This window comes from Lysinibacillus phoenicis (assembly GCF_047238325.1).
Taxonomy (GTDB): Bacteria; Bacillota; Bacilli; order Bacillales_A; family Planococcaceae; genus Lysinibacillus; species Lysinibacillus irui.
Genome location: NZ_JBDFMP010000002.1, coordinates 2,772,843 through 2,830,513, shown reverse-complemented (window position 1 = coordinate 2,830,513; position 57,671 = coordinate 2,772,843). Strand labels below are relative to the sequence as shown.

The following is a 57,671-nucleotide window of genomic DNA, read 5'->3' as shown; positions in this document are numbered from 1 at the left end:
TATTTCCTCTAAAATGAATAACATTATACTCATTCCCTAAATTATCTTTCACGACATATTCAATGCCAGCCCCTCGCCATTCACCATTTTCCTTCTCTACAAACACCTCTTCTGAAAGATAAATTGCTGTAGAGATAGGGGTTTTCGTTATTTTAAAAGCTTCTATTTTTATACCTTCCGCTTCCGTTTTCATTCTATCTTTTTCTATACGCTGTGTTTTACTTTCAAGCTTCCCTAAAGTAAATTCAAATGACCAATTTCCTGCCACAGCATTATTCACATTATTTAAATCAACAACTTGATCTCCTTGAAAAGTAATATGAACTTCCTCAGGCTTTGAGCCTCTGATGAGTTCAAAAATATATAATACTGCATACTCATTGTCGTTTATTTTTTGAACCAAATGATTCGTGGCATAGCCTCCATATTGATACCTTTTACCAAATTCCTTAGCAGTTAGTTCACGATTTTCACCATATAATACTGGCCTTTCTCCTAAATCTTTCGCACTTTTAATGGTGTACGCAATGGTAATATTTTCTCCATCATATACAGCATCGTTTACAGATACTTCGATCCCATTACTCTCCTGGACCATTCCAATATTTGTAGAGTATTCATCATAATTGTCGAAAACATACTTTTCGTTATCAATGAACAACTCGAAGATATTTCCAATAATCGGCATATTCGCTGCAAATGTAGGAAATGCATAGCCAATTGTAATACTAGAAGCGATGAAAAAGGTTGCTGCAGCAACAAAATTTCTAATAAGGTGCTTTTTCTTTTTTGCCTTTAACACATTTCTTTTAATTCTCTCTTTTTCAAGCGTACTCACTTCCATTGGCTCTATATTTATATGATCAAGATTTAAATGATTAAATTGTTGATATAGCTTTTTCATGACATACTCCCCCCTAAATGAATTTGCTGTAATCTTTTTTTCCCACGATATAATCGGTTATTAATAGCAGCTTTTGTTAAACCACAATGCTCAGCAATTTCTTCGTTTTTCATATTTAAAAAGTATTTCATTGTAAAAATATCACGGTCCAATTGCTCCAATTGACTCATCATCATAAGTAACTCCTCTGTAGATGACTTAATTAAATATTCATCCTCAGCAGATTTTACTGCATTTCCTGTCTCATCAATTTCATAAAAAAATGGCGCTTTAGATAGCTTTCTTTGCTTCGTAATAGCTTTATACTTCGCTATAGTGCAAATCCATTTTCTAAAATCCTCTTTATCTCCCTTGAACTGTTTAGCATTTTCATATGCACCTAAGAAAGTATCACTTATACATTCTTCAATTATTTGAGGATCATTATAAGATTTTAAGGCATTGTAAATAATAGCTTTTACAATTCCGATATATTCATCAATCACGTATTGAAGTGCTTCTTCTCGATTTTTCTTTAGATGCTTTATAAAGTTTTCAGCTGTTATCCTCATCCAAACACCCTTTCTTCCACAATCATAAAGGACCCTTCATACAAAACATCGCTAATATTTGGAATTGTTCTCATATTATTTAAAAATATTTACATTTTGAATTTTATAGCCAATATAAAAGGCTAAATCGTCATTGATTTAGCCTTTTACTTATTTAAATATCTATTACTTCACATCAACTATTTATTTACCTTAGGTGCTGGATAATCAAAGCCCTTCGTATCAACCTCAACCTTTTTCATTTGTTGATCTTCTAGTGGTTTATCTGTAGCATCTCGCTCAGCTGCAACAATTGCATCGACTGTTTCCATACCCTCGATGACTTTTCCAAAAGCAGCATAATCTCCATCAAGGTGCGGAGCTTCCTTGACCATAATGAAGAATTGAGAGTTGGCAGAGTTAGGGTCCTTCGAACGAGCCATCGAAATAACACCCCGTTCATGCTTCATGTTATTGTCAAAACCATTTGAAGAAAACTCACCATCAATCGAATAATCTGGTCCACCAGTTCCATTCCCTAATGGATCTCCACCCTGAATCATAAAATCAGGAATCACACGGTGGAAAATAAGGCCATCATAAAACCCTTTATTTACTAAGGAAATAAAATTAGCAACTGTGTTCGGTGCTACGGTAGGCTCCAATTCAATGACAATTTTCTCATCATTATTCATTGTAATGGTTACTATTGGTTTTTCCTTCACCTCTGATGCGTAATTAGCTGTTTTCTGAGATTCCTTAGTTGTATTTCCCTCTGTTTGCTCACTATCTTTAGCAGTACCACAGCCTGTCAACATCATAACGATTGCTAACAGTGAAAACACTAAATAGAAACCTTTAAAACGTGCGAACATATTCTTTCAGCTCCTCTTGTTAACCGTCTATTCATTATAAAACTATCGGATTATTTACAACAAATCAAGGTAGTTCCTATCAGTAAGATTATAAAAACCTTTGTATTATTCATAGCCATTAGAACAATTATGCCAGGAATGGTAGATTTAATTTTCCTATTAAATACATATCAAAAGAAAGATAACTGAACTTCACATAAAGAAGGATTGTAGTCCTACTTTATAAAGCTAATAACAAAAACTTAGAATACTTTTAAAAATTTTTAACTAATTTCTACATTTTTTTACCAACATGTTTATTACTACTGTAAAATGAAAATAATGAGACATTCGATACGAATAAAGCAAAAATTTAATAAAAATTTCTATGGGACAACGATACAAAATGGGAGGTTCACTTAAATGTCTATGGAACAAACAAGGTATTCTCGACTGGCCAATATTACGAAGATGATTAACATGAAGCTAGATTTACGTGAAGTATTGGAGCAGGTAACAACTGCAATATCTGAAGAAATCGTCAAATGTGATTCTGTGGGCATTTATCTGCCACAAAAAGATGGAACATTTAGAGGGTATGTTGGAAAACCAGAAGTAATTAATGGTTGGACATTGAATATGCATATTATTGACACCGAAATAGATTTACTGGCTAAAGAAGTAATTGAAACAAAGAAAACAATCTATATTCCTGATACGTCAAAGGATAATCGACCTGACCCTCGAGCTGTTGAAGGATTTCATATTAAATCTTTGTTAGTACTACCTATTTCCTTTGAGCAAGAATTATTTGGTCTTGTTTTTTTATTTGATTATGGTATTCCAATGAACTTAACAGAGGAAGAAATTCAAACGGTTGAAGCATATGTAAATATGGCTGCTGTTGCTATCCAAAACGCAAACAACTTAGCTTATAAAGAACACCTTATTAACGAAAAACAGTTGCTGCTCGATGTTACACGTGACTTATCAATGTGCTCTTCACTACAAGAGAGTCTTGATAAATGCTTTTTTTACTTAGAAAAGGTTCTAGACAATAAAAATATTGGCGTTCACCTATTAGACCCTTTAGCAGAAAAGAATATAAAACCAGCAAAGTTGAGTAAGGATAGCGATTGGACGGAAGAAAATTGGCTAAAAACACATAATAAAATAAAAATTGATGAAAGCAATGATGCTGTAATGCAGGAGGTTTTTGAAACCAAAAAGGCCATTCTTATTCCAAATGTCTTTGAGGATGACAGACCTAATCATGAAGTCTGTCGCAATTTTGGCATAAACGGTTTAGTTATGTTTCCTTTGATATCAATGGGTGAGATTTTAGGACAAATCTCTATTGTAAATCTTGAGAAAAAGCCATTCTACTACTCAGAAGCTCAATTACAATTAGCCCAATCAATTGTTGATACTACTGCATCTGCATTATCAAACCTGTTATATATGGAAAAGCAAGAGATCATTATCGAGGAAAGAACCTCCGAAGTAAGAGAAAAAAATAAAGAGCTCGAAAGAGTTGTCGCAGAGTTACAGCAGCTTAGCCGTGAAAAGGAGTTGATTCTCAATTCCGCAGGGGAGGGGATCTTTGGGTTAGATCTTGATCGAAACATTACATTTTGCAATCCTGCAGGTGCACACATGTTGGGATATGAAACAGAGAAGGAACTGATTGGAAAATCAGTCGATATTATAATGAGTGGCTGTGAAACAGAGGACAAAATTATGGTTTCACCCTTCTTAAACACAAATTTTAATAGCTACAAAGTTTTTTTTAGAAAAGATAATTCAAACTTTCCAGTCGAATATGTAACCTCATTAATAAAAGAAGGAGACAAGGTCGTAGGTGAAGTTGTGACATTTAAAGATATAACACAAAGAAAGCAACTAGAAGAGAAAATTAAATACCACGCTTATTTTGATAGCTTAACAGATTTACCCAACCGAATTCTTTTATTAGACCGATTAACTCAAGGTTTAAAATCTGCAAAAGTGAATGGTGAAAAATTAGCAGTTCTCTATTTAGATCTAGATCGTTTCAAATTAGTAAATGATTCACTCGGTCATAGCTATGGGGATCTATTGCTCCAAAATGTTGCCAAACGTTTAAGTGCTTGCGTTCCAGAAGATGCAACCGTGTCAAGGCAGGGTGGGGATGAGTTTACAATCTGTTTACCTAATATTAAATGTGAAAACGACATTTTGAAGGTTATTAATTGTATAAATGATTCCTTCTCTAAACCTTTTAATTTAATAGACCATGAAATTTACATTAAAACAAGTATCGGTATAAGCCTGTTTCCTGAAAACGGTGAGACTACAGAAACATTAATAAAAAATGCAGACACAGCTATGTACAAATCAAAAGAAACACCCGGTACTAGCTACCATTTCTTTAGCGAAGGGATGGATACAAGAACTTTTGAAAGTATCCAACTTGAGAATGATTTATATAAAGCTTTAGAGCGAGATGAACTAATTATCTTCTATCAGCCACAAATAAATTATAAAACAAATAGAATTAAGGGTGTTGAAGCTCTATTAAGATGGAATCATCGAAAACATGGAATGATAGCACCGGATAAGTTTATTCCCATTGCTGAAGAAACAGGTTTAATTGTTCCTATAGGTGAGTGGGTTCTTAGGGAAGCCTGCAAGCAATTAAAAGAATGGCATAACCAGGGATGTCCTTTAATTAGTGTGTCGGTGAATTTATCTGTCCATCAGTTCGAGCAGAATGATTTATTTGCTATTGTAAAAAACGTCCTAAAGGAAACAGATTTGTCACCCGAGTATTTACAACTAGAGCTTACGGAAAATCTCATTGTTAAAAATACAGAGGTAACTTTAAAAACGATGACACAACTGCAAGGACTTGGGGTAAATTTAGCAATTGATGATTTTGGTACTGGATATTCATCCCTAGGTTATTTGAAAAACTTGCCGATTTCTACATTAAAAATTGATAAATCCTTTGTTCAAGAAATGTTAACGGATGACGCAGCAGCTATTACGAATACGATTATTACGCTTGCTCAAAACTTAAAACTGGAGGTTATTGCCGAAGGAGTTGAAACCAAAGAACAGGCAGACTATTTATTGGCACAAAATTGTCATTTAATGCAAGGATATTTTTTCAGCAAGCCTATGAAATCTGGAGAAATTATGAAAAAATATTTCAAGTAGTGTTTAAATTTATTAAGCAAAGGAGATTTAAAATGAAAGCAGCTCGTACGGTCTTAGAGTATTTAAAAAATAGCGGTGTGCAATATATTTTTGGTATTCCAGCAGGTTCAGTCAATGCATTTTTTGATGAACTCTATGATATGAAGGAATTAACACCGATTGTCACAAAGCATGAAGGAGCAGCATCATATATGGCTGCTGCTTACGCAAAGTATACAAATCATCTAAGTGTATGTATTGGCTGTAGTGGTCCAGGGGGGACAAATCTTGTAACAGGTGCCGCAAATGCCATGCGAGAGCATTTGCCGGTTTTATTTTTAACTGGTGCTGTTCCTGTTAATACAATTGGTCTAAATGCCTCTCAGGAATTGGATGCGCAACCGATTTTCCAATCAGTTACCAAGTATAGTGTAACTGTTAAAGAATCAAAGGATTTATTAAAGGAAATAGTAAAAGCCTCCGAAATTGCTATATCGGGAGTTCCTGGTCCGGTACATATTGCTATACCAATCGATGTTCAACATGAAACAGTTGAAAACGTAGAAATACCAGCTTCACCAAAAAGAACAGCCATGGTTCCTGAAATAGATACCATTAAAAATGTAGCCGAACAGCTAATACAAAGAAAAAATGGTTATATTTTGGTAGGACAAGGGGTAAGAAATTCTGTTGAATCATTATTAGAATTAGCAGAAATTCTTAATTGGCCTATTATTACAACACCACAAGCCAAAGGGTACATTCCAGAGGATCATCCTCTCCTCGTTGGCGTTTTCGGTTTTGCTGGTCACGAAGCCGCTTCAGAATTGATAGCTGAAGGAGATGGACAAGTATTATTAATTGTAGGTTCAAGTTTAGGTGAAACAGCAACAAATAACTACAATTTAAATCTTACAAAAAACCGCTTTTCTATACAGATGGACTTTGACCAATCCGTCTTCAATCGAAAATACGAGATTGATATGCCCGTGCTAGGTGATATCAATCTAAGTTTATTATTACTTATTGAAGAATTAAGAGCGAAAGGTTTAACAAGAACCTCCCTTGAGATTAAAGAAAATAAAGAAATTCTTGAAAATGCAGAGGAATATAACACGAAAAATGTTCTGTTAAATATTCAAAAATATTTACCAGCATCTACAAGGTATACTATCGATATCGGAGAGTTTATGTCCTATGTCATTCATCATATGAAAGTTTTAGATTATGATACTTTTAATATAAATGTTCATTTTGGCGCAATGGGAAGTGGGATTGGATCTGCTATTGGTTCGAAATTAGCTGAACCTGAACGTCCTGTTGTATGTATCACTGGTGATGGTTGTTTCTTCATGCATGGAATGGAAATATTAACAGCGAAAGAGTATAATTTACCGATTTTATTTATTGTCATGAATAATGCTCGTTTAGGCATGGTATATCATGGACATGCTTTACAGTTTCAACGTACTCATCCATCCTTTGAGCAAAATCCAATTAATATAAGTGCTATGGCTTCAGCGATGGATATACCGAGTTTCCAAGTAACTGGACTACAAGATATTACTAACGATATGATTAATAACTTAATGAATTTAAATGGACCAGCTGTATTGGAAGTAGTTTTAACAGATCATAACACACCTCCTATGGGAGACCGAGTTAAATTTTTATCGTCTTTTGGGAAATAGAACCGTTAAAGCATCATAACTATAAAAAGATCATATAGATGGGGAGAATCTCTCCCCTCTAAATGATTTTTTTGATCTTACTATAAACTGTTTATGTATTATAAGTTCCCGACTCTAAACCTAACGAATTGTTTACAAATTAGAAAATGAATGTCGAATAACTCCAAGTATAGCCCCTATTGTTTGTCCTTTAAAAGCATCTGAAACTGCTTCACCTGAGGGGTTTGAGAAATAATAGCTGGCCATTTTTTCATTGTAGTAATACCCTAAACCTGTGAGAGCATCTTGTAAGTCAGCTGGGAGCTCTTCTAATCCTGTGTGTTCAGTGAAATACTTTGTAGGAAAGACCTTCACATCCACATCTCCTGCACCAGTGTGTACTACAAATAAGTCTTTTTCATGTTGAACAATCCACTGATCTTTTGAATATAACGAAAGTCGTGATCCTTCTAATGAGGATATTGCTTCTAAATTAACACCAAAAATTTCATTTATTATTTTGCGTATCTTTGCCCCTGTTATTGCCCCATCGTATTGATGTAGATGGTAATCTATTACCCCTCTCCCTGAAGATAAAGATGTCTCTTTTAACTTTTTAGATAGAATAGGTGCTTTATCTAAATTAATACCAAAAATTAAATCAACAACATGAAAAATCTTAGAACTACTCATTTTTCTTCCATAAGAATTTAAATGCTGATCCATCTTTTCTGCCTTTTTCATCATTCAACCCTCCCATAAAACTATAACACTACTAAAGAAGCAAGAGGTAAATTCTCTTGCTTCTCGCACAATTTTAAATCTAACAATTACGAAAGACCAGGCCTTTAATGTATAAATTCTATAGCAACTAAAGGTTCATTACCCTCAATAAATCTCAATTTCTTTGTCTAGAACAGACTTATTTTGCACCTGATTTCCTAAAATATAAAGCTTTTTCAAATTAGGTAGATTCACTAAAGGCTCTACATTTGATATAGCGTTGTTTTCCAGATGAAGAACCTCAATTTGTTGCCAGTTTTTCATAATATTTAACGATTGTAAGGAACTATCTTGTAACGTGAATGAACGGAGAGCTGAAAAGTCTACAAAGTAAGGTATGACCTTCTCAACATCTTGTACCCAATCACCATTACCTATTCGACTCGTTACATCATTCAAGGTTAAATGCTCCAACACATTATTCGTGAATGGTTGCGTACTATTTAATTGAAGACTACATTTATAACAATTTAAGGTTTTTACATGCTGTAAATTGAATAATTCACTTGTTTCTTGAAAAAACGCTGTCTCATTAAAGTTAAGTGTATGCAGATTCGGTAGTTGATTGAAAGAACGAATACCTGTAAAATCACCATATTCTCTTGCTGTAAGTTGTTCTAGCTGTGGGTATTTTAGTAATTCTGATCCATCAAAGGACACTCCTGCTCCCCCACTTATATAAACCGTCAAATCTTTTAAAGCTGGCGCCTCTAACTTTTCTATAAAAGAACCTGGAAGTTCGGCCTTTTTCAAATGGGGCACTACAATTGTTGACGTATCTCCATAATAACCAGTTACCGATAACTCAGTCAGTGATGATAGACTGTTCACAATATCAAGCAATTCTAATTGTCCTGGAGAAGATAAACGCAGCTTTGTCAAAGATGATTTATTTCTAAGTTTTTCTAAATTCGTAATGTTCATATATTCAAGATCAAGTGATTGTAGGTTAGGCATATTATCTATAAAATCAAGCGTTTTTAAATTTCTTACTGATGAGAGTTTCAATTCTTGTAATTGATTCAATGAATAAAGTGAGTTAAAATCTGTCGCCTCACTAATTTCTAGTGCTAACGATTCTAAATTAGTGAGTGTAGACAACCACTTTAAATCGTTGGTAGATTTTAATGACAGCGATTTTAGTGGTAATTTATTTAGTAGCTGGAAATCTGTAACCTCTTCAGTCATATAAGAAATTTCAAGTGATTGAAGATTAGGAAACTCTAATAATAAAGCAAGCTCATTATTACTTCGTATTTGAATTGAGAGCTCTATAACATTAGATTTATCGCTAAAATATTCCGCAATTTTACTAAATGATTCATTAAAGCTACCTGTATAGCTCTTTAAGTTTTTCAGATGTAGGAAGCTTACATTTTCACTCTGTGAGATTTCATAATCATTCATAAGCTTTAAGACAGCCAGTCCTGTAAAGGCTTCAAAATCTTTCTGTTCGATTTTTTGTGTATTCAATAACTTATCCATCATAATATAAGTGGAAATCTTGGCGTTTTTATTTGTAAATGGATCGTCGAGACTGTAATCAAAATGCCATTGATCGTCAGAATAATAGGCGGCCAAATAACGAATGCTTGCGATTTCTTCTTGAGTGGGCAATAATTCACCTTTTTCAAAAATATCTTTTAAAAAGAATAATAACACTTCGCTTTCAGGCATTGTTCGAACTGGGATTTGCTCTTGATTGCCGTATTCTGTATGATTGTTACCCAAAAGAAAATAAACAAAAAATGCACAAAGGATTATAATCGGCACAATAAGAAGCACCTTTAGATTTGATTTTGGGCGTGGCATCGTACTAGGAGAAGGTGTTCCGTAATAATTATGAATGGTTTGATCTACATAATACACCTTATTCTCTTTCAACATTATTTCAGTATCGCAATAAGGACATTTGAATGATTGCCCTTCTTTGTATTCAATTTTCCCATCACAATTTGGGCAATTTAATTTAATCAATTCCACTGGCAGTCCCCTTCCCAGCTCTATTTTCAATTAAGCTTAGTTGCCCGAAAAATAAATGTCAATATTTCTTTGAAATACTAATTATTCTCCATCATAAATTGCAGCGGGGTACTACATTTAATCTCCCACTAATTGCAGAAGCATTAATTATGTAGAAATAAAGTAAATATGATATCTTTTTGCAAGGTAGTATTTTGGAAAGAGAGGATATTCATCAATGAATCAAAATAATTTCTGGCTTGATTTACCACGGCCATTTTTCATTTTAGCTCCAATGGAGGATGTGACAGATGTCGTTTTTCGTCATGTCATTAGTGAGGCTGGACGGCCCGATGTATTTTTTACGGAATTCACCAATACAACGAGCTATTGTCATCCAGATGGTATGGACAATGTACGTAACCGTTTAGCATTCACAGAAGATGAGCAGCCGATTGTCGCACATATTTGGGGAGACAACCCTGAACATTTCCGTCAAATGAGTATCGGAATGAAGGAACTAGGCTTTAAAGGTATCGATATTAATATGGGGTGCCCTGTCGATAATGTGGCTGAAAGAGGCAAAGGAGCCGGCTTAATTCTTCATCCTGAACGTGCCTCTGAAATCATTCAAGCCGCAAAGGTAGGAGGCTTACCTGTAAGTGTAAAAACGAGACTTGGCTTTACAAATGTAGCCGAGTGGCGTGATTGGCTCACTCATATACTGAAACAGGATATCGCCAATCTTTCTATTCATCTTCGTACACGAGAAGAAATGAGCAAAGTTGCAGCCCATTGGGAATTAATTGCAGATATCAAAAAACTGCGAGATGAAGTTGCTCCTAAAACATTGCTGACGATCAACGGAGATATTCCAGATCGTTCAACAGGCCTAAAGCTAGTTGAGCAATACGGTGTCGATGGTGTAATGATAGGCAGAGGTGTGTTTTCAAACCCGTTTGCCTTTGAAAAGGAGCCGACAGAGCATAGTGCTAAAGAATACCTTAGCTTGCTATCCCTTCACTTGGATCTCCATGATCATTACTCTAAAGAATTTGAAACGCGCTCATTTAAAGCATTACAACGCTTCTTTAAAATATATGTACGTGGCTTCAAAGGGGCTAGTCAATTAAGAGTTCAATTACTAAATGCCCATTCGACTGACGAAGTACGTGAACTATTAGCTGCCTATACTGCCAATGTATTAACGGAGTAGATCGACCACATTAAAGGAGACTGGCAATGCCAATCTCCTTTATATTTGCTTTACTTGTAAACGTATATTCTTAACTATGACTATAAAGATTGGTCATTTTATTTACTTTGAGAAATTGATAAAAAATAGTCTAAAACAAATAAGCGAAATTGCTTTGCAATTGGTGTGAAGTAGCGCTTTTCGGACCAGGCTAATCCAATTGTTCGTTGACAAGTTGGTTCAACTATTCGAAGCTTATGCGGAAACTGTCCTGATTTAGGTACCCATGATAATTCAGAAACGAAAGCTACACCTAATCCTTGCCTAACTAAGTCTGAAATAACGGTAGGTTCGTCTCCCTCAAAAGCAATATGTTGAACAAATCCTGCTTCCCGGCAAAACTGGTCAGTTAAGTTTCGGAATCCATACCCTGTATTCATGCTAATAAATGCTTCATCCTTCACTTCTTCAAGCCGGATACTTTCCCTCTCTGCTAGCTGATGATTAGGTGGTACAATCAAAAATATTTCTTCCGTAATGAGTGGCTCCCATCTCACGCCCTCTCCTTCAATTGGAATTGAAGAAATACAATAATCTAAATCCCCTTCTAATAGCATTTTCTTCATAGAAGAAACAGATTTTAGAAATTGTTGAAAACGAACATCGGGATGTTTCGATAAAAAAGAACCTAATAATGAAGGTAACACTCTTGGAATGGTAACTGCTAATGTAATACTCTTTTGATCTTGATCGATAAATTGATTAAGTTCCCTTTGACCCTCATTCAATTCTGCAAAAGCTCGATCCACACGATTTAAAAAAACTTTTCCAGCTGCATTCAGACTTATTTTCCGATGTTCCCGATCAAACAATTCCACTCCTAAATCTTCCTCTAAACGAGAAATCGTTTTACTAAGGGATGGCTGGGCAATTTGAAGTTGTTCTGCTGCCTTCGTCATATGTTCCAGCCGAGCAACTGTTTGAAAGTATTTTAATTGCAAAAGTTCCATGCAGACTCCCCTTTATCATAGACTCAAATCTATTATGCATAACCTTTTATGTATTATACAACATCAACATATTAGATTAAGATGAAATAATCTTTTGCATAAAGAAAGGTAGGATATTTCATGAAAGGATTACAATTAGTATTACAAGACTTAGTGGCCATTTGGAAACATAAGCATGGACGCATTGCTTTAATTTTTCTTACACTTGTTCCTTTAATTTACGTAGGATTCTTTTTAGCTGGCTATTGGGATCCATATGGACAATTAGATAAACTTCCCGTAGCAGTTGTCAATCTTGATGAAGGCGCTACTATCAATAATAAAGCCATTCATATCGGAAATGATTTTGTTGCTCAATTAAAAAAAGGCAAAGAGTTAAATTTTCAATTTGTCTCTGCCAAGACCGCCAAAAAGGGACTTGAAGCTGGCGACTATTATATGATTATTAAAATTCCAAAGAATTTTTCTAAAAACATAACAACGGTCATGGATAAAACACCAAAACCAGCTAAACTTTTATATGAAGTCAATCCAGGGAAAAACTATGTAGCCTCACAAATTACTACAACAGCCGTTGAAAAAATGAATACAAAAATCAATGCCAATGTCACGAAGATCTATTCTGAAACAATTCTAACTAAATTCAAGGACGTTTCAGCTGGCTTCATGGATGCAGGAACTGGAGCACAGAAACTTTATAACGGCACTGTTGATGCACAAAACGGAAGTAGAAGGTTAACAAAAGGTATTCAAAGTTTAGATGAAGGGGCACAAAAACTTAAAACGGGGAGCACGGAACTTTCAGCTGGCCAAAAGAGCTTATCTTCTGGTGTAAATGAACTTACAACCGGCTCTAATTCCTTATATAAGGGGTTACAGCAGCTTACGGATGGTGAACATTCTCTACAATCGGGAATGAATCAAGTAAGCCAAAGCATTACTAACTGGTCTATTGAAAATACAAAGTTAGCTCAGGGACAAGAACAAGCAGCTATCACCGCTAAGAATTTGGAGGAACAAATAACTCAATATGTAAAAGAACATCCTGAAGCAAATCAGGATGGGAAACTCCAACAAATTATTGCTTTATCTAAAAAATTATCTACGACAGAAACTACTTTAAAATCTGACCAAGATCAGATAGAAATAGCTGCAAAAAAAATTACTACTGCACAGGCTTCGCTTCAAACTGGGATGGAAACGTTAGGTGCTAACATTACTCAGACTAATGAAGGAGCAAAACAGTTACAAGAGGGTACGAATGCATTTGCTAGTGGGTTTACAAAATGGATGACAGGCTATACAACACTTAACACTGGCATTACAACTCTCGCAAACGGAATCAGTCATGAATCAAGCGGATTAGCGGACCTACAAGACGGGCTTTCTTCTCTAGCAATTGGCTCAAATGAATTATCAGCAAAGCTAAATGAAGCTGCAGAAAAAACGTCTAATCTTCAATACAATGACTCTACCTCAACAATGTTTGCACAACCAATTGAATTGGTAGAATCCCATTTATCCAAAGTTCCGAATTACGGGACTGGCATTGCTCCTTACTTCTTATCACTTGCTTTCTTTGTAGGAGGCATTATGGCAGCCAACATCCTACCTTTAGGACGTAGAGAACGTCTAAAAGTAACTGGAACAGTTCACTTTATTAATAAACTAGGATTAGTTTATATAATAGGAATAATTCAGACACTTATCGTGGACCTGGTCGTACTTTTAGGATTTAAATTAGCAGTAGCAAGTGTACCGTTATTTATCCTATCAAGTATTATCGTGTCATTTACTTTCATGACCTTCATCCTGATGCTTATTATTCTCTTAGGGAATCTTGGTAAATTACTAGCTGTCACTCTCTTAGTATTTCAACTAGCAACCTGTGGTGGAACTTTCCCAGGAGAACTTGAAAATCCAATGTTAGCTAGGGTTGGAGGGTTTTTACCGATGGCCCACTCATTGAAAAGCTTCCAGGAGGTTGTTTCTCTCGGTGGCTGGTCAAACTTAATCACACAAGCATGTATATTACTTATTTACCTTTTACTCGCTTTCATCATCGGCTGGACTTCAAGTCATATACAGCATAAAGAACCAGCAGCCTTAGAAATGGTAAAGTAATAATTCGAGAATAATACTTGTTGAACTTGCTAGATAAAATAAAAATAGTATTTTTAAACTTTGAAGAAAAAGTACCAGCCCATGAGGACTGGTACTTTTTTATAATTTCTGTTGCTTAAGTTATGGTCCGACGCAACTAGTATAAGACTATATTTCTTAAAAAATATAGAAAAGGAAATGCAATACTTCATCTAAAGCCATGTTGTTGAAACACTTCTTTTACAGAAAAGCTCTCTTCATCATATTTCAAAAAATCATCCTGAAATAAGACGTTTTTCTTTCATTGCACCAACTTGGCCTAAAATTAGTGCACCGAACATTTGAATAATCGTTTTCACAATAATTTGTCCAAAAATGGCGGCAGGCACCGCTTCCCAAGGCAACATATTAGCCCCCAATGGACTCAAGCCGATTACTACGAAAATAGCAGAATCCAGAAATCCTCCAACAATTCCACTGTAGAGCACACGCCATGCCATTGGTAATTTCAATCGACTATAAATTTCTGTATCAGCCGTTTCAGCGACAACAAATGATAGGGCTGACGCTACCACAATCAAAAGTGTATCCCCTAGAAGGAATGACACTACTGCTGATAAAATTAAAGCTGTAATAATAACTATATATGTCTTTGCTCTACCATATTTATTTTGCACAAGATCGCGAAAAATAAAAGTCGCTCCAATTAAAAGCGTCCCCATTGGCACGATAAACATACCAAAATGTAAGGGCGCAAATGCTGCCGTTACCACATTAGCAACGACAATAGATAATAAATAAAATAGTATTCTCATCCTATTACTCCTCAAATCAATTTCAAGACATTATTGTAATGGCACCCCTATACACCTCTTTTATTCCCCCAAACAAGAGCATGTAACTGTGGTAGTACTTTGACATCTCTTAATTCTTCATCCTTTATTACTCGATCAATGAGCTCATGATATTTATCTAATAAATGGATAGCTATTCGTGAATTATCAATCGACGTAAGATCATCGTTACCAACTTGGAGATAAAAAGGAATCGTTGGATAACGATGATGAATTTGTTTAGCATAGTCGTAATCCTCTTGATTAAAAACGACTATTTTGAGGGATGTATGGTGATTACTGTTTCGATTTTTAAGTTTTTCGAAGATATTTGAGAGCATCGAATAGTCCGTAGTCATTCCAGAACTAGGTGGCTTTGGTGAAATTGTCAGCTCATCAATCTCATACATCCATTTTTGCCATCTACTTCCTTGCGTTTCCACACTAACCTTTATGTTGTTTTCTTTTAAAATCGCAATGAGCTCTTGCAAATTTGGATAGAGTGCAGGATTACCGCCCGAAATCGTAACAAATGAAAATCCACTGCCACCAAGACGTTTTAATTCAGACCAAATCTCTTCTGCTGTCATTTGGACAATAAGATGCTTTCTGCTACCATCCCACGTAAATGATGAATCACACCAGGAACAAGAATAATCACAACCTGCAGTTCTTACAAACATCGTCTTCTGGCCAACTACCATTCCCTCACCTTGAATTGTTGGTCCAAAAATTTCGATAATAGGTACTTTACTCAACTTCCATCCACTCCCGTCTTGCTTCTGCATAGCTTGTAGGAGTTTCGTAAAGCCTGATAAACTCTACACACGCACCGTTATATCCTTCATCAAGCAAGGCCTCAGTCAGCTTTTCGTAAATCCAAACAACAATGTTCTCTGCCGTCGTATTCATAGGTGGAAGTGTTTCATTTAAATAACGGTGATCCAAATGAATCTCTATTTTTTGTTTCCATATCTCTTTTATATCGCCAAAATCAATCATCAAACCACGTTCATCTGTGTAGCCACTCAGTCCTAATATGACACGATAGGTATGACCGTGCAGATTTTTACATTTCCCCTCATAATGATGTAAATGATGAGCAGCATCGAAGGTAAATTCTTTGCTTACGAGAACACGCTTTGCATGGTATTTCAATTGATTTCTTTGAATATCCTCATCTATTTTTTGGAGCCTCTCGACGATTTTATAATCTGACATGTCTTAAAACTCCTTCCTATAACTCAAATACTCATCAAGCCCTTTTTTTCGCAGGTTACACGCTGGGCATTCACCACAGCCATCTGCTATGACACCGTTATAGCAAGTTAACGTTCTTTCTCGAACAAACTCAAGCGCCCCAAGCTGATCAGCAAGCTCCCAAGTCTGTGCCTTATTCAGCCACATCAACGGTGTATCAATGACAAAAGAATCATTCATAGATAAATTTAACGTTACATTCAAGGATTTAATAAAAATATCTCGGCAATCCGGATATCCGCTAAAGTCTGTTTCACACACACCCGTTACAATATGCTTTGCTCCCACTTGGCTCGCTAAAACACCAGCAAATGAAAGAAAAAGTAGATTTCGACCAGGCACAAAAGTTGATGGAAGCTCACCATTTTCTCCGTCCTTCACCTCTATGTCTTGTCGTGTCAATGCATTCGGGGCAAGCTGATTCAGGAGTGACATATCCAGAATGTGATGCTTGACACCAAGCTCCTCTGTTATCACCTTCGCACATTCAATTTCCAGACGATGCCTTTGACCATAATCAAAAGTTACTGCCTCAATCTCTTTAAAACGTTCTTTTGCCCAGAACAAACATGTTGTGCTGTCCTGACCTCCACTAAATACAACAATCGCTTTTTCCTTTTTCATCCATAAAGACTCCCTTATATCGAAAAAACAGCACTCTAAGAAAAAGTGCTGCTTTCTTCTTAGTTTTTTTAAGAGGGTAGCTAAAAACCTCTTTCTTGCTTCACTTATCGATTATCAATTTTTTCTGGGTTAAGATCGTGATTCATTAAACGATAATTGGCTATTTCTTCGTATTTAGTTCCTGGCTTCCCATAGTTACACCATGGATCGATCGAGATACCACCTCGTGGAGTAAATTTCCCCCAAACCTCTATATATCTTGGGTCAAGTAATGTAATTAAATCATTCATAATGATATTAACGCAATCCTCATGGAAATCTCCGTGATTTCTAAAACTGAATAAATACAATTTTAGTGATTTACTCTCAACAATTTTTTTATCAGGGATATACGAGATATACATCGTTGCAAAATCAGGCTGATTTGTAAGCGGACATAAACTAGTGAACTCTGGACAATTAAACTTAACGAAATAATCTCGATTGGAATGAAGATTATCTACTGCTTCCAAAACTTCAGGTGCATAATCATATGAATATTGTGTACCTTGGTTACCCAACAATGTTAAATCCTTTAGTCCTTCTTCATGACTTCGACCAGACATAAAAAAACCTCCTTGTAAAATGTTTCCCAACACTTTTCAAGAGAGGCATTACCAATCATTCTATTAAAACATAAGTAAAAACATAAAAAAGCCACGTCCGATATGGACATGGCATAATGTCATGTTTCCATAGTTTTTTATAGAGGGTATCAGCTATGAACCTCTCCCGTACAAGTCCGGGCACATTCTTTTCTTCCATATCGTACAAAAAATAATACAGAACGTCAAATAGATTTTAAAAAAATCTTTCCTATTTGTGCTTTACTAATTAAATTGACAAAATGAATATATTTCTGTAAGTCCTTTCTCATTTTAAAGTTCTATTTTTTAATTACATTACTAGGAAAATAGAATTAAAATATAATTGATAAACTAATACTTATTATCAATATTTTGGTATATTCAAATATTCCGATATTCGAATTACTACTCCTGTGATAAATTGGAATTATCACACTTTTCTGTTTAGTGTGATAATTAAATGTGGAGGGAGAAATGAGTTTTGAAAAAGTTTACGTTTATGAAGTTTTTAAGTAGTATTATAGCTTTCGTTATGGTGCTTTTTCTATTGGTTCCATTATCGAGCGCAAGTGCTGAAGAATCTAAACCATTTAAACAGGATAGTCAAAGTGAAAGTATACTTCAACTTAAGGCGGCTATCGCTGAACAGCTAAGCTTGTCTAAAGATGGTCCAACTCTTCACGAAAGCTTACAAAATGTATCAGGCAATCAAGAAGTTGCAGTCATCGTACATTTATCTGAAACGCCTGTGGCACTAGAGCAGGGAATGAGCCAGGTGAAAGGCCAAAAGTTCTCTAATACGCGAGCAAATGAAGTACGTTCAAATGTAAAAGCTCAACAAGCAAAAGTAAAAAAAGAGTTAGCTACTAAAAATGTTCAAATGACTCAAGGCTACACATTTGATACTGTTTTAAACGGTTTTGCGGCAACAGTGAAAGCAAATGATCTCCCGAAACTGCTTTCAATAGAAGGAATTACATTAATCGAACCTGATGCAATTGTTTACGCATCAGAAGATAATACAATGAAATCATCGGAACTTATTAAGGAAGATCAATTAGAGGCCCAAATGAACACAAGTATTTCTTTCCTTGGGATCGAACAGCTGTGGAATGAAGGAATTGAAGGACAAGGAATAAAAGTAGCAGTATTAGATACTGGTATTGACGCAGATCACCCTGAATTCGCTGGAATTTACAAGGGGGGGAAAAACTTTATTCCAAATTCATCAACTTACACGAAGCCTCGAGCAGATGACGATGCATCGGAAACATTGCCTTCTGAGCGTCCTGCCGGAACACCTGAATTTAATGAAAAAGGAAGCTCGTTCTATACTTCTCACGGTACCCATGTTGCTGGAACCATTGCAGCAATCGGAGCAAACAAATTTGGTATTAAAGGAATTGCTCCAAAAGTAGACCTTTATGCTTACCGTGTTCTTGGTGCATATGGAAGTGGAGCTACATCTGGTATTGTTAAAGCAATTGAAACCGCTGTAACAGAAAAAATGGACGTTATTAACCTTTCTCTTGGTGGGGGAGCTAACTCTGAAACGGATGCTGGTTCATTTGCTATTAACAATGCAATGATGGCTGGAACAATCGGAGTAATTGCGACAGGGAACTCCGGCCCAAATCGCGGAACAATGGGCACGCCTGCAACCGCTCGTTTAGGAATTGCTGTCGGTAACACAACAAATCCTGAAACAAAGTATAACGGGGAAGTAAATGTTACAGTTGGTGACTACAACTTAACAAAACAGCTCCCATTAATGGGAACAACTTTTGGAAGGGATTTAGCAACACAGCTTCAAGGAGAATTTGACCTAGTTGCTATCCCTGGAAACGGGGAAGTAAAGGACTTTGAGGGAATCGATGTAAAAGGTAAAGTGGCATTGATCTCTCGTGGCAGTATCGCCTTTGTTGATAAAATTGCGAACGCAAAGGCAAATGGAGCTGTCGCAACAATTATTCATAACTTTGCTGGTGGAACAAATGCACCTAATATTTCAGGTACATTCCTTGGTGATTCATTTGCTTTTCTACCAACATTTGATATGTCCCAAACGGATGGCGATGCAATTCGAGCTGCATTAGCAGGCGGAACTGGAAAAGTTAGCTTTAGTCAATTTACTTCCACACAGACACTAGGAGATGAAGTAAACGATTCAAGTTCCCGTGGACCATCTACACCAAACTTTGATATTAAACCAGATGTAAGTGCACCTGGAACAAACATTATGTCAACGATTCCAATGTATAAAAAGGATTTCCCTGATGCAGATTATGCAGAAGCATATGATCGTAAAACAGGAACTTCTATGGCAACACCGCATATTACAGGTATTGTTGCATTACTTAAACAAGCAAATCCTGATTGGAACGCGTTCGACATAAAAGTGGCGCTTTCTAATACAGCAAAGGTTTTAGATAAAACAAAATACGATGTGTTCTCTCAAGGAGCAGGTCGTGTAAATGCTTATGCTGCAGCGCATCCAGAAATTCTTGCCTATGCACTGGATAGTGCAATTTTAGATGGAACTGGAGCTGTTTCAGAAAACTTGAAAGGTACAGTTACGTTCGGTCCACAACCACTTAAAGATCAGGATATTTCCGTAACAAAACAAATTTTAGTAAAAGATATAAAAGGGAACGGCGGTAATTATAACGTATCAATTGATGTGACAAAAACATTTGGTGATGCAACTGTTACAGTCGACCAGCCAACATTTAACCTAGCTGGTGAGCAATTGTTAAATATTACATTAACCGCTTCACAAGCTACTGCACCAAACGGCTCTGAAATACTAGGGTATATTCACATCAGCGGTGGAGCTACAGAAATTTCATTACCATTCGCAGCTGACTTTGGCAGCGAGGCAGTAACTGAACTTAAAGATTTAAAGATTACAGAAACAGACCTATCCTTCAACGGTGATGGAGTGAAAGATTCAGCTGTCCTTTCATTTACATTAACTGGAGATGTAACAACTAACTATATCGAGCTTTGGGATATTATGAATCCTCAAGGTGGAGAATATGGTGACGGCTACATCGGCTATCTTCACGCAGGTACTGCACTAGGAAAAGGATCTTATACGCTGAATATTGCTGGGCAGTACAAACCATGGGGACCAGAACCTGCCACAAAAATTCCAGATGGTCTCTATACAATTGACTTTACTGGTCTTGCGGCATCAGGAGTAGTGTCCGATTATGTTGGACCAATTATCGTGAAAACGACGAAACCAGAAATTACTGGTTCAGTTACTGAAGGTGTCGCTACAGGACAGGTAACAGATAAGTATATCGACTACAATGAAGAGTTATATTTATACGGTTTAAATTACAATTTAAATGATAAATTAAAAGCTTCCTATATTTCGACGATTAATGGCGAAGTACAAGCACCAGTTCCTTTTGAATTAAATCAAGACGGTAGCTTCACATTCCCAGTAACAGCAGAAACTAATGCTGTATCTGTAAAAATTGAAGACGCTGCCGGGAATGTTGGTGAAGCCTTAATATATGAAAAAGATGTAGTTGAACCAAAAGTAACGCTTTCTGTCAATCCAACAGAGTTAAACCTAACAGCTGGAGAAACTGCACAACTTACGGTAACAGAGACATCTACTCCTCCAGAAGGTGAAGCAACAGAGGAAGATGTAACTTCAAAAGCTACTTATGTGGTTGGAGATGAAAATGTTGCAACAGTAGCAAATGGATTAGTAACTGCTGTAGGTGAGGGCACGACTACGATTACTATTTCATACGGTGATAATGAAGCTAAGATAAATGTTACAGTTAAAGCACCTGTTGTAGAAACACCAATCGTAACACTAGAAATTGACCAAGCTAAGGTTGAAACTAGAATAGGTAAAGAAGTTTCAGTTAAGATTACTGAAGTAACTACTTTTGAGGGAAAAACAACAGAAAAAGATGTTACAACGCTTGCAACCTACGAAGTAACAAACGATAAAATAGCTTCTGTAAAAGCGGGGGCTGTAAAAGGAAAAGGTCAAGGTACTACGACAATTACAGTAACGTATGGTGATCACACATTAACATTTGATGTGGTGGTTGAAAAGCCTGGTAACGGTAATGGCAACGGCAACGGCAACGGTAACGGCAACGGCAACGGCAACGGTAACGGTAACGGTAACGGCAACGGTAACGGCAACGGCAACGGTAACGGCAACGGTAACGGCAACGGTAACGGCAACGGTAACGGCAACGGTAACGGCAACGGTAACGGCAACGGTAACGGCAACGGTAAAGATAATAATGAAGTTACCGAGGTTGAGTTATAATTAATTTTAGTTCAAGCAAAAAGAGAAATTGCGCTGTGCAATTTCTCTTTTTGCTATTAAATTTCCATGGTTCGCCTTAACTAGTCTAATTGCAGTTTTTTCGTACATGCTTTATAAGAAATTTAATGATGTGATTTAACTAAATTTTAGTTATTAATATAAAGAATGCTTCTTTCCTCTATAAATTAACAATTTAGTGCTTCAATATAAGAGGTCCTTCCTTTCATATAGGCAGGACCATTTAGTTTTATTTAAGCATTGTCGCAGTTAAAAATTCCCGAGTTCTCTCCTCTTTCGGATGGTTAAAAAATTGTTCAGGTGTGCCGCGTTCAATAATTTTCCCATCATGCATATACACAATCCAATCAGCTACTTCTCTTGCGAATCCCATTTCATGGGTTACAACAACCATTGTCATACCTTCTTCAGCCAAGTCTTTCATGGTTGTTAAAACCTCTCCCACAAGCTCGGGATCGAGTGCCGATGTTGGCTCATCAAAAAGCATAATGTCTGGTTCCATCGCAAGTGCTCTAGCAATCGCCACCCGTTGCTTTTGCCCCCCTGATAGCTTACTAGGATAGACATCCGACTTATCTTCCAAACCTACTTTTTTCAGTAATTGTTTTGCTTTGATGATAGCTTTCTCTTTGCCTACACCCTTTACCATAATAGGTGCTTCAATAATATTTTCCAGAACCGTTTTGTGTGGGAATAAGTTAAAATTTTGAAACACCATACCTACCTTTTCTCTAATCTTGTTAAGGTCATCTGTTCGTGGATTGACTTCATTTCCCTCAATTATAATATGGCCGTTATCCTTTCTTTCTAAAAAGTTCAAACAGCGAAGGAGGGTGCTTTTCCCTGATCCGCTCGATCCTATTAGACAAACAACATCGCTCTCGTAGACTGTCATGTCGATATTTTTCAATACATGTAAGTCTCCGAATGATTTATTCAATTGTTTTATTTTAATCATTTCCTTAGTGTCCAATCTTTTCAGCTCCTATCTGTCGCTTACTGTTAATTTTAGTTCAGTTCGTTTCACTACAAATGTCATCAACGCTACCAGTAATAAATAGTAGACTGCTACAATGAGTAAATAAGTCATTTCATCAAAATTATTTGACCCAAGTGTTGTCGCCACATTAAACAGCTCATTCATGGAGATAAATGCGGCTAACGAGGAATCTTTTAAGCTTATGATAAATTGATTGCCTAAAGGCGGTAATGCTCTACGGAATGCCTGTGGGAGAATAATCCTTCTTAATGTCAGTGTCTTTGTCATTCCCAAAGAGCGTCCTGCCTCAAACTGGCCTTTATCGACTGACTGAATTGCTCCCCTAAGAATTTCAGAAATATAAGCTCCATTATGTAACGCTAGAGCAAGTGAAGCAGCCCAAAAATCAGGAAGAAGGAAAATCCCGCTAATTCCAAAGTAGAGGATAAATATTTGAACAATCAGCGGTGTTCCGCGAACCAAATAGACATATATATCTGAAATAAGTTCTAAAATTTTTATATTAGAAATTTTTAATAAGGCAAAGGCAAGTCCGATGACGATTCCAAGCAAGATAGAAACCACCGTCAGCTCTAATGTTAAAAGCATAGCTTTAAAGAATACACCTTTTGTTTCCATTAGTATGTGAAAAAAATGCGAAAAACTTGGCAAAGTACTACTTCCTTTCTTTTATAGCATTCGTTTATTCTGATTTTTTGGTAATGTCCTCACCAAAATATTTGATACTGATTTGAGTCAATGTTCCATTTTCCCGAAGTTGCTCCAAAGTTTCATTTACTCGCTTCAATAGCTTTGGATTATCCTGGGGCAGCACGATTGCTTGTTCACTGCGATTAATTAATTGCTGTCCTTTAATCTCAAACCCTTCCTTTTCAGCAGTTTTTCCTGTAACAAAATCTGTGATTACTGCATCATGACGTCCGCTACTCAACGCCTTTAATGCTGTAATATCGCTGTCATATGTTTTTATTTTGTCTGTATACTTAGAAGCTGTATCGGCATATGTTGATCCTTTTGCAACCGCTACTTCCTTTCCCTTTAAATCTTCAACAGTCCTTATCTTACTATCCGGTCTGGTGAAAATTTTTGGTCCTGAATAATAATACGGGGTAGAGAAAGAAACATGTTTACTTCGCTGTGGGTTAATCGTGTGGCTTGCAACGGCTGCATCTGCTCTGCCTGTTTTTACCCCTTCAACAATCCCTTTGAACTTGATTCGTTTCTGAACCGGCTCAAGGCCCATTTCCTTTGCAATCGCTTCACCAACCTCAATATCAAAGCCCGACATTGTGAGATCGTCATTTATATAACTAAATGGCTTAAATTCACCAGAAGTAGCAAAAACAAATTGATTTTTATTTATTAATTCAGATCCGTCTTCAAGCTTCTGCTTCTCAGCACAACCAGACAAAAAGCAGACTACAATTGTACTAAAGACTAATAGTAACTTCTTATTCAACAACATGTTGGCTATAACTCCTTTCTTTTTCGATTATTCCTTCAATACCTCTTGCTATATAACTTGCTTATGATAGTTAATACCCAATCTACTCCCGATAAAACAAAAAAGTATCAGGCACTTTTAATAGCACCCGACACTTTTCTACAAAATTCGCATTATATAATTATCTTTCAAGTCTTCTCTTTCCTCTAAAAATGCAGCATTTTAGATGTATAGGACTAAGAAAACAGCACTTACTTATGGTACGGTTCACCCTTCATAATCCTAAAGCTTCGATAAATCTGTTCCACTAGCACGAGCTTCATGAGCTGGTGCGGTAGCGTCATTTTGCCAAAGGATTGTAGTTCGTCGGCTCGTTTTAGGACATCTTCATGTAGGCCGAGGGAGCCACCGATGACAAAGGTGATTTTACTTTTGCCGTAGGTCATAAGAGATTCAATATCCGCTGCCATTTGTTCGGAGGTTTTCATTTTGCCGTTAATAGCTAGAGCGATCACGTAGGCATCTTGGCTAATTTTAGCTAGTATGCGTTCCCCCTCTTTTTTCTTGACGATGTCCATTTCGGCTTCACTTAGTTGTTCAGGCGCCTTTTCGTCTGGTACCTCAATCACATCTATTTTTGCGTAGCCGCCTAGACGTTTTACGTACTCATCGATACCCATTTTTAAGTACTTTTCTTTTAGTTTGCCGACTGATACAATCGTTATATTCACACGTTATCCACCTTTACAATTCATTTACAAACAAATTATCCACAAAAGTTATCAACATATCCACAAGCGCCACCTATATATTGTGTAAAGTTATTTACTTGATACAATATATTCCGCAGGCTGTTCACAGTAGCTACACTTTGTGGATAACTTTTTATCCTCTTCGATTTTATCCATAATTGGGAACTCTTTTTGCTCTGCTACAAACATGTCTAAAGCGTGATCTATATGACTTTCACAGCTGTACTTTTCCATTTTTTGATGTCTCCTTATTTTCCGAAATTTCCACAAACTTATTCACAAATCAGTCTATGTTATCCACAATCTATTGTAACAAAGGAATGGCATGTATGGAAGAAGTGCCTTTTTCTCACGATTTCATGGTATTCACAATTTTCTAGTTATCCACAATATTTCATTAAAGTTTTTCCTCATCCTCATAAAAAAAACGATGGGGATTTTTTAGATCACCATCGTTTTTTTCATATTGTTTACAATGTATTACCGTTTGTTAATGTTAGTGATAGTTCGACTAATTTACCTTGACGGTACACTTTTAATGTTAGTTTATCACCAATTTTTTTGTCATTATATAAATGTTTGCGTAAATCAATTGTTGTTTCAATTTTTTGACCATCCATTTCAACAATAACATCATATTGTTGAACACCTGCTTTTGATGCTGGTGAGTTATTCATAACATCTGTTACAACAACGCCTGTTGTCACCTCTGCAGGTAATTTTAATGTTTGTTGCTGATAGAATGATGGGACATCTGTTAAATCAGCTAGTGAAACTCCCATTGTTGGACGTTTCATTTCTCCATTTTTCTCTAATTCCTCGATAATTGGAATAGCTGAATTAATTGGAATAGAAAATCCTAATCCTTCCACTGAGGATTCAGCAATTTTCATGGAGTTAATCCCTACTAATTCTCCAGCTAAGTTCACAAGTGCTCCCCCGCTATTCCCTGGGTTAATCGCAGCATCTGTTTGTAATACTTCTTGTTGCCAATCTTCTGTGCCATCACCATTTAAGTCTACCGGTACAGAGCGGTCTTTACCTGAAACAACACCCGTTGTAACAGAGCCATAAAATTCTAGACCAAGTGGATTCCCAATGGCAATGACCGTTTCCCCTTGTTTTAAAACATCTGAGTTCCCGAATGTCGCCACTGTTTTAACATTTTTAGAGTTAATAGAAATAACTGCAAGGTCAGTCCAAACGTCATGACCGACTAGTTGTGCAGGTTCTTTTGTTCCGTCTTGCATTGTGACCTCTAGCTGCTTGGCCCCTTCAATAACGTGGTTATTTGTGACGATAAAGGCTTTATCACCTTCGATTTTATAAACAACACCTGAACCGCTGCCCGCTTCTTTTGTAGTTGTTGATGGTGGACTCCAAAAACCTCCACTTGTTACTTCTTGAATATTTGCAATACCAACAACTGCATCTGAGGCTTTGTCTACCGCTGAAGTAACATCTGTCGTTACCTCTGTTGCAACTTGGTTAATTGTTGTATTATTTTTTGCAGTACTACTTGATGTTGTTCCAGGCATTTGATTGACAAGTCCCGGTAACATAAGCCATACAAGTAATGCTCCTATAATAACACCAATCAAACCACTAAAGAAATAACCGCCTTTTCCTCCGCCTTTCTTTTTAAGACGCTTGGCCTGCATTTCCTGCTCCTCACGCTCTAACCTTTCTTGCAGCGGTGATTTCGGTATTTCATCCTTTTTTAAGAAATCACTGTTTTTATCATCATCTTGAAAGTAACTCATGTTCCTCATCCTTTCATTTACTGCTATTTGTTTAATTGTTACCCTAATCTTACGATTCAAACATTAAAATCAGATGAAAAACAATTAAAATGGACATAAAAATAGCTGCTCAATGCACATTGTGAAATGCATTGAACAGCATCAAGTTTTCCCTAAATATCTTATGATTAAACCGTGACTAATGTTGTAGGTTCCTCTGCATCTGTATCAAAAAGATGCACATGCTCACCTACAAGAATGCCACAAGATTGCAATGTTTGTGTGACGCTCATACGTGCCAACTCTTTCATATTATTATCCTTACTTAAATGCGAAAGATAAATATTGGTCGTCTTATCAAACACAACTTCACTCATTGCGATAGCGGCATCCTCATTAGAAACATGTCCTACATCACTTAAAATACGACGTTTAATCGACCAAGGATAACGTCCCATTTGAAGCATATTAACATCATGATTACTTTCAAAAACAAAAGAATCTGCACCACGTATAATACCCTTCATACGATCACTGACATAGCCCGTATCTGTAATAATGACAAGCTTACGATCATTCTCATGGAAAGTGTAGAACATTGGATCTGCTGCATCGTGAGAAACGGCAAAGGATTCAACGGCTAAAGAACCAAAATGTTTCACTGTGTCCATTTCAAATTCAAAGCGTTGCTCTATAGGAATGTCGCCAACTAGCCCGTCCATTGCCTGCCACGTTTTGGCGTTTGCATAAATTGGTACATTATATTTTCGTGCCAGTACACCAATCCCTTTAATATGATCACTATGCTCATGTGTAACAAAAATACCACTAAGCTGCTTCATATTACGGTCGATTTTTGTAAAAAGCTGCTCCATTTTTTTCCCACTAAGGCCAGCGTCGACGATAAAAGAGTAGTCGTCATTTTCTACATAAATCGAATTTCCTGTACTGCCACTAGCTAAAACACTAAATCGCATTATTCAACTCCCCAGTCTTCTTCTTCGCTCTCTTGCTTGTCCTCCTGGATCTCGATCACTTTGCCTTCAACTGCATTGACAAAATACTCTTCCTTTTGTCCATCAGATAATTTCACTTGAACTTCCCATGTTGGCACTAATACCTGAGTTCGAGTTAATTTAACAAGCGTGGAGTAACCTAACTTCATTTGCGTAATACGCGAGTCTGGCTTGAGCGTTCCCTTTGCATATAAAGTTTGAATAATTTGAAGAGGCGGAATGACAGTTTCCTGTTGTTCCATTTCCTCAATATTATCAATCATTGTTTGTTCATACATCGTTACTTCATTGTTAGCATTCCACTTAATTTTTAATGAACCATTATAATAAAACATTCGATTATTGGTTTTCTGGAAAAAAACAGCGACTCGTTCTTCCCTGTCTACTTTCCATAAGGCGTAAGATTCTCCTTCAGTTATGTTTGCAAGGACAAAATCCGTAAAGCTTGCATCATCACTCACATTACGTAATTTAACAGGTTTTATAAAAATAGCACGAGCCTTTGAATCCGCCTTTGAATCCTTAATATTAATTTGTTGGTTGCTATTACTAAATTCAGCTGTTGTGAATTTATGGACTTGAGCTGTCATATACGAAGCAGTTTCAATATTATTTGGTAGTGTGCCATACGTAATATTATCATCTTTTAAACGAGCTTCTATTGTTTTTTCACCTGGAACCTCAATATCTTTCGCTTCATTATAGCGATTTACATAAAGGGAATACAAGAAGATGTTTAGAATTAAAAAAACGAATATAAAAATAGATTTTGTTCTATTCCAATCCATTTTTAACACCTCCTAATACTTCAGGAGTTAGTTTAATCCAAGATCCATTACGAATGACAAACCAGCATGGTTCAAATGTAAATATATTAAGTTCTTGGTTTTGCGTTAAATAATAACCCAAAACAATCTCATCAATATCAGCTAAGGCAATATTATTTGCGTTTTTTAATCTCTCGGCAATATTTACTCCAGAAGGCAATTCTTTTATTTCCTTTTCTGCTTCAATATCCATATCTAAGGAAAAGTATGGACGCTTATAATGGAAAATCCGGCTATCTCCCCAAATTGTCGTCATCCGGGTAATGACATGATTGCTATAGACCGGTAAACCTTGCAAATATAATTGATAATCCATTTGATTTTTATTGGTACTTGTTGAAGCATAGCGGAAATCTGCAGTAAATCCACCATGCTCGTTAATAAATTCAAAGCTATCTTTTAGAAGTTTTGATGGCTCAATTCTAATACCGCTCTCTGCAGCTGGATAAACATAATTTAATGACTTTAGATTTGTATCTAACGTCATTAATGACATACCATCTGTATATTTTTCAGAAGACGCACTTTCAATATTGCGCCGTACAATATTTGGATCTGTAAATAATACATTTTTAAATAATTCTGGTGAGATTTCTTCAATATAGTACGTAAATTTTACAGATTCCGTTTTATTGTTATCTACATAAAGAGATGTCTGGCTTTCTCGCTCAATTTCTTTAAAAGTGCCATATTTTTTTGCAGGCTCTATGACTTCCTGTATAAATTGATTCATGTTTGGCACGCTGACATGTGATCGGAATAATGATTGGTTATTACCACTAATGTAATAAATCATTAAATCCTTGCTATTATAATTGCTCCAATCTATAATCATACGATTAAATGTTGTTTCTGGTAATTCCTTATCCGTAAACTGAAAAATCGTGTTAAAGGCTGAAAAAGGAATCTCTCCAGTGAAAAAGATTGTCATGCGATTATTTGTGCCAATGATTTGATTGACATAGTTTGCAGAAAGATTATTGTTAACGGGCACTAAGTCTAATACATTCCAGCCTTTAAATACTTTCATAATATCTTTCATAGCTGCGTTAGATACTGTACCTTTAAATTCCTCATCGGAACGGAAAATAGCCTTGTATGGACGAATAACATCCTCCATATCTTTTTGAGGCTTAATTAGAATTTCCTCTAACTCTGTTTTTTCTATATATTTATAATCAGGTGTATAGGTCCAGATCAAAAAGGTTAAAACCACACTCAGCATGACGAGTAGAAATAGTACAACAGATTTAACTGGTTCTATATATTTCATTCCCACTCACCTGCCTCACCAAATTCATCTGCATCATATGGTAATGTGAAGAAAATGGTTGTACCTTGTCCTTCCTCACTTTCAGCCCAAATCTTACCACCATGAGCCTCAATCATTTCCCGAGCAATAGCCAATCCTAATCCTGTTCCTCCCATTGAACGAGCTCGTGCACGATCAACGCGATAGAAACGATCAAAAATACGACCTACGTTTTCTTTAGGAATCCCCATACCATCATCTGAAATCATGACTTTCAGCATATCCCCTTGTCCAGTAAAGCCAAAGCGAATATTACCACCATCCGGTGAGTATTTGATTGCATTTGAAATAATATTATCAATAACCTGAGTCACCTTATCCGTATCAATTTCTACATAGAAGGACGTTTCAGGGAATATTCGTTCAAATTGTACTTTATCGGACTTAGACATTTCAAATCGGTCAATTATACGATTAAAGAATGAATTAAATAAGACAATATCTTTATTCAATTCGTAGTCTGCACTATCCATTCGTGATAATTGCAATAAATCATTCACTAGACGAATCATACGCTCCGTTTCAGTTTGCGTTACATTTAAAAATGTAGGAGCGATATTTTCATCTTTCCATGCCCCATCTGCTAGTGCCTCTAAATAACTACGCATTGTTGTTAATGGTGTTCTTAATTCATGTGATACATTCGATACAAACTCTCGTCGATCCATTTCTATCTTTTCCTGCTCCGTTATATCGTGTAGTACAGTAATAAGACCATTAATAAAGCCTGTCTCTTTTTGAATAACGGAGAAATTGGCACGTAATATATAGGGAGCATCCGCTGTACTAAAGTTTAAATTGATTGCATCACTCATATAAATCAAGTCTTCAAAACTATATTCCTGATCGATTCCCAATACGGAAGCAATAGGGCGACCTAATGTAATATCCCTTGAAATATGTAGCAACTCAAGTGCAGGATCATTAATTAAAATAATACGTCCCTTACGATCTGTTGCAATAACCCCATCTGTCATATTACTCAGAACCGAATCGAGCTTACGTCGTTCAGCTTCTGTGGTCGATTGTGCCTCTTGTAAACGATTAGTTAAATGATTAAAGGTTATCGCTAGCTGTCCGATTTCATCCGTACCATATACGCGTACTTTTCGGGAATAGTTTCCCTTCGCCATCGCCTGAGCTTGCTTTCGCATATCAGCAATTGGCTGTGTAATTGTTCGTGCAACAAGAATACCTAAAAAGATCGTAAAGACTAACGACATTGCTGTGCCGCCAAGGAAAATACGATTAATTTCGTTCATTTGTTCAAAAACAGACTCAATATTCGCTTCAATATATAGAACACCGATAATTTCATCATCTGGCCCTGCACCCGCTCGAATCGGGTTCGCCAATACCCATACTCGATTCCTTGTTTTGTTATCAAGTTTAATGATATCAAAGAGCGTTTCAGCCGATATCGCACGTCGTACAAGGTCTGTGTTAGAGCGTTGTCCAATTAAATTTTGATTCTCAAGCTCAGATGTTGCTAGTATCCTTTGTCTATCATCAATGACACGAATTTCTAGAATATCACCATTCGAAACATCCCTTAAACCAGTAGAAAACTCCATGACAATTGACTTTAAGCTTTCCTCTAGTTTTGGCATGCTTTCATCGCGTTCCTTTAAAATTTCCTCACGGAGACTATATTGCATCAAGTCAACCCGCTGGAAAATAGAATCTTGGAAGTTGCTCTTCAAATTTTGTTCTAATTGACGTGCGAAATAGATACCGATAATTTGTAAAGCAAGTAAGATTAATAAAATATAAATCAGCACTAATTTGACATGAATGGATTTAAAGAAGCTTACTTTCTGCATTCCTATTACTCCTGTTCAGGATTTCGTAAATAATAACCTACACCACGTCGTGTGACAATCCAAGCAGGATGACTAGGATTATCCTCAATTTTTTCACGTAAGCGACGAATTGTTACGTCAACAGTTCGCACATCGCCAAAGTAATCATAGCCCCATACCGTTTGTAGTAAGTGCTCACGTGTCATTACTTGACCAATGTGTTTTCCTAAATAATGAAGTAACTCAAATTCACGATGTGTTAATTCAATTGTTTCATCACGCTTCATTACTAGATATGCATCTGGTTGAATAACAAGAGATCCTACCACAATCTCATTTGACTCTTCCTCAGCCTCTTCTGCCACAGGAGCAACCACTTGTAAACGGCGCATATTGGCTTTTACACGCGCAATAAGCTCACGAGTACTAAATGGCTTTGTTACATAATCATCTGCACCCATCTCTAATCCTAATACTTTATCAATTTCAGAGCCTTTAGCTGTTAGCATAATTATAGGGAAATCGTATTTTTTACGTACCTCTCTACAAACTTCCATTCCATCACGCTTCGGCAGCATGATATCTAAAAGCATTAAGTCGGGTTGCTCTTCCTCCACTTTCTTTAACGCTTCATCTCCATCATAAGCACAAATAACTTTATAGCCTTCTTTTATTAAATTAAATTGCAAAATATCTGCGATTGGTTTTTCATCGTCAACAACTAATATTGTTTTGTTCATACATTCTCTCCCTTTCGCTTTTTATCTATTCTAAACAATGTGTATTTGTAAATTCACTACTCTTAACTCTATCATGCTTTCGAGTTCTATGCATTAATCGATATTCAATCCATCCAATACTGTGACATAAAAGGATATATTTCAACAATTATTTCTCGGGAAATAATAGAAAAAGACAGTCCACTATTCGGACTGCCTTCTATTCAACACGTTTATCGACCTACATAAGATAATGGATTTTCTAATGAACCGTTCTTTTCAACTTCAAAGTGCAAATGAGTACCTGTAGAATTACCAGTTGAACCCATTATGCCGATTACCGAACCTTTTTCCACTACTTGTCCCACTTCAACATTAATTGAAGATAAATGTCCATAAAGCGTTGTATAACCATTATTGTGATTAATAACAATACGATTACCATAAGTGCCTGAAGAACCAGCCGCAACAACTATACCATTATCAGCAGCTAAAATATTATAGTTACTTGGACGAGCGATATCAATACCACGATGGAAGGCTCCCCAACGTTCACCCATACCACTTGAGATATAGCCCCCAACTGCTGGCCATGCAAATTCGCCAGTACCTCGTGAAGAAATTACCTTTGTGCCAACTACTTCAATTTGATCTACTGGTTGTTGAATGATTTTTTCTTCTAATGCTACTTTCGATGTTTGCGTACCGTTTTCAGATGTTAATGCATAGGTTGTTTCTTTTTTTCCATTAGCGCCTTCTTGTTTAATCACTTTTTCGCCTTTATACATAGTCGGGTCTTCTTTGACCACTTTTTTAAATGGAATTACATCTGCAACTTTCTTTTCCTTTTTTACCTCAATTGTGACAAATGGCTTTGCCACTGTAACATTTAATGCTTGCCCAATTTGTAAAACTGTATCCACAGTAATACCAGGATTCAAAGCTAATAGTTCACTAGTTGTTAAATTGTGTTTTTTAGCAACCGAACCTAATACATCACCTGATTGAATTTTATATGTTTCTTGCTCTAGATGACCTGTCATTAAATATTTTACTGCTTGCTCAGGCGATAAAATATCAGTTGGTGTAACCTTTTGTGATAATCCTGAGACTCCCTGTTTAAAGGAAATATCTAAAAGACGCGATTCACCATTTTGCAGTTCAGGTAAATTATTAATAGATTGTTGGGTATTCGCTAGTTTATCTAATTCTTGCTGAGAAACATATTGTAGCTTTAACAGCTGAACAGTTTTTTCATAAGCCTCTGTATTCTTTAACGATACGACTGGTTTATGATCAACTAATAATGTAAATGCATCAGACTTCGCTACTAATGATTGCTTAAGCTTTGATAGTGTTTCTGCATCTTTTGTTTCATTCACAAAAACTTGTTCTGGGATTATTTTAACAGCTGAACTAGCGTCAATAGAAAGCCCTTTAAATTGCTGACTCGCTGCTTTTTCTTTAGATGCAATGATATCTTGAATTACCTTCTCATCAGATACTGCACCAATATATTCATTCCCCACATAAACGTGGTAAATTTTATTTAAGTTTTCTTTGTCATATTCCTTGGCAAAACCCATATTAATCGTTAGGCTTGTCATTAAAACTGCAACGATTGAAGCCTTTTTAAAAGAAGAAAAATTGTAGGTGAATCTATTGTTTTCTTCTTTTCTTTTAAAAAACGAATTCATCAATAAAGCCCCTTCCAACTTTACCCTTCAGTAGGATGATTTACCCACAAGGATTTTTTGCACCCTTATAATGTACCATAAAGAAAATAACGTTTGAATAATTTCACCCTTTTGTAATGTAAATGTATTATTTAACTACTAATTGTTACATAGAATACATTTTAGATACTTTTTATTTATTGATATTTTATCTACATATTAGGTAATTAATGAAGTGAATGCTGAATAGTGAGTATACTAATTTCTAAATTTTTTCAAGGGAATTTTGACTTAATACTTTTTACTTTTTTAATATTCCGATAAAATATAAGAGAAGGTACACTATTTGATTGGAGCGATTAAATTGAGTGATTCACAAACCGCTGATAATCCAACAAAAATGTTGAGACATCAGAGAACGAATATGCATAAAATTTTCCTAAGAATTATTATGGTGTCACTAGGTGCGATTATAATGGCATTGGGCTTAGAATTATTTTTAGTACCCAACCACATTATGGATGGAGGCATTGTCGGTGTTTCCATCATTACATCTCATTTATTAAATTTACCCCTTGGTATTTTCATCTTCATTTTAAACTTACCTTTTATTTTCTTAGGCTATAAACAAATTGGTAAAACTTTCGCACTGTCTACAGGGCTAGGTATTACCGTACTCTCCTTAGCAACCCTTGTCTTACATAACATACATCCATTTACGGAAGATACATTATTGGCTACAGTTTTTGGGGGAATGATTTTAGGCGTTGGTGTCGGAATTGTCATTCGATATGGTGGTTCTTTGGATGGAACTGAAATACTAGCCATTCTTTTTAATAGCAAGACGCCTTTTTCAGTTGGAGAAATTATTATGTTCTTCAACGTCCTTATTTTCACAGTGGCAGGTTTTGTTTTTAATTGGGAACAAGCAATGTACTCCATTATTGCATACTATATTGCCTATAAAATGATTGATATTGTGATTCAAGGATTAGAGGAATCAAAATCCGTTTATATCATTAGTGACGACATTGATGAAATAGGACAAACAATTATGGATCGACTTGGGCGTGGTGTTACTTTCCTTCATGGGGAAGGAGCTTATACTGGCAACGATAAGAAAGTCATCTTCACAGTTATTACTCGGTTAGAAGAATCTAAGCTAAAATCAATTGTCGCTGAGATAGATGATAATGCCTTTTTAGCCATTGGTAATATCGCAGAGGTAAAGGGTGGTCGCTTTAAGAAGAAGGATATTCACTAAAAAATGGGCGTACCACTTATGGCACGCCCATTTCCATTTATCTTAAATTATGCTTCCCAAACATCAACTAAAACGTTTGTTTGCTCACGAGCAGGTCCAACTGAGAACGTAGCAATTTGAATTCCTGTTAACTCACTAATACGTTCTACGTAGCGGCGAGCATTATCAGGTAGTTCATCTAAAGTTCGGCAGCTTGTTACATCCTCAGACCAGCCTGGAAGTTCCTCATAAATTGGTTCACATTGTTCAATAATATGAAGATTTGCTGGGTACTCTGTTATAGTTTCACCTTTATAATTATAGGCAGTACAGATTTTGACTGTTTCTAAGCCAGATAAAACATCAATAGAGTTTAGAGCAAGATGTGTGATACCACTTACGCGACGTGAATGACGAACAACTACTGTATCAAACCAACCTACACGACGTGGGCGTCCTGTTGTTGTACCGTATTCGCGACCAACCTCACGAATTTGTTGTCCCACTTCATCAAATAACTCTGTTGGGAAAGGACCATCTCCTACACGAGAAGTATAAGCCTTTGATACACCAATAACACTTGTCACTCGTGATGGACCAACACCAGCACCAATGGCTACTCCACCAGCTACGGGATTTGAAGAAGTTACATATGGATACGTACCTTGATCTACATCAAGTAAAATACCTTGAGCCCCTTCAAATAACACTTTACCGCCTTCATCAAGTACATCATTTAAAATTTTAGATGTATCTGTTACATATTTTGCAATTTCTTGACCGTAACCATAGTATTCCTCAAAAATTTCTTCGAATGTTACGCCTTCAACTTCATAGAATTTCTCAAATAATTTATTTTTAATGGCTAAATTATGACGTAGTTTTTCCTCAAAAATATCTTTATCAAGTAAGTCAGCCATTCGAATTCCGATACGTGCTACTTTATCTTGATAACAAGGCCCAATCCCTTTACAAGTTGTGCCAATTTTATTTTCCCCACGACTAGCTTCGTCAGCGATATCTTGCTTAATATGGTAAGGCAAAATAACATGTGCACGATTAGAAATACGTAGATTATCTGTATCAATACCACGTTCTTGTAAGCCTTTAAGCTCTGTTACTAATGACTTTGGATTGACAACTAATCCGTTACCAATTACTGAAGTTTTTTCTTTATAGAAGATCCCTGATGGAATTAAATGTAGTTTATATGTTTCACCATCAATTTTAATGGTATGTCCTGCATTATCCCCACCTGCAAATCGAGCGATTGCATCGGCTTTTTGCGAAAGGAAATCTGTAATTTTACCTTTTCCTTCGTCTCCCCACTGTGTTCCTACAACTACTACTGATGTCATAATCAGCACCTCCGTTAGATACCTTTGTATCTCAATTTTTAAGCCTAAATCATTGTAACAATGATAGAAACGCCCCGTCAATAAAAAAAAGTTAAAAAACACGAACATATAATCAAAAAATCTGATTCAACGTTCGTGTTTAATAACAGAATGATATGAATATTATCGAACATTCAGATTAATTCAATCTATGGGTAATATTTCATTACTTAAGAGGCAACTTATCTGAATGATGACTAATCACGCGGCGGTGGTGGTGGCATTTGTGACCAATCCACATTAATGAATTTATTAAATTCCTTTTTAAAAGCAAGTGTAACTGTTCCTGTTGGACCATTACGTTGTTTGGCAATAATAATTTCGATCATATTTTTATTCTCAGATTCTTTATCGTAATAGTCATCACGGTATAAAAAGGCAACAATATCAGCATCTTGCTCAATACTTCCCGATTCACGTAAGTCACTCATCATTGGTCGTTTATCTTGTCGTTGCTCAACTCCACGTGATAGCTGTGATAGTGCAATAACAGGAACCTTTAATTCACGGGCTAATCCCTTTAAGGAACGTGAAATCTCTGATACCTCTTGCTGACGGTTTTCTCCTGGCTTACCACTACCTTGAATTAACTGTAAATAATCAATTAAGATCATTCCAAGTCCATTTTCTTGTGCTAAACGTCGACATTTTGCACGAATTTCATTGATACGTACACCTGGTGTATCATCAATAAATATCCCTGAATTCGATAAACTACCCATTGCCATCGTTAGTTTACCCCAATCTTCCGTAGTTAAAGCACCTGTACGTAAAACTTGTGCATCTATGTTACCTTCTGCACAAAGCATACGCATTACTAGTTGTTCTGCACCCATCTCTAAAGAAAAGATCGCAACATTTTCACGTGCTTGCACGGCAACACTTTGCGCAACGTTCAACGCAAAGGCGGTTTTCCCTACAGATGGACGTGCCGCAACAATAATTAAGTCGTTGCGTTGGAAGCCAGCAGTAATGTTATCTAAATCACGGAAGCCAGTAGGTATTCCTGTTACTTCTCCCTTTTGTGATTGCAGTTGCTCAATATTATCGAAAGTTTCCACAAGCACATCTTTAACATGCTTAAAGTCACCTGCGTTCTTTCGATTGGCAACCTCCATCATTTTCTTTTCTGCTTCACCTAATAACGCCTCTACTTCGTCCTCACGCGTATAGCCGTCCTCGACGATTTTCGTAGCTACACGAATTAAGCGACGTAATAGTGCCTTTTCCTCAACAATTTTTGCATAATGTGCGACATTGGCAGCTGTAGGGACAGCATTGGCGAGCTCTAGTAAATAAGATAGCCCGCCAACGTCTTCAATCTCTTTTTTAGCTGATAATTCTTCCGTAACTGTTACAACATCTATCGCTTTTCCTTGATCACTCAAACGCAGCATCGTTTCGAAAATTTTCTTATGGGCATTTAAATAAAAATCATCGGCCAATAAAATTTCTGATGCTGTTATTAACGCCTGTGGTTCAAGGAAAATAGCACCGATAACCGATTGCTCCGCCTCCCGGTTATGCGGTGGAACGCGGTCCATCATCGGTTCACTCATGGATCGTCGCTCCTTATTCTTCCGTTACATGTACTTTTAATGTTGCTGATACTTCATGATGTAGTTTTACAGGAACATTTGTAAAACCAAGTGCACGAATACCTTCAGGTAAAGTCATCTTACGTTTATCAATTTTAATACCATGCACTTTTTGTAATGCATCAGCAATTTGCTTTGTAGATACTGAGCCAAATAGACGGCCACCTTCACCAGATTTTGCTTTTAGCTCAACTGTTAATTTTTCAACTTTTTCTTTTAACGCTTGTGCTTCAGCTAATTCAGCAGCAGCATTTTTAGCTTCTAATTTTTTTTGTCCCTCTAATTGACTTAATGCTTGAGCATTTGCTTCTGCAGCATAGCCATTTTTAATAAGGAAATTTTGTGCATAGCCATCAGCTACGTTTTTAATTTCACCTTTTTTTCCTTTTCCTTTAACGTCTTTTAAAAATACTACTTTCATTAGTCCGAACTCCCTTCAATGACCTCATTTATGGCCTCTTCTAAATGTTTTTTCACGCCATCAATGGATTTAGCATCTATTTGGCAGGCGGCATTCGTTAAATGTCCACCACCGCCGAGCCTCTCCATGATTAGCTGTACATTGACCTCTCCAAGCGATCGTGCACTTATACCAATTTTTCCATCTGCTCGATGCGCAATGACAAAGGATGCACTTACATCTTTCATAGTTAGCAAAATATCTGCTGTTTGTGCAATTAAGACAGAGTCATACACTTTCGAATCTTCACCAACAGCAACAGCAATTCCAGGTTTTACAAATTTGACTGTTTGCACAATTTTAGAGCGCTCAATATATGTGTCCACATCCTCTTTTAAAAGGCGCTGCACTAATACTGTATCCGCACCGTTCGTCCGTAAATAAGAAGCCGCTTCAAATGTACGTGCTCCCGTTCGAAGTGTAAAGCTTTTGGTATCGACAATAATACCTGCCAGTAAAGCAGTGGCCTCTAGCATATTGATCTTCGCACGCTTCGGCTGATATTCTAGTAGCTCTGTTACTAGCTCAGCCGTAGACGACGCATACGGCTCCATATAAACAAGTGTAGGATTTTCGATAAAGTCTTCACTACGACGATGATGATCGATCACAACAACCTTTTCAGCTAGTTTTAATAAGTGTGCATCAATTACTAAATTAGGCTTATGAGTATCCACGATAACAAGCAATGATTTTTCTGTCATTTTCCCAGCAGCTTCTTCAGGTGTAAGGAAATTTTCATAGAAATCCGATTTACTCTCGATTTCATTCATTAGTCGTGTAACGCTACCGTTTAATTCATCAAAGTTTATAATGACATAACCCTTTACATCATTCATTTGTGCCATTTTCCGTACACCAACAGATGCCCCAATAGAGTCCATATCAGGATTTTTATGTCCCATTACAAACACTTGGTCACTGTCTTGAATTAAATCACGCAATGCATGTGAAATAACGCGCGCTCTAACACGTGTACGTTTTTCAACTGGATTTGTTTTCCCACCGTAAAATTTAAGTTTACCAGTAGGTTGTTTAATCGCCACTTGGTCTCCACCACGTCCTAGAACAAGATCAAGACTCGATTGTGCCAATTCACCCAACTCTACTAGCGAGGATGATCCAGCTCCTACACCAATACTTAATGTTAATGATAAATTCTTTTGAGCTGTTTTTTCTCGAATGGTATCTAAAATAGCAAATTTTTTCTTTTCCAGCTCTGTTAAAATAGATTCGTTTAACACTGCTAAAAAGCGATCTGATGATATTCGTTTTACAAATACGCCATGCTCAGCAGCCCACTCATTGACAATTGATGTAACCATCGTATTGGTTAAACTACGTGGTTGGTCATCCATAGCTTGCGTGATTTCATCGTAATTGTCGACAAATAATATAGCGATAACTGTACGATCTGCGTAGTATTGCTTTTCAATGGCAATCTGTTCTGTTATATCAAAGAAATACAGTAGACGTTCCTCTTTTTTATAATAAACACGATATTTCCGATCACGTAGTGTAATCGTAGCCTCATTTGTTTCTTCGGTCTTCATTAGTACATAGATGTCATCAGATATATTAACAATACCTTCTCCAACTAATGACTCCATATTTAAAATGCCTTGCATATATGGGTTGGACCATTCTATTTCATATTGCTCGTTAACCAGCAATATGCCAATCGGCATTTCTAGCAATGCCTCTTCTCCAACTTTTTTCATACGGAAGGAAATGGATTCAATATGCTTCTCAGTTTCTTCAAAAGCTATCTTTTCGACCTTCCATGTGTAAGCCATCAATAAAACAAAACCTATTCCATAACCGATACCTATCCCGATATTCCAAATACATAGAAGCACGAACGTCACAATTCCAAATATGGAAAGAACAAAAAGCGGATAGCGAATTGGTCGTTTTCTAAAAGTACCCATTACAATCAGCCCCTTATTCTTTAGTCTTCCCCTTTACAAGTGAACGTACGTCAAAGCCTAAATCAACGATACCGAGTAAGATCATGAAGGATGATAATGGAATAGCTAACAAAGTAGCAACCCATTTTACACCATTTGGCATCCCTTTTTTTGAAATGAAGTAATGGATAAAAGATATCCCTTGTAGAATGAGTAACAACCATAATATATAAGAAACATTCAATACAATTATATCTAACGTAGATCCGGCCTCTGGACGCATAAATAAATTAATGCATAAAACAATCATGTAATACCATAAAATAGAGCGTGGTAATCTCATATTTTGAAACGGAGCAAACTTAGGAATATCTACTCCCAGTCGTTTTAATGCAGGTAAGTTTAATGTAATGATAATAAATCCAGCAAAAAATGCTGATATTGTAATCGTTGCAGGCATAGTTAGCTCAATTGTTTTAAACATTGCCTCAAGCTGTTCTGGATTTATAGCTACCTGGCCAGTGACATTCTTTGCAAATTCATTTGATTGCTCGTAATTTTGACGAGCTACTTCTAAACTCATATTAATAAAGTCTATTCCCGTCAGTTTTACATAAGCAATATAAACAATTGCCATGGAAATTAGATTAGCAATCCCCGTCGACATAAATAAAAAGAGCTTACTTTTCTTCAAATAAATTGCGTTACCCATTACGACACCCACTAGACCTAAAATAAAGGCAAATGGTAGCATGGATATTCCACTTGTTATCGTGGTTAGGATACAGCCTACTATTGCAACAAGTATGGATGTGGAACGCTTGTAATTTGCGCTATACCAAGCAATCGGTAGTGGAGCAAATATTAAAGCTACTATAAAGATGAATGGTACATATGCAGAAATAAGCATTAATATCGTAAAAAGTGCAACCATCATTGAGCCTTGGACAAGCGCTTTTGTTTGATTATTCGGCATTGAAAACCTTCCTTTTTTTCAGTCAAACTTACTATCCTTTATTGTACCATTTTTTCATAGTGTTGAACAAAAATCGCTTAGATCACTATATGCTTTGTTATCAATTTTATCAAACAACTGCCAATTCCATTTTACCATAACAAAAAACCAGCATACCCCGATACGAATATCGTAATATGCTGGTATTTAAAATTGATGTAAGGTCAGTTACCTTAACGTCATCAATCTTATTTATCTTCTGCTACGAATGGAAGTAATCCCATGATACGAGATACTTTGATAGCTGAAGTTAATTTACGTTGGTACTTAGCGCTAGTGCCAGTTACGCGACGTGGTAAGATTTTACCGCGCTCAGAGATGAATTTTTTTAATAAATCTACATCTTTATAGTCGATATGCGTAATGTTATTAGCAGTGAAGTAGCAAACTTTACGGCGTTTGCGGCCTCCGCGACGTGGTGCCATAGTATGTCTCCTCCTTATCTTTTTATATATTATAGAAGCATTAGAATGGAAGATCATCCTCAGATACTTCTATCGGTCCTTTGCTATTCGCAAATGGATCCTCATCTACACGTGTATAATTCGGCTGATTCATAGGTGGTTGATTTTGTTGATAAGTATCGCCGCCATAGGAACCCTGCCCTGGCATAGCGCCACCAAACTGTTGTTGTGGCTGACCACCGCCATATGACGGTTGGTTATTACCGTAAGTTTGTCCACCACCGTATTGAGGAGCAGCAGCGCCGCTACCATTACGTGGTTCTAAAAACTGTACGCTATCCGCCACGACATCTGTTGTATATACTCGCTTACCGTCTTGTCCTTCATAACTGCCCGTTTGGATACGACCTTCTACCCCAATTAAACTTCCTTTTCGCATGAAGTTCGCTAGGTTTTCGGCCTGTTTTCGCCATGCAACACAGCTAATGAAATCAGCTTCGCGTTCACCTTGTTGATTTGAGAATGCACGGTTTACAGCAACTGTAAATCTTGTAGACGCAATTCCGTTCGGTGTATAACGTAGCTCAGGATCTTTTGTTAGTCTTCCAACTAATACGACACGGTTTATCATCAGAATACAACCTCCTTTTCAGCGTTTTGTTAAAAGTCAATAATTAAGCTTCTTCGCGAACTGCAATGTGGCGAATGATGTCTTCGCTAATGTTAGCTAGACGTGTATACTCGTTAATTGCTTCTGAAGGAGCGTTTACTTTCACGATTTGGTAGTAACCTTCGCGGAAGTCTTGAATTTCATAAGCTAAGCGGCGTTTGCCCCACTCTTTTGATTCGATGACTTCTGCACCGTTAGAAGTTAAGATTTCGTTGAAACGTTCAACTAAAGCTTTCTTCGCTTCGTCTTCAATGTTCGGACGTACGATGTACATTAATTCGTATTTTCTCATCTGTTTACACCTCCTTATGGACTTAGGCTCTCCTATGTAAGGGAGCAAGGAGCAAGTAATATTATTACTCACATCAATGAATTGTAACATATAGGTACTTATCTTTCAAGTCGCAAACTAATAATTCGGTATATAATAAGAATATATATTGCAATCTTCCATGAAAGGGGCGATTCAATGCTACCAAATAAAGAGCCAATTGTTATTGAATTAGATATAAAAAAATTGATGATTGATAATTTGGTTATTACAGGTGGTCTTGTTATATTATTTACAGCCATTCAATATATTTGCTTTAAAGATTTTCATTTTTCTTTTTGGAATATGATTGTTGGTACAGTACTCTTTGTGATTCTATACATTATTTTTATTGTTCTACATGAGGTATTTCATTTAATTGGTTTTATGTTTTTTGGCAAAGTACCCTTGAAGGCTTTAAAATATGGCATAAATTTAGAGCTTGGTGTTGCTTATGCGACTACAGTACAACCTCTCTCCAACCAAGCAATGAAAAAGGCATTATTACTACCTTTTTGGACGACTGGTGTTCTTCCGACAATTGCTGGGTTTTATTTTAATAGTACCGTTTTAATACTCGTAGGAGCTTTTTTAATGGCTGGTGCAATAGGTGACTTTGCCATGTATAAAGAATTAAGGAAATACCCAAAACAGGCTCTTGTACGAGATGATCCTAAATTACCGAAGCTTTACGTATATACTCAACAGAACGAAGATAACTCACTATAAGTTAGAATCTGTAGCATTGAGATAAATAGCTGCAGATTCTATCTATTCTTTAAGGCGTTAAAAATCCGTGCTGAGCTGCGGTATATAAATTTCTCCATATACGATTAAGCGTAGATGTTTCTGTAATAGCCTCCATACCAAGACTTCGTATTAAATGATTTGCTATGTCAACGCAAGCAGCAGCAATCTCTTTACTCATTTGTGTAAATTGAGATTGTTCATCTTCTGTTAAAAGGACACCCTGTTGGTGTTTTTGCCAATATAGAGTCAATGTTGTATAGAACCGCTCCTCATATTGCTTATAATGCTTCTGCTGCTGCATCAATAAAAATTGTAATGCCCCAATCCGTTCAGCTCGATTGATATCATGATTTCGTTGCTTTGTTAATTTATATGCTTCTTCTAAGAAATTTTCGGTAATACCAAGACAAACGCTTAAAAACGAAGCCTCCGCAAAAGTTACAAATGGAAAGCTATGTACTGAGTTGCCATAACTATTTTTTATTGCTCCTAGTTGAAACGTTGCTTCTTCGGGTACCCAAATATTATTCACACGAATCGTATGACTGGCTGTTGCCTTCAATCCCATTGCACACCAATCATTCAATATCTCAACGTCTTGTGGACTCACTGAACAACTAATAATTTCATCTTTTTTGATCCCGTCTTCTTCAATAAAGCAGTTCATTGTAAAAGTAGACGCATAATTGGAGCCACTACAGTACTTCCACTGTCCCGTTACAACATAACCACCCTCTTCTTTCACAGCTATTCCTGTTGGATAACCACTACCTGCTATGACTGCATCCTTAGGCATAAAAATTTTCTCACAAACATTTGCACTGAAGGTTGGAATAAACGCATTCCCCCCTGTACCAATTGTAATTAGCCAACCAAAATTCCCATCTATAGCTGACATCTGCTGAAATACTTTTACACCTTCCACTAAATCTAAATCCTTACCACCTAATTCTTTTGACATGAACAATTTAAACAATTTTTGTTCATAAATAAAATCAAGTACATCTTGTGGTAGCTTTCCAAGCTGCTCATACTCTAACCCGCGTTCTTTAATCTGTAAAAGATTCATTTGTATAACTGCCCCCATTACTAAAAATTCTGATAACGGATCCATCAAAAAAGGGCAACCATTGTAGATTGCCCCTGTCCATTTTTATACATTAAAGCGGAATAACATAATATCGCCGTCTTGTACTTCATAATCTTTACCTTCAAGTCGAACTTTACCAGCTTCTTTAGCTGCTGCTTGAGAACCTGCCTCTAGTAAATCATCATAAGCAACCGTTTCTGCTCGAATAAAGCCACGTTCAAAGTCAGTATGAATAATACCTGCACACTGTGGCGCCTTCATACCTTTACGGAACGTCCAAGCACGTACTTCTTGTACACCTGCAGTAAAGTACGTTGCTAATCCTAATAAATCATAAGAAGTACGGATTAGCTGATCTAAACCTGATTCTTTAATGCCTAGTTCTTCTAAGAACATAGCTTTTTCTTCATCATCAAGCTCGGAAATTTCTTCTTCGATTTTTGCGCAAATTGTAATTACTTGAGCACCTTCAGCTGACGCATACTCACGTACTTTTTTCACATACTCATTGTTGTCTGCATCTGCTACTTCATCTTCTGAAACGTTTGCAACATAAAGCATTGGTTTAATTGTTAGTAAATGAAGACCTTTAATTACTTTTAGCTCATCATCTGAAAGTTCTGCAGCACGTGCTGGTTTACCGTTTTCTAATTGTTCTTTAATTTTTAGAAGTACTGGCTCTTCAATCATTGCATCTTTATCTTTTTGTTTTGCCATTTTACTAACTCGTTGTATACGTTTATCTACTGATTCTAAGTCAGCTAGCGCAAGCTCTAAATTAATTACCTCGATATCATCAATTGGATCTACTGCACCTGAGACATGTGTAATGTTTTCATCTACAAAACAACGTACAACCTGACAAATTGCATCCACTTCACGAATATGAGCTAGGAATTTATTCCCTAATCCTTCACCTTTGGAAGCACCTTTTACAATTCCTGCGATATCTGTGAATTCAAATGCAGTTGGCACAGTTTTTTTCGGTACAACTAATTCTGTTAATTTATCTAAACGTGCATCTGGTACTTCAACGATACCAACGTTCGGATCAATCGTTGCGAATGGATAGTTTGCAGCCAATGCGCCCGCTTTTGTAATTGCGTTAAATAATGTTGATTTTCCAACGTTAGGTAAACCAACGATTCCAGCTGTTAATGCCATGAATGGACACAACCTTTCTATACTCAGTTCAAATTTTCTCTCATATAACCTTATCTATTATATTGATTCGCTCATAAAAAGTCTAATATGCCTGATGTTAAGCCTCATTAGCAGATATTAAAACCTTTTTCATTTTTTTCTCAAATTCACGGCGCGGAATCATGACACTATGCTGACACCCTTCACATTTAATACGGACATCTGCGCCCATACGAATAATCTTCCATTTATTTGTACCACATGGATGTTGTTTTTTCATTTCAACGATATCATTTAAACCAAATTTTTTAGCTTCCATGTTATTCACTTCTCCCCTCATCTTTTCCATAGAACATCATTTTTGGATAGGCCATTGGTATGTTATTTTCTTCAAAAAGTTTTGTAACATCACGGCGAATTGTACGTGCAACGCCATATTGTTGCTGTGGTAATGTTTCAGCCGCTATACGTATTGTTACCTCAGTCCCTTTAACATTTTGCACACCTAAAAAAACCGGAGTCGTTATTAATTCCTTATGCAATGTAGGTAATGTCTCTAAATACTTATTAATAACCGCTTCAGCTTTCCCAAAATCAGCAGCTGTGGTCATTTGTAAATCTATAAAAATTTTGGAGTTGTTAACAGAATAATTGACGACCTCACCAATTGCACCATTTGGGATGATGAACTGCTCCCCCGTGGCTCCATTAATTTTTGTAGTACGTAAACCTATTTCTACAACTGTACCTTCTGCTGCATTTATTTTTATATAATCCCCTACACCAAATTGATCTTCAAAGATAATAAAGAATCCAGTAATAACATCCTTTACTAAACTTTGAGCACCAAAACCTATTGCTAAACCAACAATCCCTGCACCGGCCAATAGCCCTGCTACCTTTATATTTAAAGAAGAAAGAATTCCTATAATCGCTGAGAAGTAAACTACATAAGAAATCACACTTTGTAATAATCTTGCAATTGTTCGTTGACGTCGCTCTGAGTGGTTTAATGGGGAACGCATTCGTATTAAGAACACTTTTTTAATAAATTTTTTACCTAATCTTACAGCTAACCATGATGCTAATAAAATGAGCACAATCTCTATGGATGCATCAATCACATGATCCCAAAGTTCCTCAGATGTGAGCTTATCCCAATATCTCTCCATTAACTTTTTTTTATTCTCTTCCATCATTACCACCTCTTGAATAACTTGCTAAAAATTTGCGTATACTGCATAAAAATTGAGCACTTCTAAATATAAAAAGAAAGTGAGTTTTTTTATGAATACTATACCAAATATGTTACTACCTTATTCCCTTCATCACGAGAGTAAAAATGCTGTTTGGCAATTAAGCACATTATTTTTAGAACATATACCGTTTCATCATGAACGTTTAATTTTTTGTTGTATTGGCAGTGACCGCTGTACAGGTGATACACTTGGACCATTAACAGGTAGCTTTCTAAAAAAATCAGTTAGCTTTCCCTATGAAATTGTTGGTTCTTTAGAAGATCCTTTACATGCTCTAAATCTTGATTCTACTATGCAACAGCTACACAATCATACTACAAAACCTTTTATTATTGCGATTGATGCCTGTCTTGGCAGTGAGCAAAATGTTGGCCATATTTCAGTTCAAAGCGGTCCTATTTTTCCCGGCAAGGCTGTAAAAAAAGAATTACCTCCAATCGGAGACATTTCCGTTAAAGGAATCGTCAATATTGGAGGCTTTATGGAAATGCTTGTTTTACAAAATACAAGACTTCATATTTCTTATGCTATGGCAGAAAAACTTTCTAGAGCTTTATTATTAGCTGCCCACCGTTATTCACTGAAAAGTGTAGAAGATGGCAACCATAACGCCAACAACGATAATACCTGGCAGCAAGTTAGCAGCTTTGATTTTAGCTAAACCAGCAATGTTTAACCCTATTGCCATAATCATTACGCCGCCAACAGCAGTCATTTCAGTAATGTACATTTCTAGCGCCGCATCAGGTATAAAGGAGCTTATAACGCCCGCAAAAAGTGCAATTAAGCCTTGATAAACAAAGACAGGTACAGCCGATAGCATAACACCTATACCTAATGTGGATGCTAAAATAATGGATGTAAATCCATCTATTAATCCCTTTGTAATTAAAACATTGTGATCATTACGTAGACCACTATCGAGTGCACCGATCACAGCCATCGACCCAACAACAAAAATTAGAGAAGCAGTGACAAAGCCCTCTGCGATGCTTATTTGGTTTTGATCATTCCGTTTTGTTCGAAATAATGACTCGACCCATTTTCCAAGCCGATTCATTTGCTTATCTAAATCCAACCATTCACCTATTACTGTACCTACCACTAAACTTACTACTAATATAATAAAGTTATCACTTTCAAAGCCCATTTTTATCCCTAACAATGTGACCGCTAAACCAATAATGGATAGGACCGTAGATTTCATAGATTCAGGAATATTTTTAAAAATGCGCCCCACTAATGCACCTGCTATAATTAGCACAGCATTAATCAATGCCCCTAGTATTACCACACTTAAGCCTTCCTTCTCTCTAAAAAATAGAGAGCGCCTGTTTGCTTGGCGCTCTGATTAAGTTATAGAAATATTATTTTATTCTTCCTGTAAGTTCAAAATTTCTAAAATACGTTCTAAATCATCTTCGGAATAAAATTCAATTTCAATTTTTCCTTTATTGTTTGTTTTTTTGATTTGTACATTTGTTCCAAAATAATCACGTAATTGGGATTCTTTGGCTGCTACAAAAATATCTTTCTTCTTTGGTGGAATTGTTTCACGTGAAACTTCTTCATTGATACTTTGTACTAGCATTTCAACCTGACGTACATTCAAGCCTAGGTTAATTACCTTATTGGCTACTTCTGAAATTCTTCTTTTATTTTTCAAGCCGAGTAAAGCCCGTCCTTGCCCCATTGATAATGTGCCTTCATTCATCAATTTACGAACATCTTCTGGTAAAGCAAGTAGACGAACGTGATTGGCTATATGTGGTCTGCTTTTTCCTAGCCGTTTAGATAATTCTTCTTGTGTTAAATGTAGGTTTTCCATTAAGCTCTGATAGGCTTCTGCTTCTTCAATAACTGTTAAATCCTCACGTTGGAGGTTTTCTAAAATGGCTAGCTCCATCATTTGAGCATCTGATAGCTCTTTAATAATGACAGGAATAACCTCTAATTCAGCTAAGAGACATGCTCTATAACGGCGTTCCCCAGCAACAATTTCAAATTTACGTCCTTTTTTTCGAACAGCAATTGGCTGCAAAATACCATGCTCTTTAATAGAATCTGCTAGCTCCTGTAAACTTTCCTCATCAAAAATTTTACGAGGCTGATATGGGTTCGCAACAATTAAATCTAATTGGATTTCTTCTACTTGCCCACTTTGTTCTAAAGACTCTCCTGGAAATAGTGCACCAATGCCCCTTCCTAAACCTTTAGCCATTTTTTATCACTTCCCTCGCCATCTCCAAATAAACTTCTGCACCTCTAGATTTTGCGTCGTAAGTGATAATTGGTTGACCATGACTTGGTGCCTCACTTAATCGCACATTACGAGGAATGATCGTTTTATATACTTTATCTTGGAAATATTTTTTTACTTCATCAATAACCTGTAAACCTAAGTTTGTTCGTGCATCCAACATTGTTAAAAGAACCCCATCAATATAAAGCTGCTGGTTTAGATGCTTTTGAACAAGTCGAACAGTGGATAATAATTGACTTAGCCCTTCCAATGCATAGTATTCACATTGAACCGGGATAATCAGTGCATCTGAAGCAGTTAATGCATTAATTGTTAAAAGTCCTAAAGAGGGGGGACAGTCAATAATAATATAATCGAAATCTTCTTTAACATTTTGCAGTGCATGTTTTAATCGCACTTCTCTTGAAATAGTAGAAACCAACTCAATTTCGGCACCTGCAAGTGAAATTGTTGCTGGCACGATTGATAAATTTTCAACATTTGTTTTTTGAATGACATTTTCTACATCTTCGTCGTCAATGAGCACATCATAAATACAGCCCTGTATTTCTCCTTTATTAATACCAAGTCCACTTGTTGTATTCCCCTGCGGATCAGTATCAATTAAAAGTACTTTCTTACCTAAATAAGCTAGGCAAGCGCTCAAATTGACCGAAGTTGTTGTTTTACCTACGCCACCCTTTTGATTGGCGATTGCTATAATTCTACCCATTTAAAAGCACCTGCTTTCATCTATCAAAGTTTACTTTGACAAATCATTTGTAAAATCACTCTTTAATCCGCTATCTAACTCTCATTCTATCAAAAAAATTGAAGAGAGTTGTATAAAATATTAAGAATATATACAAAAAAGGAGATATCTCATTTATCTTTCTGAGTTATCTCCTCTGTACAGTGTTCGATAAAGTTCTAAATTACTTTTTTAGAATAATTTATTACACCTTTTTCTTTTTAGGTATCTTCACTGTAATTTGATAATATTCTTCTGTATCTTCTTCTTCTGTTTTCACCGTAATACCGCTTTTTGTTACCATTGTTAACGATTGTTTAATCGTATTTAAAGCAATGCGTACATCTTTACTTATAGCTTTTCTCTTTGGCTTTGCTTTCTTTGGTGCCGATTCTTCCTGCTCGTCTGTTACTGGATTTAATATTGTCTGAATTTGTTCCTCTAATTGACGAACATTCCAATCATTATCAATCGTTTGTTGTAAAATTTCTAATTGTAATGGTTGATCTTTTACTGCGATTAATGCACGTGCATGTCGTTCAGATATTTGGCGCTTCAAAATGGCTTGCTGCACTTCTTCCGGCAACCTTAATAAACGTAATTTATTGGCTACAGTGGATTGTCCTTTTCCAAGTCGTTGGGCAAGTGCTTCCTGTGTAAGCTCATGAAGCTCTAATAATTTTTGATAGGCTACCGCTTCTTCAATTGCAGTTAACTCTTCACGCTGTAAGTTCTCTATTAACGCAATAGAAGCTGTTTCCTTATCAGTTAAATTACGTACAATAGCAGGGACCTCTGTCCATTGTAGCTTTTTCATCGCCCGATAACGACGCTCACCGGCAATGATTTCATATTGATTTTCTGATGTTTTACGTACAACAATTGGCTGAATCACACCATGTGTATGAATGGTTCTTGATAATTCCTCAATTTTTTCATCATCAAAAATAGTACGTGGCTGAAAACGGTTAGGTACAATTTGATTAATAGGCAACTTTATGACTTCTTCCGCTGCATGAACCGCCTCTGCTTGTTCTACTTCATTTTTCACAATAGGCTCCGTTTTACTCCCGCCTCCAAAAAAACGTGAAAAAGGACTTTTCATCCAAGTGGCACCACCTTTAAGTAACTATCTTGCTCTGTGTCATTCTATTATTATTTATTATATTTCTCCAAATGTATATAGTTCATAGATGTCTTTTGCGTGAACCATCCATAACTAGTATGTATGCTCAAAATAGAAAAAATATTTTCTACTTTGAGTAGTTTCACATGAAACACTAATTATTGAATCGGTGTTTTATTTGGTACACCTGGCTTACGCGGGTATTTTTTCGGTGTTCCTTTTATTTTATCAAATATATATAAAATGCGGTCACTTTCTTCAATAGGTAGCTTGAAAGAAAATTCTTCTCTTAGTTTAACACCTAATGTTGTTAAAGCTTTTTTAGCATCCTTTAATTCTTCTGCCCCAGCTGCAGCTTTTAAAGCAACAAAATATCCATCTTGTTTTGCTAAAGGTACGCATAACTCCGATAACACTGATAACCGAGCTACAGCGCGTGCTGTTACCACATCAAATTGTTCACGATATTTTACATTTTGACCAAACTCTTCAGCTCGTGCGTGTACAAAATGCATATTTTCTAATTGTAACTCATCACTTAGATGATTTAAAAATGTAATTCTTTTATTTAAAGAGTCGACAATTGTGACGTGTAAATGTGGGAAACAGATTTTAATAGGTATACTAGGGAAACCTGCACCTGCTCCAACATCACAAACAGTGGTTACTTTGGAAAAATCAAAATAGAAAGAGGCACTAATTGAATCAAAGAAATGCTTTAAATAAACGCCTTCTACATCTGTAATAGCCGTTAAATTCATCTTTTCATTCCACTCGACAAGTAGCTCAAAGTACTTTTTAAATTGAGAGATCTGCTTATCTGAAAGTACAATGCCTTTCTCTTTCAGTGCCTCTATAAATTGTTGTTCGTTCATGTAAAGTCTCCTTTATTAATCTAGCTATCCTGTTCTACCAATAGGATAACTTTAAAAATAGGAAGCGGGCACAATGGTATGCCCGCCCCTTATTTACTTTACTGTCTTATTAGCTGCTTACTTTCGCAATTTTACCTTGTTCAATGTAAACAAGCAGAATGGATATATCTGCTGGATTAACTCCAGAAATACGAGAGGCTTGGGCAATAGAAAGAGGTAAAACCTGTTTTAATTTTTGACGTGCTTCTGTTGCTAAACCAGAAATAGCATCGTAATCAATATTCTCAGGGATTTTTTTATTTTCCATTTTGTGTAGCTTCTCTACCTGTTGCAATGCCTTTTCGATATAGCCTTCATATTTAAGCTGTATTTCAATTTGCTCTTTCACTTCATCTGACAATTCAATTTCTGCCGGAATTAAAGAAGATATTAACTCATAATGCATTTCAGGACGTTTTAATAAATCTGCGCCACGAATACCATCTTTTAATTCACTACCACCAACTGAACGAATAACAGATTGCGTTGTCTCATTTGGTTTAATAATGACTTCACGAAGACGTGCAATTTCCTTTTCAATCAGCTCTTTTTTCTCATTGAATTTATTATATCTTTCTTGTGGAATCATGCCCATGTTATATGCAAGCTCGATTAAACGTAAATCTGCGTTATCGTGGCGTAACAATAGACGATATTCTGCACGAGATGTTAATAAACGATATGGCTCATTTGTCCCTTTTGTTACCAGGTCATCGATCAAAACGCCAATATAGGCATCAGAGCGACTTAAAATTAACTCTTCTTTACCAAGGACATTCGCAGCAGCATTCATTCCCGCCATTAAGCCTTGTGCGGCTGCTTCTTCATAACCAGATGTACCGTTAATTTGCCCAGCTGTATATAAGCCTTTAATACGTTTTGTTTCTAATGTTGGCCATAATTGTGTTGGCACTATTGAATCATATTCAATTGCATAACCAGCACGCATCATTTCCGCATTTTCTAAGCCAGGGATAGATTTTAGTAAACGTGTTTGAACATGCTCTGGTAAACTTGTTGATAAACCTTGAACATAGACCTCACGCGTGTTACGGCCTTCTGGCTCCAAGAATATTTGATGTCGTGGCTTATCATTAAAGCGCACAACTTTATCTTCAATTGACGGACAATAACGTGGACCTGTCCCTTTGATCATTCCTGAATACATCGGTGAAAGATGTAAATTCGCTTCAATAATTTCATGTGTTTCAGGACTTGTATATGTTAACCAGCAAGGAAGTTGATCCATAATGAATTCAGTTGTTTCAAAACTAAATGCACGTGGAACATCATCTCCTGGTTGAATCTCTGTTTTGTCATAATCAATTGTACGGTTATTTACACGTGGTGGTGTACCTGTTTTAAAACGAACTAAATCAAAACCAAGCTCTTTTAAATTATCAGCTAAACGGATCGAAGGTTGTTGATTATTAGGACCGCTTGAGTATTTCATATCACCGATAATAATTTCACCGCGTAAGAAAGTACCTGTTGTCACCACTACTGTTTTAGCACGATAGACGGCTCCAATTTGTGTAATGACCCCTTTCACTTCTCCATCTTCAATAATTAACTCTTCAACCATTCCTTGATGGATTGTTAGGTTTTCAGTTTCTTCCAACACACGTTTCATCTCTTGTTGGTATAAAACTTTGTCTGCTTGTGCGCGCAATGCACGTACTGCTGGACCTTTCCCTGTATTTAACATTCTCATTTGTATATGTGTTTTATCAATAACTTTCCCCATGACGCCACCTAAAGCGTCAATTTCACGTACGACGATTCCTTTGGCAGGGCCACCGATAGATGGATTACACGGCATAAATGCAATCATATCTAAATTAATTGTTAGCATTAATGTGTTTGCGCCCATTTTAGCCGCAGCATGAGCAGCTTCTGAACCTGCGTGACCTGCGCCAATTACAATAACATCATACGTGCCTGCCTCATATTTTGTTGGCATGCTCGTATCTTCCTTTCCCTTTATAAATTTATTTTCCTAAGCAGAACTGTGAAAATAACTGATTAATTAGGCTTTCTTGTACTGTGTCACCAATAATTTCACCAAGTATTTCCCATGTTCTTGTTACATCAATTTGTACCATATCTACTGGTACACCATCCTGTGCAGCTGCTATTGCATCTTCTACTGTTGCTTGTGCTTGGTGCAGAAGAGCAATATGTCTTGCATTTGAAACATATGTTAAATCGCCCGCTTCGATTTGTCCTTCAAAGAATAATGCTGCAATGGCTTCCTCTAATTCAGTAATGCCCTCCTCCTGTAACAGAGAAGTCGTGACAATACGGTGGTCACCAGCTAATTCTTTAACACGTGCTAAATCTATTTTTTGCGGTAGATCTGTTTTATTAACAATGACGATGTAATCCATCGAATCAATTGTTTCGAAAAGTCGCTCATCCTCTGCAGTCAATTCATCTGCATAGTTTAATACAAATAAAATCAAATCTGCTCCACGAAGAGCTTCACGAGAGCGTTCTACACCAATTCGTTCAACAATATCCTCTGTTTCCCGGATACCTGCTGTATCCACTAAACGAAGTGGAACACCACGTACATTGACGTACTCTTCTATAATATCACGAGTCGTACCTGCGATATCTGTCACTATGGCCTTATTTTCTTGTACTAAGCTATTTAAAAGCGAAGATTTCCCTACATTCGGACGACCTAAAATAACAGTTGATAATCCCTCGCGCAAAATCTTTCCTTGAGAAGATGTTTGTAGAAGTTTAATAATTTCATTTCTTACCCATGTACATTTCTCTACTAATACAGGGACCGTCATTTCTTCTACATCATCATACTCCGGATAATCTATATTAACCTCTACCTGTGCTAATGTCTCTAGTAAAGCTTGGCGTAAATCACCAATAAGTCTCGACAATTTCCCATCCATTTGGCCCAAAGCAACATTCATCGCACGATCTGTTTTTGCTCTTATCAAATCCATAACAGCTTCAGCCTGTGAAAGATCTATACGTCCATTTAAAAAAGCTCGTTTTGTGAATTCACCTGGCTCAGCTAATCTTGCTCCATTTGTTAAGGCAAGTTTTAATACGCGATTGACTGAAACTAGTCCACCATGACAGTTTATTTCTACAACATCCTCACGCGTGAATGTTTTAGGTCCACGCATCAGCGATAGCATAACTTCCTCTACTACCTCATTTGTTTTAGGATCAACTAAATGCCCATAATGAATGGTGTGCGAATCTTTAGTAGTTAAACTTTTTCCACCGGGTGATTTGAATATTTTATCTGCAATCGTTACTGCCTCGCCCCCACTTAAACGAACGATGGCTATGGCACCTTCACCCATTGGTGTGGATATCGCAGCAATTGTATCGAACTCCATTTAATGACCTCCTTAACGTTATCCACATGTGGATAATCAAAACCGACCAATACTTACTAACACCTTAGACTAACATATTTTCTGCAAAATCTAAAGTAAGGATCATTTCCAAATGTGGATAAAATCATTTTTATAGTTAATCTTATTTTCGACAAATATCGATATTCTCTGTCACATTAAAAAGGTCATTTTATCACGCAGATAAAATGACCTTTCAAAATATATTGTCTGTATGATTTTTGAGCAACAGTCTAACGGTTTTTTACTGGTTCAATTACTAAATAACGATTAGGTTCTGTGCCTTCTGAATACGTTTCAAGATCTAGACGATTTGCTAATTGATTATGAATTATCTTTCGTTCGTAAGACGGCATTGGTTCAAATGCCACACGTTGATTTAAGCGTAATGCTTTATCCGCCATTCGATCTGCCAATAATTCTAATGCTACTTGTCTACGTTCGCGATAGTTTTCTACATCTAATTTCACCATTAAAAATTGCTTAGCACTTTTATTTAATATTAGTTGCGTTAATTGCTGTAAGGAATTTAGTGTTTGACCTCGTTTCCCGATAAGCAGTGCCGCCTTCTCACTTTTTAATTGAAATAATACATATTTCCCTTCACGAGTCGTAGCAATATCAAGATCATGAATATCCAGTTGTTCAGCAATGCTTACTAAATACGCTTTTGCATCTTCAATTGGATTTGCTGAATCTACTTCTTCATTTTGTTCTTTAACGACTTGTTGAACAGCTTCGATTTCACTTGGTTGTTCAGAAACTTGTGAACTTATTGTTTCAACATTATCTACTGCCAGTGGTTCGTCTAATTGTGTCGTATTTTGCGGTTCGGCTTTTTCGTTTTCAATTGTCGGAACCTGAACTTCCTTTATAGTTACACGTACCTCTGCAGAACGTGCACCAAAACCTAAAAATCCTTTTTTACCTTCTTGTAAAACTTCAACATCTACTTGTTCACGGGTTTTGCCAAGTTTCTGTAACGCCAATGAGATCGCTTCTTGTGTTGTTGCGCCTATTTGCGTAAGTTGTTTCACTTTTTAGCCCCTCCATTTTGAGCAGGTTGTGTTTTATCTTTATTCCAAGGTTTATAAATAAACAGGTTTTGGAAAATCGAAATAATATTCCCGATTACCCAATATAGTGATAATGCAGCTGGTAAGGCCATACCAAAAGCAATGATCATGAATGGCATAATATACATCATAATTTTCATTTGAGGATTATCCATTGCTGGTCCTGTACGCAATACGATAAATTGCATTAAACCTGCCGTAATTGCTAATGCAGGTGCAGGATCTGCTAACGGGAAGATAAAGAAATTCCCTAAATCAAATGTAGATGTAGCATTCATACGACTAATTGCATGATAGAAACCAATTAAAATTGGCATTTGAATGATTACTGGTAAACATCCAGCAAGTGGGTTTACTCCAGATTCACTCATTAGCTTCATCATTTCTTGCTGATATTGTTGCTGTGTCTGAGCATCCTTAGAAGCATACTTCTTTTGCAATTCCTTCAATTTTGGCTGAATTTCTTGCATCTTTTTAGAGCTCTTTGTTTGTTTAATCATTAAAGGTAAAATTGCTAAACGAATAATAATTGTTACGGCAATAATCCCCCATGCATACGTACCGAGCAGATCAGCAAAGTATTTTATCGCTGATACCAACGGCCAAACAATGAATTCATTCCAGAAGCCTGTGCTGTCTTTGGAAATTGGTTCATTGAATTCTGTACAACCAGAAAGTAGTAAGGCTACTGATACTAGTGACAAAATTACCCAATGTTGTTTTTTCAACCTTCTTCCCCCTACAATTACTATTCACTTTTTCTTAAT

Annotated in this window: 52 protein-coding genes and 1 riboswitch (1 of these 53 only partly in view); of the genes, 8 read left to right on the top strand and 44 right to left on the bottom strand. The window is 36.5% G+C overall.

Annotation, left to right across the window (positions count from 1 at the left end; all coding sequences use genetic code 11):
• The 3 genes from ABC382_RS15515 to ABC382_RS15505 all read right to left on the bottom strand — a co-directional run.
• Positions 1-904 carry the 5' portion of a DUF4179 domain-containing protein gene (locus ABC382_RS15515; RefSeq protein WP_322611476.1) on the bottom strand. It extends 188 nt beyond the left edge of the window, so only the first 904 of its 1,092 coding nucleotides appear in the window; the start codon lies at positions 902-904; the stop codon falls past the left edge of the window.
• Positions 901-1,455: a sigma-70 family RNA polymerase sigma factor gene (locus tag ABC382_RS15510; RefSeq protein ID WP_274795052.1), complete on the bottom strand. Its 555-nt coding sequence runs from the start codon at positions 1,453-1,455 to the stop codon at positions 901-903. The genes ABC382_RS15515 and ABC382_RS15510 overlap by 4 nt, the downstream gene beginning before the upstream one ends.
• Before the next feature lie 179 nt (positions 1,456-1,634).
• Positions 1,635-2,309, bottom strand: coding sequence for a peptidylprolyl isomerase (locus ABC382_RS15505; protein ID WP_274795053.1), 675 nt, complete (start codon positions 2,307-2,309; stop codon positions 1,635-1,637).
• Positions 2,310-2,711: 402 nt separating this feature from the next.
• Between ABC382_RS15505 and ABC382_RS15500 the strand changes: the two genes are divergently transcribed.
• Together ABC382_RS15500 and ABC382_RS15495 are read left to right on the top strand one after the other, a co-directional pair.
• Positions 2,712-5,489 (top strand): bifunctional diguanylate cyclase/phosphodiesterase, encoded by a 2,778-nt coding sequence (locus tag ABC382_RS15500; protein ID WP_274795054.1) that lies wholly within the window; start codon positions 2,712-2,714, stop codon positions 5,487-5,489.
• Between the two features lie 32 nt (positions 5,490-5,521).
• Positions 5,522-7,159: a thiamine pyrophosphate-binding protein gene (locus ABC382_RS15495; protein WP_274795055.1), complete on the top strand. Its 1,638-nt coding sequence runs from the start codon at positions 5,522-5,524 to the stop codon at positions 7,157-7,159.
• Between the two features lie 132 nt (positions 7,160-7,291).
• Here ABC382_RS15495 and ABC382_RS15490 read toward each other — a convergent pair whose 3' ends face one another.
• On the bottom strand, positions 7,292-7,882 hold the full coding sequence (locus ABC382_RS15490; protein WP_322611477.1) for a hypothetical protein: 591 nt from the start codon (positions 7,880-7,882) through the stop codon (positions 7,292-7,294).
• Positions 7,883-8,026: 144 nt separating this feature from the next.
• Positions 8,027-9,904 carry a leucine-rich repeat domain-containing protein gene (locus tag ABC382_RS15485; RefSeq protein WP_322611478.1) on the bottom strand — a complete coding sequence of 626 codons (1,878 nt, stop codon included), beginning with the start codon at positions 9,902-9,904 and terminating at the stop codon, positions 8,027-8,029.
• Positions 9,905-10,121: 217 nt separating this feature from the next.
• Here ABC382_RS15485 and ABC382_RS15480 point away from each other — a divergent pair, with 217 nt between their 5' ends.
• Positions 10,122-11,099: a tRNA dihydrouridine synthase gene (locus ABC382_RS15480; RefSeq protein WP_274795058.1), complete on the top strand. Its 978-nt coding sequence runs from the start codon at positions 10,122-10,124 to the stop codon at positions 11,097-11,099.
• A 98-nt stretch (positions 11,100-11,197) separates the two neighbouring features.
• Here the strand turns inward: ABC382_RS15480 and ABC382_RS15475 are convergent, their stop codons facing one another.
• Positions 11,198-12,088 (bottom strand): LysR family transcriptional regulator, encoded by an 891-nt coding sequence (locus tag ABC382_RS15475; protein ID WP_274795059.1) that lies wholly within the window; start codon positions 12,086-12,088, stop codon positions 11,198-11,200.
• A 120-nt stretch (positions 12,089-12,208) separates the two neighbouring features.
• Here ABC382_RS15475 and ABC382_RS15470 point away from each other — a divergent pair, with 120 nt between their 5' ends.
• The gene (locus ABC382_RS15470) at positions 12,209-14,212 is read left to right on the top strand and encodes a YhgE/Pip domain-containing protein (RefSeq protein ID WP_322611479.1); all 2,004 of its coding nucleotides are present in this window, start codon (positions 12,209-12,211) and stop codon (positions 14,210-14,212) included.
• Between the two features lie 254 nt (positions 14,213-14,466).
• Here the strand turns inward: ABC382_RS15470 and ABC382_RS15465 are convergent, their stop codons facing one another.
• The 5 genes from ABC382_RS15465 to queF all read right to left on the bottom strand — a co-directional run bounded on the left by ABC382_RS15465 (position 14,467) and on the right by queF (position 17,513).
• Complete coding sequence (locus tag ABC382_RS15465) at positions 14,467-15,006, bottom strand: VUT family protein (RefSeq protein ID WP_274795061.1); 540 nt, start codon at positions 15,004-15,006, stop codon at positions 14,467-14,469.
• 47 nt (positions 15,007-15,053) lie between these two features.
• Positions 15,054-15,782 carry a 7-carboxy-7-deazaguanine synthase QueE gene (gene queE / locus ABC382_RS15460; RefSeq protein WP_322605767.1) on the bottom strand — a complete coding sequence of 243 codons (729 nt, stop codon included), beginning with the start codon at positions 15,780-15,782 and terminating at the stop codon, positions 15,054-15,056.
• A complete protein-coding gene (gene queD, locus ABC382_RS15455; RefSeq protein ID WP_312506367.1) occupies positions 15,775-16,245 on the bottom strand; it encodes a 6-carboxytetrahydropterin synthase QueD in 471 nt (156 codons plus the stop codon). The genes queE and queD overlap by 8 nt, the downstream gene beginning before the upstream one ends.
• Positions 16,246-16,248: 3 nt before the next feature.
• Positions 16,249-16,908, bottom strand: coding sequence for a 7-cyano-7-deazaguanine synthase QueC (gene queC, locus ABC382_RS15450; protein WP_322611480.1), 660 nt, complete (start codon positions 16,906-16,908; stop codon positions 16,249-16,251).
• Positions 16,909-17,012: 104 nt separating this feature from the next.
• Positions 17,013-17,513: a preQ(1) synthase gene (queF, locus tag ABC382_RS15445; RefSeq protein ID WP_322605765.1), complete on the bottom strand. Its 501-nt coding sequence runs from the start codon at positions 17,511-17,513 to the stop codon at positions 17,013-17,015.
• 123 nt (positions 17,514-17,636) lie between these two features.
• Positions 17,637-17,683, bottom strand: a riboswitch (PreQ1 riboswitch).
• 332 nt (positions 17,684-18,015) lie between these two features.
• Between queF and ABC382_RS15440 the strand changes: the two genes are divergently transcribed.
• The gene (locus ABC382_RS15440; RefSeq protein ID WP_412926956.1) at positions 18,016-21,843 is read left to right on the top strand and encodes a S8 family serine peptidase; all 3,828 of its coding nucleotides are present in this window, start codon (positions 18,016-18,018) and stop codon (positions 21,841-21,843) included.
• Between the two features lie 247 nt (positions 21,844-22,090).
• Here ABC382_RS15440 and ABC382_RS15435 read toward each other — a convergent pair whose 3' ends face one another.
• From ABC382_RS15435 to ABC382_RS15380, 12 genes are all read right to left on the bottom strand, one after another.
• Positions 22,091-22,819, bottom strand: coding sequence for an amino acid ABC transporter ATP-binding protein (locus ABC382_RS15435; protein WP_396631789.1), 729 nt, complete (start codon positions 22,817-22,819; stop codon positions 22,091-22,093).
• Between the two features lie 27 nt (positions 22,820-22,846).
• Entirely contained in the window at positions 22,847-23,512 is a 666-nt protein-coding gene (locus tag ABC382_RS15430) for an amino acid ABC transporter permease (RefSeq protein WP_274795069.1), read from the bottom strand.
• 31 nt (positions 23,513-23,543) lie between these two features.
• Entirely contained in the window at positions 23,544-24,326 is a 783-nt protein-coding gene (locus ABC382_RS15425) for a transporter substrate-binding domain-containing protein (protein ID WP_274795070.1), read from the bottom strand.
• Positions 24,327-24,556: 230 nt separating this feature from the next.
• Positions 24,557-25,036 (bottom strand): 23S rRNA (pseudouridine(1915)-N(3))-methyltransferase RlmH, encoded by a 480-nt coding sequence (gene rlmH, locus ABC382_RS15420; protein ID WP_274795071.1) that lies wholly within the window; start codon positions 25,034-25,036, stop codon positions 24,557-24,559.
• 90 nt (positions 25,037-25,126) lie between these two features.
• Positions 25,127-25,291, bottom strand: a complete 165-nt coding sequence (locus ABC382_RS15415) for a CxxH/CxxC protein (protein WP_274795073.1) — start codon at positions 25,289-25,291, stop codon at positions 25,127-25,129.
• 236 nt (positions 25,292-25,527) lie between these two features.
• Entirely contained in the window at positions 25,528-26,820 is a 1,293-nt protein-coding gene (locus ABC382_RS15410) for a S1C family serine protease (protein WP_274795075.1), read from the bottom strand.
• Positions 26,821-26,987: 167 nt separating this feature from the next.
• Positions 26,988-27,776, bottom strand: a complete 789-nt coding sequence (locus ABC382_RS15405; RefSeq protein ID WP_274795076.1) for an MBL fold metallo-hydrolase — start codon at positions 27,774-27,776, stop codon at positions 26,988-26,990.
• A complete protein-coding gene (locus ABC382_RS15400; protein WP_274795077.1) occupies positions 27,776-28,603 on the bottom strand; it encodes a two-component system regulatory protein YycI in 828 nt (275 codons plus the stop codon). Before ABC382_RS15400 ends, ABC382_RS15405 begins: the two co-directional genes overlap by 1 nt.
• The gene (locus ABC382_RS15395; protein ID WP_322611482.1) at positions 28,590-29,915 is read right to left on the bottom strand and encodes a YycH family regulatory protein; all 1,326 of its coding nucleotides are present in this window, start codon (positions 29,913-29,915) and stop codon (positions 28,590-28,592) included. The genes ABC382_RS15400 and ABC382_RS15395 overlap by 14 nt, the downstream gene beginning before the upstream one ends.
• Positions 29,912-31,777: a cell wall metabolism sensor histidine kinase WalK gene (walK, locus tag ABC382_RS15390; protein ID WP_274795079.1), complete on the bottom strand. Its 1,866-nt coding sequence runs from the start codon at positions 31,775-31,777 to the stop codon at positions 29,912-29,914. Before walK ends, ABC382_RS15395 begins: the two co-directional genes overlap by 4 nt.
• Positions 31,778-31,782: 5 nt before the next feature.
• On the bottom strand, positions 31,783-32,496 hold the full coding sequence (yycF, locus tag ABC382_RS15385) for a response regulator YycF (RefSeq protein WP_274795080.1): 714 nt from the start codon (positions 32,494-32,496) through the stop codon (positions 31,783-31,785).
• Between the two features lie 212 nt (positions 32,497-32,708).
• Positions 32,709-34,172 carry a peptidoglycan DD-metalloendopeptidase family protein gene (locus ABC382_RS15380; RefSeq protein WP_312506361.1) on the bottom strand — a complete coding sequence of 488 codons (1,464 nt, stop codon included), beginning with the start codon at positions 34,170-34,172 and terminating at the stop codon, positions 32,709-32,711.
• 379 nt (positions 34,173-34,551) lie between these two features.
• Here ABC382_RS15380 and ABC382_RS15375 point away from each other — a divergent pair, with 379 nt between their 5' ends.
• Positions 34,552-35,415, top strand: a complete 864-nt coding sequence (locus ABC382_RS15375) for a YitT family protein (protein ID WP_274797396.1) — start codon at positions 34,552-34,554, stop codon at positions 35,413-35,415.
• Positions 35,416-35,462: 47 nt separating this feature from the next.
• Here ABC382_RS15375 and ABC382_RS15370 read toward each other — a convergent pair whose 3' ends face one another.
• From ABC382_RS15370 to rpsF, 8 genes are all read right to left on the bottom strand, one after another.
• A complete protein-coding gene (locus ABC382_RS15370) occupies positions 35,463-36,752 on the bottom strand; it encodes an adenylosuccinate synthase (protein WP_274795082.1) in 1,290 nt (429 codons plus the stop codon).
• A 236-nt stretch (positions 36,753-36,988) separates the two neighbouring features.
• Positions 36,989-38,350 carry a replicative DNA helicase gene (gene dnaB / locus ABC382_RS15365; protein ID WP_004233370.1) on the bottom strand — a complete coding sequence of 454 codons (1,362 nt, stop codon included), beginning with the start codon at positions 38,348-38,350 and terminating at the stop codon, positions 36,989-36,991.
• 13 nt (positions 38,351-38,363) lie between these two features.
• Complete coding sequence (gene rplI, locus ABC382_RS15360) at positions 38,364-38,810, bottom strand: 50S ribosomal protein L9 (RefSeq protein WP_274795084.1); 447 nt, start codon at positions 38,808-38,810, stop codon at positions 38,364-38,366.
• Positions 38,810-40,780 carry a DHH family phosphoesterase gene (locus tag ABC382_RS15355; protein WP_274795085.1) on the bottom strand — a complete coding sequence of 657 codons (1,971 nt, stop codon included), beginning with the start codon at positions 40,778-40,780 and terminating at the stop codon, positions 38,810-38,812. Before ABC382_RS15355 ends, rplI begins: the two co-directional genes overlap by 1 nt.
• Before the next feature lie 13 nt (positions 40,781-40,793).
• Entirely contained in the window at positions 40,794-41,735 is a 942-nt protein-coding gene (locus ABC382_RS15350; RefSeq protein ID WP_274795086.1) for a YybS family protein, read from the bottom strand.
• Between the two features lie 227 nt (positions 41,736-41,962).
• Positions 41,963-42,199: a 30S ribosomal protein S18 gene (rpsR, locus tag ABC382_RS15345; protein WP_012296211.1), complete on the bottom strand. Its 237-nt coding sequence runs from the start codon at positions 42,197-42,199 to the stop codon at positions 41,963-41,965.
• Positions 42,200-42,239: 40 nt separating this feature from the next.
• On the bottom strand, positions 42,240-42,809 hold the full coding sequence (gene ssb / locus ABC382_RS15340; RefSeq protein WP_274795087.1) for a single-stranded DNA-binding protein: 570 nt from the start codon (positions 42,807-42,809) through the stop codon (positions 42,240-42,242).
• A 43-nt stretch (positions 42,810-42,852) separates the two neighbouring features.
• Positions 42,853-43,140 carry a 30S ribosomal protein S6 gene (gene rpsF, locus ABC382_RS15335; protein WP_274795088.1) on the bottom strand — a complete coding sequence of 96 codons (288 nt, stop codon included), beginning with the start codon at positions 43,138-43,140 and terminating at the stop codon, positions 42,853-42,855.
• 177 nt (positions 43,141-43,317) lie between these two features.
• Here rpsF and ABC382_RS15330 point away from each other — a divergent pair, with 177 nt between their 5' ends.
• A complete protein-coding gene (locus ABC382_RS15330) occupies positions 43,318-43,887 on the top strand; it encodes a DUF3267 domain-containing protein (RefSeq protein WP_274795089.1) in 570 nt (189 codons plus the stop codon).
• A gap of 49 nt (positions 43,888-43,936) precedes the next feature.
• Here the strand turns inward: ABC382_RS15330 and ABC382_RS15325 are convergent, their stop codons facing one another.
• The 4 genes from ABC382_RS15325 to ABC382_RS15310 form a co-directional block, all read right to left on the bottom strand.
• The gene (locus tag ABC382_RS15325; protein WP_322611485.1) at positions 43,937-45,022 is read right to left on the bottom strand and encodes an acyl-CoA dehydrogenase family protein; all 1,086 of its coding nucleotides are present in this window, start codon (positions 45,020-45,022) and stop codon (positions 43,937-43,939) included.
• A 39-nt stretch (positions 45,023-45,061) separates the two neighbouring features.
• Positions 45,062-46,162, bottom strand: a complete 1,101-nt coding sequence (ychF, locus tag ABC382_RS15320) for a redox-regulated ATPase YchF (RefSeq protein ID WP_274795091.1) — start codon at positions 46,160-46,162, stop codon at positions 45,062-45,064.
• Between the two features lie 97 nt (positions 46,163-46,259).
• Positions 46,260-46,460: a DUF951 domain-containing protein gene (locus tag ABC382_RS15315; protein WP_274795092.1), complete on the bottom strand. Its 201-nt coding sequence runs from the start codon at positions 46,458-46,460 to the stop codon at positions 46,260-46,262.
• Position 46,461: 1 nt separating this feature from the next.
• On the bottom strand, positions 46,462-47,337 hold the full coding sequence (locus tag ABC382_RS15310) for a mechanosensitive ion channel family protein (protein ID WP_274797397.1): 876 nt from the start codon (positions 47,335-47,337) through the stop codon (positions 46,462-46,464).
• Positions 47,338-47,428: 91 nt separating this feature from the next.
• Between ABC382_RS15310 and yyaC the strand changes: the two genes are divergently transcribed.
• Positions 47,429-48,061, top strand: a complete 633-nt coding sequence (yyaC, locus tag ABC382_RS15305; protein WP_274795093.1) for a spore protease YyaC — start codon at positions 47,429-47,431, stop codon at positions 48,059-48,061.
• Here the strand turns inward: yyaC and ABC382_RS15300 are convergent.
• The 9 genes from ABC382_RS15300 to yidC form a co-directional block, all read right to left on the bottom strand.
• Positions 47,978-48,694, bottom strand: coding sequence for a DUF554 domain-containing protein (locus ABC382_RS15300; protein WP_274795094.1), 717 nt, complete (start codon positions 48,692-48,694; stop codon positions 47,978-47,980). The two genes, yyaC and ABC382_RS15300, sit on opposite strands and share 84 nt — an antisense overlap.
• A 78-nt stretch (positions 48,695-48,772) precedes the next feature.
• Positions 48,773-49,621, bottom strand: a complete 849-nt coding sequence (locus tag ABC382_RS15295) for a ParB/RepB/Spo0J family partition protein (protein WP_312506358.1) — start codon at positions 49,619-49,621, stop codon at positions 48,773-48,775.
• Positions 49,614-50,375 carry a ParA family protein gene (locus ABC382_RS15290; protein WP_274795096.1) on the bottom strand — a complete coding sequence of 254 codons (762 nt, stop codon included), beginning with the start codon at positions 50,373-50,375 and terminating at the stop codon, positions 49,614-49,616. The genes ABC382_RS15295 and ABC382_RS15290 overlap by 8 nt, the downstream gene beginning before the upstream one ends.
• Before the next feature lie 223 nt (positions 50,376-50,598).
• Positions 50,599-51,498, bottom strand: coding sequence for a nucleoid occlusion protein (noc, locus tag ABC382_RS15285; protein ID WP_322611483.1), 900 nt, complete (start codon positions 51,496-51,498; stop codon positions 50,599-50,601).
• Positions 51,499-51,677: 179 nt separating this feature from the next.
• Positions 51,678-52,394 carry a 16S rRNA (guanine(527)-N(7))-methyltransferase RsmG gene (rsmG, locus tag ABC382_RS15280; protein WP_274795099.1) on the bottom strand — a complete coding sequence of 239 codons (717 nt, stop codon included), beginning with the start codon at positions 52,392-52,394 and terminating at the stop codon, positions 51,678-51,680.
• Between the two features lie 109 nt (positions 52,395-52,503).
• Complete coding sequence (mnmG, locus tag ABC382_RS15275; RefSeq protein WP_274795100.1) at positions 52,504-54,396, bottom strand: tRNA uridine-5-carboxymethylaminomethyl(34) synthesis enzyme MnmG; 1,893 nt, start codon at positions 54,394-54,396, stop codon at positions 52,504-52,506.
• Between the two features lie 28 nt (positions 54,397-54,424).
• Positions 54,425-55,810, bottom strand: a complete 1,386-nt coding sequence (gene mnmE, locus ABC382_RS15270) for a tRNA uridine-5-carboxymethylaminomethyl(34) synthesis GTPase MnmE (protein WP_322611484.1) — start codon at positions 55,808-55,810, stop codon at positions 54,425-54,427.
• A 251-nt stretch (positions 55,811-56,061) separates the two neighbouring features.
• Positions 56,062-56,865, bottom strand: a complete 804-nt coding sequence (jag, locus tag ABC382_RS15265; RefSeq protein WP_274795102.1) for an RNA-binding cell elongation regulator Jag/EloR — start codon at positions 56,863-56,865, stop codon at positions 56,062-56,064.
• Positions 56,862-57,632: a membrane protein insertase YidC gene (yidC, locus tag ABC382_RS15260; RefSeq protein WP_274795103.1), complete on the bottom strand. Its 771-nt coding sequence runs from the start codon at positions 57,630-57,632 to the stop codon at positions 56,862-56,864. Before yidC ends, jag begins: the two co-directional genes overlap by 4 nt.
• Positions 57,633-57,671: the final 39 nt, after the last annotated feature.

Bases quoted from the DNA above. Each gene is read 5' to 3' on its own strand.
- ABC382_RS15510 (WP_274795052.1), bottom strand. From the start codon at position 1,455: ATGAGGATAACAGCTGAAAACTTTATAAAGCATCTAAAGAAAAATCGA.
- ABC382_RS15505 (WP_274795053.1), bottom strand. From the start codon at position 2,309: ATGTTCGCACGTTTTAAAGGTTTCTATTTAGTGTTTTCACTGTTAGCA.
- ABC382_RS15500 (WP_274795054.1), top strand. From the start codon at position 2,712: ATGTCTATGGAACAAACAAGGTATTCTCGACTGGCCAATATTACGAAG.
- ABC382_RS15495 (WP_274795055.1), top strand. From the start codon at position 5,522: ATGAAAGCAGCTCGTACGGTCTTAGAGTATTTAAAAAATAGCGGTGTG.
- ABC382_RS15490 (WP_322611477.1), bottom strand. From the start codon at position 7,882: ATGAAAAAGGCAGAAAAGATGGATCAGCATTTAAATTCTTATGGAAGA.
- ABC382_RS15480 (WP_274795058.1), top strand. From the start codon at position 10,122: ATGAATCAAAATAATTTCTGGCTTGATTTACCACGGCCATTTTTCATT.
- ABC382_RS15475 (WP_274795059.1), bottom strand. From the start codon at position 12,088: ATGGAACTTTTGCAATTAAAATACTTTCAAACAGTTGCTCGGCTGGAA.
- ABC382_RS15470 (WP_322611479.1), top strand. From the start codon at position 12,209: ATGAAAGGATTACAATTAGTATTACAAGACTTAGTGGCCATTTGGAAA.
- ABC382_RS15465 (WP_274795061.1), bottom strand. From the start codon at position 15,006: ATGAGAATACTATTTTATTTATTATCTATTGTCGTTGCTAATGTGGTA.
- queD (WP_312506367.1), bottom strand. From the start codon at position 16,245: ATGTCAGATTATAAAATCGTCGAGAGGCTCCAAAAAATAGATGAGGAT.
- queC (WP_322611480.1), bottom strand. From the start codon at position 16,908: ATGAAAAAGGAAAAAGCGATTGTTGTATTTAGTGGAGGTCAGGACAGC.
- queF (WP_322605765.1), bottom strand. From the start codon at position 17,513: ATGTCTGGTCGAAGTCATGAAGAAGGACTAAAGGATTTAACATTGTTG.
- ABC382_RS15435 (WP_396631789.1), bottom strand. From the start codon at position 22,819: ATGATTAAAATAAAACAATTGAATAAATCATTCGGAGACTTACATGTA.
- ABC382_RS15425 (WP_274795070.1), bottom strand. From the start codon at position 24,326: ATGTTGTTGAATAAGAAGTTACTATTAGTCTTTAGTACAATTGTAGTC.
- ABC382_RS15415 (WP_274795073.1), bottom strand. From the start codon at position 25,291: ATGGAAAAGTACAGCTGTGAAAGTCATATAGATCACGCTTTAGACATG.
- ABC382_RS15410 (WP_274795075.1), bottom strand. From the start codon at position 26,820: ATGAGTTACTTTCAAGATGATGATAAAAACAGTGATTTCTTAAAAAAG.
- ABC382_RS15405 (WP_274795076.1), bottom strand. From the start codon at position 27,776: ATGCGATTTAGTGTTTTAGCTAGTGGCAGTACAGGAAATTCGATTTAT.
- ABC382_RS15400 (WP_274795077.1), bottom strand. From the start codon at position 28,603: ATGGATTGGAATAGAACAAAATCTATTTTTATATTCGTTTTTTTAATT.
- ABC382_RS15395 (WP_322611482.1), bottom strand. From the start codon at position 29,915: ATGAAATATATAGAACCAGTTAAATCTGTTGTACTATTTCTACTCGTC.
- walK (WP_274795079.1), bottom strand. From the start codon at position 31,777: ATGCAGAAAGTAAGCTTCTTTAAATCCATTCATGTCAAATTAGTGCTG.
- yycF (WP_274795080.1), bottom strand. From the start codon at position 32,496: ATGAACAAAACAATATTAGTTGTTGACGATGAAAAACCAATCGCAGAT.
- ABC382_RS15380 (WP_312506361.1), bottom strand. From the start codon at position 34,172: ATGAATTCGTTTTTTAAAAGAAAAGAAGAAAACAATAGATTCACCTAC.
- ABC382_RS15375 (WP_274797396.1), top strand. From the start codon at position 34,552: ATGTTGAGACATCAGAGAACGAATATGCATAAAATTTTCCTAAGAATT.
- ABC382_RS15370 (WP_274795082.1), bottom strand. From the start codon at position 36,752: ATGACATCAGTAGTAGTTGTAGGAACACAGTGGGGAGACGAAGGAAAA.
- dnaB (WP_004233370.1), bottom strand. From the start codon at position 38,350: ATGAGTGAACCGATGATGGACCGCGTTCCACCGCATAACCGGGAGGCG.
- rplI (WP_274795084.1), bottom strand. From the start codon at position 38,810: ATGAAAGTAGTATTTTTAAAAGACGTTAAAGGAAAAGGAAAAAAAGGT.
- ABC382_RS15355 (WP_274795085.1), bottom strand. From the start codon at position 40,780: ATGGGTACTTTTAGAAAACGACCAATTCGCTATCCGCTTTTTGTTCTT.
- ABC382_RS15350 (WP_274795086.1), bottom strand. From the start codon at position 41,735: ATGCCGAATAATCAAACAAAAGCGCTTGTCCAAGGCTCAATGATGGTT.
- rpsR (WP_012296211.1), bottom strand. From the start codon at position 42,199: ATGGCACCACGTCGCGGAGGCCGCAAACGCCGTAAAGTTTGCTACTTC.
- ssb (WP_274795087.1), bottom strand. From the start codon at position 42,809: ATGATAAACCGTGTCGTATTAGTTGGAAGACTAACAAAAGATCCTGAG.
- rpsF (WP_274795088.1), bottom strand. From the start codon at position 43,140: ATGAGAAAATACGAATTAATGTACATCGTACGTCCGAACATTGAAGAC.
- ABC382_RS15330 (WP_274795089.1), top strand. From the start codon at position 43,318: ATGCTACCAAATAAAGAGCCAATTGTTATTGAATTAGATATAAAAAAA.
- ABC382_RS15325 (WP_322611485.1), bottom strand. From the start codon at position 45,022: ATGGATCCGTTATCAGAATTTTTAGTAATGGGGGCAGTTATACAAATG.
- ychF (WP_274795091.1), bottom strand. From the start codon at position 46,162: ATGGCATTAACAGCTGGAATCGTTGGTTTACCTAACGTTGGAAAATCA.
- ABC382_RS15315 (WP_274795092.1), bottom strand. From the start codon at position 46,460: ATGGAAGCTAAAAAATTTGGTTTAAATGATATCGTTGAAATGAAAAAA.
- ABC382_RS15310 (WP_274797397.1), bottom strand. From the start codon at position 47,337: ATGGAAGAGAATAAAAAAAAGTTAATGGAGAGATATTGGGATAAGCTC.
- yyaC (WP_274795093.1), top strand. From the start codon at position 47,429: ATGAATACTATACCAAATATGTTACTACCTTATTCCCTTCATCACGAG.
- ABC382_RS15295 (WP_312506358.1), bottom strand. From the start codon at position 49,621: ATGGCTAAAGGTTTAGGAAGGGGCATTGGTGCACTATTTCCAGGAGAG.
- ABC382_RS15290 (WP_274795096.1), bottom strand. From the start codon at position 50,375: ATGGGTAGAATTATAGCAATCGCCAATCAAAAGGGTGGCGTAGGTAAA.
- noc (WP_322611483.1), bottom strand. From the start codon at position 51,498: ATGAAAAGTCCTTTTTCACGTTTTTTTGGAGGCGGGAGTAAAACGGAG.
- rsmG (WP_274795099.1), bottom strand. From the start codon at position 52,394: ATGAACGAACAACAATTTATAGAGGCACTGAAAGAGAAAGGCATTGTA.
- mnmG (WP_274795100.1), bottom strand. From the start codon at position 54,396: ATGCCAACAAAATATGAGGCAGGCACGTATGATGTTATTGTAATTGGC.
- mnmE (WP_322611484.1), bottom strand. From the start codon at position 55,810: ATGGAGTTCGATACAATTGCTGCGATATCCACACCAATGGGTGAAGGT.